Raw genomic sequence first — 57,671 nt, 5'->3', positions numbered from 1 at the left:
TGTAAGCCGTGATCATCTTCATCACCATGGTCATCTACAGCAGATATCGTCTCGCCCTCATGCGCATGATCGCCATGTTCTTGCTGACCTAATAACTCTAATTTATGGTCATGCTCAACCTCCTCGGTATGTTCAGAGGCATGATCATGTTTATCTTCAGCCGCATATGCTGCAGTAGTCGCACAGGTCATCACTAACAATACTGATAAGCTCATCGCTTTCATCAAAGGTGATAAGTTAAAGCCAGTTTGTTTGGTAAATAGTTGTGTTTTCATTATTATTTTTCTCCCACTGCATGGTTTTTGACTTTACTTGTTACAAATGGATATAGCTCACCGCTATCTCCCATCCAAGTTAACCAGTTTTGATAAATAGCTTGTTCTAGCTGTAAGCCAGCGAAGTAACTGCTCGCGATTTGTCGTCTACTTTGTAGATAATCACTGGTATTAATGTCACCGCTGCGCCACTGTTGTTGTAGGGCATCGGCTGCGGCCATTCCCGATTGTTCAACTAAGAGTTGCCAATCATGGTAACGGCTAATTAAACGCGGCATAGTCAAACTAAATTGCCGTTGTTGCAGCGTTAAGACACGCTCTTTGGCAAGATAAGCTTGCTCAGCAATCACAACCTGTTGCAGGGCAAGTCCATATTGCTCATCAAAGCTATTACGCACTTGCAGTGGGATAGAAACACCTACGCCAAACTTATTCTCATCACCTTCACGTTCTGCGCTCAAACTAATCGTAGGATCAACACCTGTCTGTGCTTTTACTAAGTTGGCGCTCGCTTTAGCTAATAAAACTTGTTGGTAGGCACTGGTTAACGCAGGTAAACGGCCATCAACCTGACTGACCTGATAATCTGCGATCAAAGCCATAAAATCCGTCGTTTGTGGAGGAGAATCAGCAAATAGCGCCAACACTTGATTGTCAGCAGCCATTGCGGCTTGTTCAGCTAATGCATATTCAGCAGCATTATTTGCCAACTCTAATTTAATCAGCTGTAACTCTACTTGTGATATCGCACCAGCGTTGACTTGCTGTTCTGCTATTTGCTGTTGTGTTTGGCCGTATTGTTGCTGTTTTTTAGCAAACAATAACTGCTTATTGGCTTGCTGCTGATTAACCAATGCTAACAATCGCTCAGCCAATATTTGACTGCGTAGCACCTGTGTTTCAGCCTGTAAAATTAAACTTTCTAACTGGGCAACTCGTTCGTTACCACCACGTTGATCTCCCCAGTCAATAGTTTGGCTTAATTCAAGTGCATAGCTATCGGTATCAGCATTGGTGTAATTCATCCCAAGTTCGGGATTATAGATAGCCTGCTGGGCTGCTTTCACCGCTAAATCAGTTTCGGCTAATTGAGCATTAATTACCGCAATTTCTGGTAACTTTTCAATTTCAGCTAACACAAGTGGTAACCACTGCGTCATCGGCATCGAGGCGGATGCAGGCACTAACTCATTAATATTGAAGATAGTGCTAACATCTTGATGTTGTGCATTACTGGCAAACGAAGTGAAACAAACTCCAGCCAATATACTGGCGATAATGGTTTTATTCATCGCTAATCCTAAAGGTACGATACCAATCACATTAACGCTGTGATCAATTTGATTGGTATAACGACTGCTCAAACGTAAATTAAGAGCAAGTCAAAGCCCACAACTTGTTACGCAACAAGTTATGAAAAGAACAATATCAATAGGATTAAGCTATAGGGGGGCGGTACGCTGGGAGTGATTCAGGCGGTAAATATTGCGCTTCTAGATTAGTTTGCAAATCAGTCACAGGCACTGATGGCACTATGCTGACAAATGAAACTAATGCGGCACTACCACCATGACATTGACAGTCTAAGCAGAGATCCAGCATTTGAGTTTCTGTAATCACATGATTATGAATCGCAGGATTAGCTGAGGTGTCATTACAATCACCACCATCGCACTGTGCAAGGGTTGTGACTTCAGTTGAATATTGTAGATGAGGATGACTGTCTTCACTGCCCGTATGCTGGCTCAGATGCAACTGATGCTCACCAATATTTGCCGCAGTAAACTGCAGTAAAATTATGGCGATCAACAAACTTGCAAGTTGATGAGCAGTGATACGTAACATGGTTATCTAAACGGTCTCAGTCATAATATCTAAATTATCAATTGGCCGTATTCTAAAGTGATATTCACAACTCGCAACCGACAATGTTGCAAGTTGTGATCTATTTGCCAATTGCAGGTTAATTACTTAAACACACAATGCTTGGCATAATCTGCGGCTTGGTTTGCCGTCCAATCACCTTTTGGCTTGGCATCCATTTTTTTACACCATGCATCGCTACCAACTTCAGGAGAACATGCGCTCAACCCTAGCGTGAATCCAATAACCACTAACATGGCAGTAATTTTAGTGAATGACATCGTAATTTCCTCAAAACATAAATAATATTAACTTCGGGCTGTTATCCAGCTAATCGCTTCCGCTTTTTGTTCCAATGGAAACCAAGCCACTTCAGCTTGCATCATTGGTCCAAGCAAACGCACTGCATAACCAACCCAATCAGGTCCCCCAACAAATACCAATGCATCCATGGCGGGCATTCGTACTTCGTCAACGCCTGATAATGATTGTTGATCCCAGCCTTCTAACAACACATCGGCTTCAATATAGAGACAAATTTTGTTACCTTGGGCGTTCATATTGACAATTTGTGGCAATAATTGACTGCGAAAATCAGCACTCGAAATCCGCCCACTCGCTAAAAGACTAATTACACCTTTAGCTATTGCAGGAATTTGGCATAACATTAACGCTCTCCACCTAGATACGACTTACGGTGCTTTTGCTTAACAAAAGTTACAGCTTAGGTTATCACAGCGAGTGCTTTGCACATAACTTCTCAATTGTACTTTTTTAAAACAGGCGCTATACCATTAAGATGATTAAGATTTCTAACCGCGTAATGATTAATGAAAATGAAATTGAATGGCAATTTATCCGCTCAAGTGGTGCCGGTGGCCAGCATCTTAATAAAGTCTCCACAGCAGCTCAGCTAATTTTTGATATAAAACAGTCGTCATTACCTGAATTCTATCAGCAAAAATTACTGACCAAGTCTGATCACCGTATCACCAAAAGCGGCAAAATTATCATTAAATGCCAGCAAACCCGCAGCCAAGATGATAATCGCCAACAAGCGTTAAGCCAATTTATTGCACTGGTTGCCAGCGCAGGTATTGTTGAGAAAAGAAGAATTGCCACTAAACCAACGAAAGGCAGTCAGCAGCGGCGCTTAGAGGGTAAGAAACAGCGCGGTCAAACAAAGTCATTGCGTCAGCAGAAAAATCAGTATTAACTGCTTAAATGTTGAGTTCCAATAAATATTTAACTGAAGGATTAACCATGGGCAACCATAAGATATTGATTGTTAACGGCCCTAATTTAAATTTACTTGGCCGCCGTGAACCAGGTCATTATGGCAATAAGACGTTAGCGGATATCACCAGCGAACTGGATATTAAAGCCGCTAAGTCAAATATCACTCTGACACATATTCAATCAAATGCTGAATATGAATTAATCGATGCGATTCATCAAACCGATGCTGAATTTATCATTATTAATCCAGCGGCATTTACCCATACCAGCGTAGCGCTACGCGATGCCCTGCTTGGTGTAGATATCCCTTTTATTGAAGTACACCTTTCGAATGTACATGCTAGAGAACCTTTCCGTCATCACTCATATTTTTCAGATAAAGCCGTTGGCGTAATTTGTGGATTAGGCCCAGATGGCTACTTGTTCGCGCTGCAAGCGGCAATTAACCGTTTACAATGGCACTCACATTAGTTATGTTAACAATATGTTGTTAATCTTTTTCACGCTGTATCTGAGTATTGGTTTGATTAATCGGTAGATATTGTTGAGATTGCCAATCTAGGTAATATAAGGTGTTTTGCCATTGATACACATAACGGCCATCTTTAAATATTACTTTGGCATTAGCAGGCAAAAAGTTTAATCCTTTACTATACTCAGAAGAGGCTGTTTGCCGCTGTGGCTTGTACATAGGTTGGGCGTTTTGAGACCCGTCTTTTATAGAATGGACCCGACGCGCCTTCCACTTCACTGGCCGCAGTGGCATCACATTATAATATGGGTTACTCCAACGAGTAACTGGCCATCCCCATTGATTACCCCAACCAATATTCCAGCCCCAACGATCATTGCGCCAACGCCAATCTGGTCTGTACCATGGATCATAAAAACCACTACCAATATTCCAGCGACCATATGACCGTGAAGATTCATGTTTTATAGACGGCCTTACAGGGTGCTTTCTTACGCCAGTAACAACCTCATAGCCTGCTACTTTATCTTTATCCCACCAGCCAACTTGAGCAGGTAACGAGCTTGCCACTGCTGATGCAGCAACAGGGCTTACCGTTATTAATGCCAATGTTATTACGCTTAATTTAGCCATATTCTTGTACCTCGTCGCTCCCCAAGCCACTTTATGGAATTAGCTCATTAGGTGGCAATTAAGGGGAATATGGCTAAGCGTAGCAGCCTAAATATAAAACTGCATTGATAATTGGGCATAACTCGCGGCACCTGTGGCACGTGGAGATTCCAACCAAGCTAAATCAACTTCATCATCAACTTGATAGCGACCCACTTCAAATCCAAGCACCACATTGCGGGCTAAATTGGTGAATAAATTAGCACCAAAATGGCGACGATTATTTTGCTCAACCTGTGTTTGAGTTTGACCATAAAAGAAAGTAGAACGCCAATTTTCACCCCAGAAATGACGATATGCAACCATTGCGGCAATGGTTGTTTCTATTTCACCGTTAACAATATCTTTGGCGGCACTCGTACCGACATAACGACCGAGGTTACCGTAATGCAGTTGCAACTTTAAATCATTACGAGCAAATACAAGCAATTTAGCAGCAATAGAACCACCAAGACTTAATTTAGTTTGATCTGCTGGATTCAATGCCCTTAATAGAGCAGCCACAGAGATATTGCCAAAATCGCCATTAATATTACGTCTAATCACAACATCTGGAATGGCATCATGATCTTGAGAAAGTTGGTGTTCTTCAATAATACGTGAACCGTAAGTTGTCGGATTCTCTAAGGCAAACTGCCAATCTTGATATTGGTATCGAATCAAAGCTTGACGTACCATGGCTTCAGCGACCAATGGGCCACCCAAATTGGTCGTTTCAGGAAAAGTGGCCACATTGACCATGGTCGACCAAGTTTGTCCCAATGTCACATCTTGATAATTAATATATGCATGTCTTAAACGTGGGCTATAAGAGTTTGAAACGATGGGATTACCTTGGCTCGAGCCAACAAAATCAATTTCGATAAAGCCTTTAATATCATTATGTTCAATTTTGCCATTAAGGCGACTTTGTTGAGCGCTGAATTGAGTTTTGTGGGTATCAACATTACTGCTAACACTGCCACCATCCCAAATGGCTTTAAAAGGAATATCGCCATTAATATAGCGACTGTCGGCATTGATAAAACCACCGACTGAAAATGAAGTTGTTTGTGCACTTAGGCTAAATGAAAAGATGCTCAGCAGGGAAAGCAGACGGATAAATCGCATTTGATGTTCCTCATCACTGACAATATCGTAGTCGTATCGTCATTTTTATTGTTATCAGGTTCCAATCCCCTAAGGGTAAAGAGTCAAACAATAAAAGAGTTGATAAACATCACTATAATTAAGCACTAATAAAGATATTCGTGATACAGCTCTAGAGTATTCTTTCTCATACTCTCATATATTAAGTGATATATTGAGCTAACCATCATACTCAATGTTATCGATGTAATAATCATCATCACTATTTGCAATCATCACCTCATCATCAAGATGTAACCCTAATAACTGTGATGCTAACGGACTTAAAAAAGAGATATTGCCTAAACTTGGCGCAGCTCATCCACTCCCACAATCCGATATTGCCTTGATTGCTGCTCACCGACTAAAGTCACCTTCGCCCCGAACCTAACCGTATCAGTTGGTGCAACAGCATAAGTCACCACTTGAGCTGTTGTGATCCGTTGTTCTAATTGTAATAAACGTTGATTTAATGCCGTAAATAACTCTCGTTCAGCACTCTGTTTTGCTTGAGTAATCTGTTGTTCAAGTACTAATTGCTCTTGTTTTAATAACGTCATTCCAGTTGCGGTGACATAATTGATTTGATTCACGGGCAATGGTGCTCTAGGACTTACCACTATTGCAGCGGCTTCATCTTCTTTGGTAAATGCCTTACTCATAAATACCTCGCATTTAATACTAAAACACTATTATTGCGGTTAATTTAAGCAGTGATAAGCCAACTAACACTAAAATCACTTTTACTGGGTAAGCAACAATCAAGCTGCCAATACAAATGACTGATTTTTTTTGTATATTTAGAGATAATTAACAGTATTTTATATGCACTTGTATATACAGCATCTATACTCAAAAGATAGAGATATATAAATTTAGCTATTTTAGATATCCAATTTCTAGGAAATAAAAGACATAGACGTCCAACGCAATTTTGCGGCAGCTTTGGAGGTGATATGGTGCTTTTATTTATACTAGGAATAAGCTTTATTGGCACGGGCATAATTATGCTCTCAACCCCCAAAGTATGGTTACGTGTCGTATTGTGGAGTAATCGTCAAGCCTACGCACATCTATGCGGCATCCTAGCCAAACTCACCATTGCCGGAATCCTATTTTATTACGCAGAAAACACCATAAACCCCTTGTTTATGCAGATTTTTTCCGTGTCTCTCATTGCTGCAGGTTTAGCACAAACTTTAACCCCCGCTAAGCAACATTTAAACAATGTCAAACAGTCTACCCAGCAACTCTTTAGCCTCTATCGACCTGCGGGAGTTTCAACATTATTAATTGGTAGTTTTTTAATTTATAGCACCTTGTGAGGTTTTTATGCAGTCAACTAATCACGGTTTTAATTTATCAATCAATCAACAAAACAATCGGCATATCCTCACAATAAAACCTTATGGTAGGTTAACCTCTGAAGATTACCAAACCATCAGTCAGAGCATCGAAAATGCCCTTGCATTAATTAACGTAACTCACCTCAATGCAGTGATAGACATAAGTGAATTTCTTGATAGTGAGCATACTGATCGCTGGCACTATTTTTATACTCATTTAGCTCACAATATCGTATTGCCACATGTCACCGTTATCGACACCAATCAGCAACAACGGCATATGAGCCAAATTGCAGTGTAACCACATTAGAGTGATAACCAACACAATAAAGTAGCGGCTGATTTTGCCTCTTTACTTATGCTATAGTCTGGCCAGAATAAGTTAATAGCATGAGGCTATATCCCTATGAGTTTTAAGGATTTACGCGGCTTTATCGACCATTTAGAAGCAACTGGTGAATTAAAGCGAATTAGTCATCCGGTGGATCCACACCTAGAGATGACAGAAATTGCCGATAGAGTGCTGCGCTCGCAAGGACCTGCCTTATTATTCGAAAATCCTGTGGGTAAAACCATGCCAGTATTAGCCAACCTATTTGGTACGCCAAAACGGGTAGCAATGGCACTTGGCAAAGAGGACCCTCTGGCACTACGTGATGTGGGCGAACTACTGGCTTTTTTAAAAGAGCCTGAGCCACCGCGTGGTTTTAAAGATGCTATCGCCAAAATTCCCATGTTCAAGCAGGCATTAAATATGCCGCCAAAGACCGTTCGCAAAGCACCATGCCAAGAGGTGATTATTGAGGGCGATGCAGTCGACTTAACCCAATTACCTATCCAACATTGCTGGCCGGGCGATGTCGCCCCCTTGGTCACTTGGGGACTCACCATTACCAAAGGCCCCCGTCAAAAAAGACAAAATCTGGGCATCTATCGCCAACAATTACTGACTAAAAATAAACTGATCATGCGCTGGCTCGATCACCGTGGCGGCGCGTTAGACTTTAAGGATTTCAAAGAGAAATTCCCCGGCGAAAAATACCCTGTTGTAGTGGCTTTAGGTGCAGATCCTGTCACTATTTTAGGGGCGGTGACCCCTGTGCCAGACTCAATGAGTGAATATGCCTTTGCAGGTTTGCTGCGCGGTGAACGAACTGAGGTAGTTAAAGCGCTTAGCTGCGATTTAGAAGTGCCTGCCACCAGTGAAATTATTTTAGAAGGTTATATCGATCCACAAGAGATGGCTGAAGAAGGTCCTTATGGTGATCATACCGGGTATTATAATGAAACAGATAGTTTCCCCGTATTTACTATCACTCATATCACGCACCGTAAAGATGCTATCTACCACAGTACTTATACTGGCAGACCACCTGATGAGCCAGCGATGCTAGGTGTTGCCTTAAACGAGGTATTTGTCCCCATTCTACGTAAACAATACCCTGAGATTGTTGATTTTTACCTACCGCCTGAAGGTTGTTCATATCGAATGGCGGTGATCTCTATCCGTAAACAATATCCGGGTCATGCTAAACGCGTCATGATGGGCGCATGGTCTTTCTTACGCCAGTTTATGTATACCAAGTTTATTGTGATTGTTGATGAGGATGTCAATTGTCGCGACTGGCAGGATGTCATTTGGGCGATTACGACTCGCATGGATCCTAAGCGTGATACGGTAATGATTGATAATACTCCTATCGATTACCTCGACTTTGCCTCTCCAGTAGCAGGCCTTGGCTCAAAAATGGGCATGGATGCAACCAACAAATGGCCGGGGGAAACAGACCGTGAATGGGGCACGCCAATTGTGATGGATGCAGAAGTAAAACAAAAAATCGATCAAATTTGGGATCAACTCGGCATTGATTAATATCAAATAAAACTAATAGAATAGAAACACTTGCCAAAAGTGGCTGAAAAGGAAGTTAAATGAATACATACCGTTGCAAAGTTGACCAAGTTATCCCTTTTAATGATGCAGTATATCGAGTGTTACTTACGCCTGATACGCCACTGGATTTTAAACCGGGTCAATATTTATCAATTGTAATGGGTGAAAAAGACAAACGCCCCTTTTCAATCGCTAGCGCACCGCATAATGGCCAGATAGAGTTACATATTGGTGCCTCTGTTTCTGAAAGCTATCCAATGCAAGTGGTTGAGCGGTTACAGCAAAATAGCCATATTGAGATTGAAGCACCAGCAGGTGAAGCGTATTTACGCCATGAAAGCCTAAGGCCACGCTTATTGATTGCTGGCGGAACAGGATTTTCGTATATCAAGAGTATCGTTGAAGCTCAAATTGAACATGAAAACCCAGTACAAATGACACTTTACTGGGGCTGTCGTGACAAAGATGCTATGTACTATGAACAGCTCGCAAGAGACTGGCACAACGCTCACCCATGGCTACATTTTGTACCAGTTGTCGAAAATGCGACTCAAGATTGGCAGGGCCAGCAAGGTAACCTAATTAAACAAATCCAGCAGGATTTTGACAGTCTAAGTGGCTATGACGTCTATATAGCTGGCCGTTTTGATATGGTAGCATTGCCAGAGAAGCGTTTCGAATGATGGGAATTGAAGAAAACCACCTCTACGGTGATGCCTTCGCGTTTATCAAATAATCGCCCCAATAATGAAAAAGCCCGCACACTGCGGGCTTTTTGCTGCCTTCTTACTCAGGTTTCTCTTTTAAACCGATACTGTTCATCCAGTATTCAAAATCAACCATGTTACCCGGCAAAATCACCTTATTCCCCTTACGCTGCAAACCTTCTAACTGTTTAAGGTACTGCTCACCTAATTGGATCCGCAGGGCATTATGACCACCAGGCGCACTAATGACTCCGGCAAGGCTCTCAATCGATTCAGCAGTCGCTTTAGCGAGGGTTAAAATCTCTTCCGCCATGCCTTCTGCTTCATTAATTCGGCGCTGCATCTCACCTTCAGAACGGTTAATCGTTTCCGCTTTTATACCTTCAGAACGATTAATCTTACTTTGTTTATCACCTTCACTTTTCGCTAATAAGGCACGACGTTCACGTTCAGCATTAACTTGCATCTCCATCGCATTCTTAACGGTTTCGGGTGGAGTAATATTTTTAATCTCGTAACGATGAACCCGAATACCCCACATCGCTCCCGCTTGATCTAACACCTCAACCACTTTGGCACTGATCACATCACGTTCTTCAAAAGTTCGATCTAAATCTAAAGTACCGATAACAGAACGAGTTGTGGTTTGTGCGAGTTGAATCGCGGCGTAGCGGTAATCTGTCACGCCATAACTGGCTTTAATGGGATCAACCACCGACATATACAATACGCCATCGACCTCGACATTAACCTCATCACTAGAGAAACACTCTTGTGGTGGCACATCAATGGTTTCCTCTTTTAGATCATGTATATAAGCCACTTTATCTAAAAATGGAATTAAGGCATGAAAGCCAGCATCTAAGGTACTGTGGTATTTCCCCAGACGTTCAACAATATAAGCTGACTTAGTGGGTACTAAGCGGATGGACTGAAACAGTTTCAGCATAAAAATAGCGAAAATAATGCCCCAAATCGCTAATACAATTAATTCTTGGTTGGCAAAATCAAACATAATTAACGCTCCTTCACTGTATGAGTGACTTTTTCCATGCCTTCAAAAAAGCCTTCTAGCTTGGCGATTTCTGCTGGTACGACAGAGACATCAGCTTGCTTTAAAATACCGCCTAATTGCTCAATAAATTGCTCTTTCAGCTGCATATTCATCGCTTCATTACCACCGTCAAGTGCTAACGCATTGGCAACCATCGACATCCCTTGTGCACGCGCCTTAGCCACAATAGCAATCTCTTGCGCCGTACCTTTTGCTTCATTAATCCGTTTCTGTTTTTGACCTTCTGAAAGGTTAATCGCCTCTTGGCGTTCACCCTCAGACAAATTAATCATTGCCGCTTTTTCTGCATTCGCTAAGGTAATTTCAGCCCGCTTACTGCGTTCAGCTTCCATCTGTTTTTCTAGTGTATGGATGACATGACGTGATGGAGTGATATTGCGAATTTCATAACGCAACACTTTAATTCCCCATGGATCGGAAGCTTTATCAATCTCTCGTACAATCGATTCATTTAAGCTTTCTCGCTCAGAGAATGTATCAGACAAACTTAATTTACCAATCTCAGAGCGCATGGTTGTTTGTGCTAAATTCACCGCCGCGCGGCGATAATTTTCAATTCCGTAACTGGCAAGCTGACCATCCATCACTTTTAAATAGACTAAACCATCGACTTCAAGTTGGGTGTTATCTTTCGAAATACAGCTCTGTGGTGGGACATCAAGGACTTCTTCACGGGTATCGTGTCGATAAGCAACTCGGTCAACAAATGGAATTAAAAAATGAAATCCCGGCGGTAGCACACAACGAAACTTACCTAAGCGTTCAATCACACACACTTCACGCATAGGTACAATTAAGATCAACTTATAAATAATGAAGATAACAAATAGAAAAACTATGGTAATTGTGAGCATATCCATCCCTTATTCTGATTTAATCGGTTCGACAATAAGTCCTATATTATCCCTACATATCACTCTAACTTTTTGCCCTACAGCAATAATTGAACCATCGGCTTTAGCTGACCACTGCGAACCCATAAATTCAATTCGTCCCATCTGTTGCCCAGGACCAATGGCTTCCTTTACCACGGCTATTTGATTATAAATATCTAATTCTTCATCCGTATTATCGATATGCTGATCACCACCAATCAACTTCTGTGTCACTTGCCTAAATACTAATAACAGTACAATAGATAAAATAAACCAACAGATTAAACTTTGTGGTAAGCCACTGATAATACCGATAAACAGTAAACCTGCGACTAATATGGCAGCAATCCCTAAAAAGATGACGATGCCACCGGGAATGATAATTTCTGCCAACATAAGCAAGACACCTAGAGCCGCCCAAATTAAGCTTGAATTCTCAAACATCTATGCCTCCATCGCGATTGGTATAACTCAGCATGTATCATTAGACATAATATGTCAAAATCAATTAGGCACAAAAAAAGCGCCCGAAGGCGCTTGTTAACGATTGAACTAGGCAAGCATTTTTTTAGCTGCATTCACAACTGCAGTCACAGCATTGACCTCAGTCTTTTTCATTGTCACTTCATTTGGGATCTCTTGCTGAGTACGGTTTACAATAACCCCAGCAACACAACCTGCACGCCAGCCGTGAGCGGCACACATAGTAAATAAAGTCGCAGACTCCATCTCATAGTTCAATACACCAAGATCTTGCCACTCTTTCATTGAACCAGCAAAACGACGCGCTACACGACCAGATACGGTATCGTAACGCTCTTGACCAGGATAGAAGGTATCAGAGGATGCGGTAATACCAACATGTGGCTCCACACCTAAATCACGGCAAGCTTCAACCATTGCTGTTGTACAAGCAAAGTTAGCTACCGCTGGATACTCAAGTGGCGCAAAATGTTGGCTAGCACCATCTAAACGAACAGAGGCTTGAGTCACGATTAAATCACCCACATTCACTTGTGGTTGAATCGCACCAGTTGTACCTACACGTAAGAATGTGTCTACGCCTAATTGTGCCAATTCCTCAACTGCGATTGATGTTGATGGGCCACCAATACCTGTTGAACAAATCACAACAGCTTTACCTTCTATATAAGCAAGATAACTGGTGTACTCACGATGACTTGCCAAAAAGATAGGGTTATCCATTAATTCTGCAATTCGCTTTACTCGTTCTGGGTCACCTGGAACAATTGCTAAAGTCGCACCATCAAGCATTGCTTTGGTTAGCCCTAAATGAAATACATCTGCCATCCTAAAAGCCTCTTCAGTTAATCAAAAATCGGGTTGCTGAATTAGTGTTAAACACAACTCAGCCGATAAATTACTAAGATATGTAATGACTCTACCTTAGCTATCCGTGCAATAAGGTTAACTGGATCACAGTTCATCCGCCACATATTATCCTTCAGATACAAAAAAAGACGCGATCGCGTCTTTTCTACTATTAACTAAATAATTTAAAGCGCTTTAGTTAACGATGCTACTGAATCAAAATACTCAATTGCAGTAATGTTGAAATTATCTAAACGAATTAAAGTTGCTTGATCGTCCTTTGCAGGAAAATCTGCTGTTTGTTTACCTTCTGTATCTAATGCGATTGCAAACGGTAAATCTTTCATTTGAGGAATAGCAACAAATTTAGAAATCAACGATGGCATGGCGCTAATATCAGCTACATAGACTAAATCTGCAGGCTGATTATCTTTACCTAACTTTTCTAAAGCATCCTTAATGATGTCGCCACCTTTCATCGAACGACTAAAGAGGATGACTTTAGTTTGTGCTGTAACATTAGCAGGTTGCTCAAACTGGTTCTGTAAATGAACTGCAGCAATAGTATTGCCATCAGTATAGGTTGCGGCAAACACACTTGAACTACATAAACAGCAGATAGCAAAAATAATTCGTTTCATTATTTATTTCCTTTAGCAAACAATGACATCAACTCGATTATTAATATTGTTTAGAACAATTGAGATACTTTATATAACTCATCCCACATCTTATACAAATGACATAATGCACGCTACAGCACATTACCGAACCGCATCATCGCTGTTTCTCATAGATAAAAGCAACCATAGTTACATCGATAAAACAGATTGCCTTTAACGAGCAAAGCATTTACGACGCTCCCCAATAAGAGCATTGCAAAATTAAATTGATGGTTATTTATATTTTTAATACACATTAAAAAACATTAATAACAACACAATTAATACATTCATATATTCACACAAACAATAAAACTATATAAAAGCCAATTTAATAGCTATTTATAGCTAGTTACGGTAAAAACCTTTGAACTTATAGCGTCAAAATTACATCATATATAATAATATTAATTGGCTTATTACATCGTTACAGATCACTATTTTCATCACAATGCATAAGTAAAACGAATAATCATTATTACCGAAAGATTATCGACCGTTATCAATAATTAATTCAGAATGCGCTCCATCTAACGAATTATTACTTTAAGTTTTCTTTCGCAAGGGAGCGACATGATGAAAAAGTCTTTAATAGCTATCGCACTTATGGGTGCATTCACAGCGACTGCAGCAAACGCTGCTAACATTGATAACACAGTATACGTTGGTGCGGGTGCTGCACTAAGCAACTACAACCACGTAGATACTAACAGCAACCTAGGTGCTCACAACGCATTCGGTTGGAACGCTCTAGTAGGTTACTCTTTCAACAAATATTTCGCTGTTGAAGCTGGCTGGCAAGATTTTGGTACTAACAAAGACGTTAAGCAAACTGGCGTTTCTGAAGGTCAACAAGTTAAAGTACGTGGCGCGACTCTTGGTCTAGTTGGTACTCTTCCATTAAACGACAACTGGTTCCTAACTGGTGAAGCTGGTGCTATCCAGTACCACATCGCTCACACTATCAAAACTGGTCAGTATGTAAGCGACAACGATACAGCTCCTTATGCAGGTGTTGGTATCGGTTATAACATCACTGAGAACCTAGCTGTTGCAGCTAAGTACCGTTACTTCCACGGTCTAGATGAGAACCAGTGGAACACTGCAGACATGAACGCTCAAACTGTTGGTGTTCAATTAACTTACCGTTTCGGTGTTAAAGCTGACCCAGTTATCGCACCAGTAGTTGTTGCACCAGTAGTTAAGCCAGTAGTAGTTGCTCCTAAGTATGTAACTAAAACTGAAACTAACAAGACTGACGTTTTCTTCGGCTTCAACTCTTCAAGCCTAACTGACGCAGCTATTGCTAAACTAAACAACGTAATCAAACTTTCTCACGAAGGTCAAAAGAGCAATGTTGTTCTAGTTGGTCAAGCTGACAACCAAGGTAACCCAGCATACAACATGAAGCTTTCTCAAAAGCGTGTTGAAAAAGTAGCTGAATACCTAAAAGCTAACGGTGTTAACACTACTAGCCTAGACGTTACAGCTGTTGGTTCAGAAGATGCTAAAGGTAACACTATTGCGGATCATAAATTAGACCGTAAAGTTGTTGTTACTTTAACAACTGAAAGCCAAGTACTAGTTAAGTAATTAGTCATTGACGAAAAGGCCTCTAATAGAGGCCTTTTTCATATTGTTCCTTTGCGTTATGCCATGTTTGTTTTATAGTCCAAGAGGTGAATTATCTTTGTCTGTGACGAATACTGGATGCCCCAAGCCAAACAAAATACTGAATTACTCCGCAATTGTGATCTAAATTTACTGATCGCCCTCTCTGTTTTACTCAAACATGCGCATGTTTCGCGCGCGGCTAAACAACTAGGATTATCTCAATCAGCAATGAGCCAAGTGCTCAAACGTCTTCGGCTGATGTTTGAAGATCCGCTACTGATTAAAAGCCATAATGGCATGATGTTGACCAATAAAGCTCAAGGCCTAACTCAAGATTTAGAACATTGCTTGTCGTTAGCGATGGATATTCTTGATGGGGACCATTTTGATCCTAAGACAGCTCAAGGTCATATCCGCTTTACCATGAATGATATCGCCGCCCAGCTATGCATCGTCCCAATGCTACAGCATATCAGCGCTAAAGCTCCATTGCTTGAACTAGAATACATTTCACAACACAGCGATGGTTTTCAGCAGCTTACCCGTGGTCAGGTCGATATTGTGGTGGGATTTTATGACTCAATTCCGCGCCATTTAAATTATAAAACCATTGCCAGTGCGCCTTGGCAATTTGTTTCACAAAATCCTGTTTTTACCAATCCACATCCTGACGTAGAGCAGTTAAAGCAGCTGCAACTTATTCGCTATCAATTCCAGCAACTTAATCAATTAAGCCAACTAGATAGATTAAAGCGACTGAAAGGTGACGACTGTAATTATAGCCTCACATCTGGCTCACTAAGTGTATTAACTCATGGCTTAAACAGCGGTAGCAGTGCCACTTTCCTGCCCCATTATGCGGTTAATATTTTACCTAAAGAGCAGATTGAAAAACTAAATTGGTTTGGCCCGGTGTCAGATTTAGAATTGAAAATGTGTTGGAACAATCGCTCCCGTCATTATGAGCTGCACAAATGGGTACGTAACGAAATGGCTGAAATATTAAAAGCACAAGTGGAGCAACAACCATAATGAATCAAGCTGACTTAAAACTTATTCAACAATGTGACCTTAATTTACTGCTATGTTTATGTGTCTTAATCGAAGAACAAAGCGTTTCTAAAAGTGCTCATCGTTTGCAAATGTCACAACCCGCAATGAGCCAAAACCTAAAAAAGCTGCGACAAATATTTAATGATCCCTTGTTTACGAAGCAAGGCCAAGGTCTACAAGCCACTGAAAAAGCGCGTAACCTATTACCTGCCCTGCAGCAATGGCTACAATTAAGCAAACAACTGATCTTACATAAATCATTTGATCCAACGACTGCCCACGGCAAAATTCGTTTTGCAGGAATGGCTGATGTGACTCAAAAATTTGTAGATCAATTGCTGGCAAAAGTACTAATTGATGCGCCTAATATTGAGATCGAGTTCATTCATAAAACCAGTAATATTTTTTCAATGTTAGAGTCTGGTGAGCTTGATATTGCCACCGGTGGAGCAGATTTACCGCCATCAAATATTCATGGTCGCCAAATCAATGCTGAACGTTATGTGGTTATTTGCCATAAAGATCACCCACTAACACAAATCAAGCAACCTAACTTTTCTGATTTTATGATGTTTGATACTGCGAGATATACGGCCTCAGATATTGTTGAAAACTGGATCGATAACCTCGCTCAGCAGCAACATTTTACCCGTAAGACGAGTTTCTATAGCAGCTCTATTTTAGTGTTATGTAAAGCGATTACTGCAGGTAAACACATCGCTTTTGTACCAGATAGAGTACTCAGCCATCCTCTCTGGCAAGATCAATTAGTGAGTTATCAGGTTGCTGGATTACCCATTATTGAAAGCATGTTATATTGGCATGCCAGAGTACATAAAGACCCTTTAATTCAATGGTTTAAAGGGCAATGTATTGAGCTAATCGAAGATCTAAAAAAAGGCTATATACCACAATGTTAACGCTAAAAGTTAGTCAAATAACATATCTAAATGCGGGATGCCATCTTCCAAATACATTTCAGAGTTAATCACAAAGCCATGTGATTGGTAGAACTCGACTAAATACTGTTGTGCTCCAATTTGAATACCTTGCTCAGGCCATTGTTGCAAAGTGGCAGCAACAGCTCTTTGCATCAATTGGTTTGCAAGCCCAGCGCCTCTGGCATCGGCAGCAACAAGCACTCGACCAATACTGGCCTGCGGATAACTCACGCTTGGGGCGAGTAAACGTGCATAAGCAACGATCTTTCCTGCGGTATTGGTTGCATACAAATGTAAGGTATCAGCCAAAATATCTTTACCATCAAGTTCAGGATAAGGGCAATTTTGTTCAACCACGAATACATCTACTCTTACCTGTAATAATTGATACAAATCTTGTGTAGATAAGCATTCAAATGTTTTTAGTTGCCATTCCATCAAAATATTCCTAGTTAAATCGCTAATTAATACTTAATTATGTATTTAAAATATAATCAAACATGACTTTTATATTATAAAAAACATATTGTTAGTTACTTTAAATTGGCTAAATAAGCTTTATTCAACACTATATTCTGTAACAATAAAATAATGATGTAGATCATCATCTATAACTCATATCATGATGGATAATAGCCATCTAGACGTCCTGCGATTCGTCATTTTATAATAATAATAGAGATATGATATGAACCATAAACTTTCAGCCCTACTCTTGTGTATAAGCAGTATCATCAGCATAGGTTATGCACATGCTAATGAATTAAAAGATGATTACTTTAAACAAAAATTTGCGCAAGCAAATTATAGCGAACAAGGCGCTAAACAATGCCAGCAATGCCACCAGCAAGCAATGCAAGGCTTTTTAGACTCAGTACATGGTTCCAAAGCAGATATAGGCTCACCTGCCGCAGGGCTTGAATGCGAAGCCTGTCATGGGCCATTAGGCCAACACGCCCAAGATCCCATCAATCATCCAATGGTTAAACATGCCGCAATGGAACAAGCTAATTTATCTGCATCCATGCAAAATAAACTCTGCTTACGTTGCCACGGTGACCAATTTCCACTAGAAACCACACCATGCGCAGCTTGCCACAGTGACATTCATAGCGATAACGCCATTCCTGATACCCAAAAACAATCACTGGCATGTCTTGAGTGTCATCCACAGCTACAAAAACAAGTGCGTATGCCATATAACCATGGCCTAGTTGATGATAAAGGCACGAATATCCTGCAAGGCTGCTCGACTCAATGCCATGCCGCGCATGGCAGTAAATGGGCTCCTGCTTATCAAACACCAAATACGAATGCGCCATGCTTAGATTGCCATGTTGAAAAACAAGGACCATTTAAAGTAGAGCATGCAGGTTTTAAATTACAATGCAGCGCTTGTCATGATCCACATGGCACAATGGATGAACACCTACTGAGACCAAATATCGACAAGGTCTGTAGCGAGTGTCATGGTGAGGTTAACATATTAGAAAGCGTCACATCTGACCAAGTTCATGGCCATAACTAAATTTAGCTTTAGCTAGCAAAAAGGACTCTATTGAGTCCTTTGGGTTTAAATTATTATGCTCAACATTTATGAGCAGCAATCACGGCGCCACCAGTTACGCGGTAACATACCCGCTAATACTTTAGCCATTAAGATAGCTAAAATTATGCCAGAACTCACCACTAACCAGTGTGGCAATAACTCGTGATGTTCACCTATTTGTGGCATCACCTTAAAACCAAACTCAGCGACAAGATAGTTAACCAATACACCTGAGACTAATGCCACGCCTAATACGCCACCAAGATAAGCCCATAACGCGCGTTTTCCTAACTCCTTGCTAACCACACCGAGGGTGGCAATATTGGTTGCAGGGCCGGCCAACATAAACACTAATACGGCACCTGGAGATACACCTGCAAGCAATAAACCCGCTGCAATGGGTGTTGATGCTGTCGCACAAATATACATAGGCACAGAAACCAGTACCATCACCAACATGGCTAAAATACCATCACCCCATTTAACTAAAAAGTCACTTGGTACATAAGTGGTTACTAGCGCGGCAAAGAACAAACCAATCAATAACCATACGGTAGTATCTTTCACTAAATCGGTAGCGGCATAACGTAAGCCCCAGCCGATGCGATATAGCACAGATTTGTGTTGTAATTCAGTGGCAACATCTTTGGTTGAGTCACAGCAACTATCACCGCTGTCATGATGATGACCATGACTTGCCTGTTCACTGCTACAGCATGATGACTTAACAACAGGCTTGCTCGAACTACAACAACTTGAACGACTCTCAACCTTGGTTGAACTACAACATGATGCAGCAGGACTCTGGGGATTTGTCATCAAGGGGGCATCTTGTGCAACAGGCTTAAAACTCATGGTTGTTGTCTGTTTAGATGAACAACATGAACTCTTTTGCGCCTCAACTTTAGCCTCCGCAGGTTTACCATCGTCATCATCACGACCAACCAGTAAACCAGCAACAATCGCACTCACTACGGCCGCAATTGGACGTACCACCGCCATAAATGGGCCAAGTAATACGTAAGAAACTGTCACAGAATCAACACCCGTTTCAGGGGTTGAAACTAAAAATGAAGTGGTTGCCGCTTTAGATGCACCCGCGCGACGTAAACCAACTGCCGCTGGGATCACACCACATGAACATAATGGTAATGGTGCGCCCATCACAGCTGCTTTAACCGTAGTTTTAAAGCCGTGTCCGCCTAGTTGCTTATTCATCCATGCCATTGGCACAAATACTTTTAATAAGCCCGCAAGAATTAAACCTAATAGCAACCAAGGGGCTGACTCTAAAAATAATTCGATAAAGTTCTGAACTAACATAAATATCCCTTGATACTATTTTGAATGGCGGCAGGGTTCTTTAACTGCGTTAACGGTAGCGGAATTAGATTCAAGTGCTTCAAGTATTGAGCAGTGCTCCGCACTCTCTGGCCCACCACAACATGCCTGCGACAGTTGTGCTAATGACTTTTGAAAACGTACTAACTCAGCTAATTTAGCTTCAACTTGCGCCAATTTACTGTCCACTAAGCCTTTGACATCGGCACAAGCCCAATTAGATTTATCTAACTCTATCGATAATAACTCGGTAATTTCATTTAAAGTAAACCCGACGGTTTTTGCCCGTAAGATAAACTTTAACCGTTCGAAATCTGCTGTGGTATACAGCCGATAACCAGAATCACTACGAGCAGATGCCGCCAGTAAGCCATGTTTTTCATAAAATCTTAATGTGTCTGGTTTTACGTCACATAGTTGTGCTAATTCACCGATGCGATACATAAGTTATCTCTGCCATTATGGCTAAGTTAGATTAATTGATTTTGTTGAAGTATAAACCTTGGAGTTTAATCTAAGGTCAAGAGTTTTATTGATAATAACTCTCAATTACTTGTTCTAATATCAATATTGTGAAATCGCTCAAAAGAACCATGTTAATCACTGATTTACGTTAGAATACGCGCTCATAAAATTGATGGGCCCATAGGGACTTTTGCAAAGCACTAAATTTTCCATTAATGCTTTGCCAAAGATCCTTGTAACTCTCTCATTGTGCGACCATGACATAGATAAGTGGTGGCGCCGATGAGCCATAACTAATGGACCCTGTACCTACAATGAAAAATGCCAGACCAATCCGTCGTGCACTACTAAGTGTTTCAGATAAAACCGGTATTGTTGAGTTTGCTCGCGCATTGCATGCCCAAAATGTTGAATTACTTTCAACTGGCGGCACCGCAGCCCTACTTGCGCAACATAATATCCCTGTACTTGAAGTATCTGACTACACTGGCCACCCAGAAATTATGGATGGTCGGGTAAAAACACTGCATCCTAAAGTACACGGTGGCATTTTAGCGCGTCGTGGTATCGATGAAGATGTGATGGCAACTAATCATATTGAAGCTATTGATCTTGTTGTAGTAAACCTATATCCATTCGCCCAAACCGTGGCTAAAGAGGGTTGTACTTTAGAGGATGCCATTGAGAATATCGATATTGGTGGCCCAACAATGGTACGCGCCGCAGCCAAAAACAACCGCGACGTGACCATTGTCGTTAATGCTAAAGATTATGACCGAGTATTGGCAGAGATGGCCGCTAACCAAGGCAGCACACTCACCACAACACGTTTTGATTTAGCCATTGCCGCTTTTGAACATACCGCAGCTTACGACGGTATGATTGCTAACTATTTCGGTACTATGGTTGCACCGCATAGTGAGGATGAATGTCATCAAGACTCACCTTTCCCGCGTACATTCAACACTCAGCTGATTAAGAAGCAAGATCTACGTTATGGTGAAAATAGCCACCAGCGTGCTGCATTTTATGTTGAAGCACAAATTGACGAAGCCTCTGTTGCAACCGCAGTTCAAATTCAAGGTAAAGCCTTATCGTACAACAATATTGCCGATACAGATGCGGCACTTGAGTGCGTCAAAGAGTTCGACCAACCCGCTTGCGTGATTGTCAAACATGCTAACCCTTGCGGTGTAGCATTAGGAGACGACTTATTTAACGCTTATGAGCGTGCTTTTAAGACTGACCCGACATCTGCATTTGGTGGCATTATCGCATTTAACCAAACCCTTGATGCTAAAACTGCTGCGGCAATTATCGAGCGTCAATTTGTTGAAGTAATTATTGCCCCTGCAATTAGCGAAGAAGCCAAAGTTATTCTTGCCCCAAAAAGCAATGTCCGAGTACTTGAGTGCGGACAATGGCAACAACCCACTAGCGGCTTAGATTATAAGCGCGTTAATGGTGGCCTATTAATTCAAGACCGCGATCAAGGCATGGTTGATGAAGCCCAACTCACTGTCGTCACTAAACGCCAACCTACCGCGGCGGAACTACAAGATCTGCTATTTTGCTGGAAGGTCGCTAAATTTGTGAAATCAAATGCCATTGTTTACGCTAAAGATGGCATGACAATCGGTGTCGGCGCTGGCCAAATGAGCCGAGTTTACAGCGCTAAAATAGCAGGAATCAAAGCTGCTGATGAAGGTTTAGAAGTAGTTAATTCGGTCATGGCATCTGATGCATTCTTCCCATTTAGAGATGGTATTGATGCCGCTGCCGCCGCAGGAATTAGCTGCATTATTCAACCGGGTGGTTCAATCCGCGATGAAGATATTATTCAAGCCGCCGATGAACACGGCATGGCAATGGTCTTTACTGGCATGCGCCATTTCCGCCACTAAACACCACTGCGCCGCAAATTAATGCGGCGCACTTTTATCAGTTAACTTGGATTAAAATAATGAAAATATTAGTCATTGGTAATGGTGGCCGTGAGCACGCTTTAGCTTGGAAAGCGGCACAATCTGCCGATGTTGAAACGGTTTTTGTCGCCCCCGGCAATGCCGGTAGCGCACTAGAACCTAAAGTTGAAAATGTGGGCATTGCTGCGACCGATATTGATGCGTTAGTGACATTTGCTCAGCAACATCAAATTGCACTGACCATTGTCGGTCCTGAAGCACCATTAGTACTAGGCGTTGTTGATGCATTCCGCGCAGCCGATTTAGCAGTTTTTGGCCCAACGAAAGCGGCCGCGCAATTAGAAGGCTCTAAAGCTTTCACCAAGGACTTCCTCGCTCGTCATAATATTCCAACAGCCGCTTATCAGAACTTCACTGAAATTGAACCAGCGAAAGCTTATGTGCGCAATATGGGTTGCCCTATCGTCATTAAAGCCGATGGTTTAGCCGCAGGTAAAGGCGTAATCATTGCTGAAAATATTGCCGCTGCAGACGCTGCTATTGAAGATATGCTAGCCGGTAATAAGTTTGGTGATGCAGGTTCCCGCGTTGTTGTTGAAGAATTTTTAGTCGGTGAAGAAGCCAGCTTTATTGTGATGGTGGATGGTCATAATATTTTACCTATGGCCACCAGCCAAGATCATAAAGCACGTGATAATGCCGATCATGGTCCAAATACTGGTGGTATGGGAGCTTACTCACCCGCACCAGTTGTGACACAGGCAGTTCATGACTGGACCATTAATCACGTAATTAGACCGACTGTAGATGGTATGGCAGCAGAAGGTAATGTCTATACAGGCTTTCTGTATGCTGGTCTAATGATTGCGCCAGATGGCAGTGCTAAGGTATTGGAATATAACTGCCGTTTTGGTGATCCTGAAACCCAGCCAATTATGATGCGTTTAAAATCAGATTTAGTGCAGTTATGTTTAGCGGCAACCCGCGGTGAACTTGACCAAGTAACCGCTGAATATGACAGTCGTGCTGCCGTGGGTGTGGTGATGGCTGCAGGTGGTTATCCAGATACTTACCGTAAAGGCGATATCATTGACGGTTTAAGCCTAGGAACCCTTGATGCTAAAGTCTTCCAAGCTGGCACTGCACTTAAAGAGGGTCACGTAGTCACAAATGGTGGCCGCGTACTCTGCGCTACGGCACTCGGTAATACGGTGACAGAAGCCCAGCAAGCAGCTTACCAGTTAGTACAACAGATCCATTGGGATGACGTTTACTTCAGAACGGATATTGGCTACCGCGCAATCAATCGCGAACAGTAACACATAAGCCTTATACCAACGCCGAGCCTTGTCTCGGCGTTTTTATTTGTAAAATGTTCAATACGTTAATAGAAAGTCCATTAATGAAATTAAGTTTAATTAGGTTAAATATAGTGCGGATTTTTGCACAATCGGTGTAGGATGTTCATACTTGAAAGATAGATAATTATTAGGGTGATACATATGAGTTCTTATTCTGTAAGTGATCTAATTTACCAAGGTGAAGAAGGCGGTGTTCATAACTGGCAAACACTCGCTGGTAACAGTTTCTATTGGCATCCTGATTGGTTACATATTGCCGAAGAAATGACGGGCCATAGTGCGACTGCAAATATTGAACCTGAAGGTGAAAAAGCAACAACTGAAGACGCTCAAAAAGCCATTGTAAAACATCTAAACAGCAAAAAATAATTCTATTTAGTTTCAATTAAACCCTGATTTTTCAGGGTTTTTTATTTTGTGATAATTTCGTTATATTTCTGACACCCCCTCGTGAACTCCACTGTGAATACTAAGTACATCACTTGTGAATACTAAAACTCATAAAACGGAGAAGCATGATGAAACATACCCTACTTAGCAGTGCTCTTATAATCGCAAGTATCACCAGCATCAGCACTCAAAGTGAAGCTGAAGCTGCCGAACTTAGTATCAATATCACTAACCTAACCAATGGCACCTACTTCACACCAGTTTTAGTGGCTGGTCATAATGCTGAAACCTCATTATTTACTAGCGGTACAATGGCATCAGAAGCCTTAAAGAAAATGGCTGAAGGTGGCGATATTGGCGACTTAGATGCAATGATCATCGGCGCTGATGGTGTCACCGTCACCAACCCCGCTGAAGGTTTATTAGCCCCTGCAACATCAGTGAACGATATTATGCTGACAACCAGTGACAGCCAAAATTATTTATCGATTGTTGCCATGTTACTGCCTACCAATGATGGCTTTGTAGGACTGAGTAGCTGGCCTATTCCAACCACCGCTGGCACATACACGATTATGCTCAATGGTTATGACGCAGGTTCAGAAAAAAACAACGAGCTTATTAATGGTGGTGGTGCGCTAGGTACACTTGGTATACCTGTTGACCCGGGGATGCATGGCGGCACTGACGGTGCTGGTATCGATGACCTATCTGAAAATAATAACGTCCATATTCATCCTGGAGTATTAGGCGATATGGATAACACTGGTGGTATTAGCGATCTCGATAGCCGTGTCCATCGTTGGTTAAACCCTGTAGCCAAAGTTACCGTAACAGTGAAATAGGGGTGACTTATGAAATATTTACAGCAACAATCACGACTTAAATTAGCGATAATTGGCGCGCTATCACTGATGGGGTTAACAGCCTGCTCTGACAGTGATGATATACGAGCCATTATGCCACCAGAGCCAGAGCCTGCACCAATAGTGATGCACGACTTTGATGTTAGCGTCACTAACCTCACCGCCAATCAACCACTATCACCAGTAGTATTACTTAGCCACACGAGTAATTTATCAATATGGCAAGTGGGAGATCCTGCTAGTGTCGCACTAGAACATCTTGCCGAAGGTGGTGATACCAGCATGTTAGTCGCTTTAGATGGTATTGATGCATCAAGTGTTGCAACCGCTCCGATTGGCCCAGGCGCCAATCAAACACTATCAATCTCTATTCCTGAAGCACAAGTCGCACAGCTTTCAATCGCAACAATGCTAGTTAATACCAACGATGCCTTTACTGGGGTTCAACAAATTGATTTAACCAGTTTCACGGTGGATGACAAGATGACTTACCACACCATGGCATATGATGCTGGCACCGAGGCTAATAGTGAAGCCAAAGGTACTATTCCCGGCCCCGCTGATATGGGGGAAGGTTTTAATGCGATGCGTGAAACCAATGATAGAGTCTCCGGGCATGCTGGCGTCATCAGCAGAGATGATGGTCTATCTGACTCAATTTTAGATGCATCACATCGGTTTGATAATCCCGTTGCAACAATAACGATTACCCGAAAAAAATAATTATGGTGAAATAAAGTTCAGCTTTTGCGGGTCAACTATATGTGTGTTACCCGCAGAGACTGAGCCTTATGCATGACAATCTACATTCAAACGATAAGAGTAGTCCCCAAATACTGTTACTTGAAGATGAAATAGATTTAGCTAACTTACTCATTCTAAATCTAAATGCAATGCAATATCAGGTCATACATTGCACTACGATTCATCAAGCTAAACACCAACTCACTCAACATGTTTTTGACCTAGTGTTACTCGATCGTATGCTGCCAGATGGTGATGGTATTAGTTTATGCCAACAACTTGAGCAGCTTGAACAAAGCCCAGCAACCATGCTCATTACCGCAAAAGATGATGAAGCTGATGTGGTGTTAGGGTTAGAGTCTGGTGCCGATGATTACTTAATAAAACCCTTTGGTATTTTAGAACTCAGAGCAAGAATTAACGCCTTATTGCGGCGTAATAAAAAACAGCAACATAACGACAACTCACTGCAATTCAATGCATTGAATATTAATATTCAGACGCGCGAGGTTTGTATTGATCAACAACCGCTAGAGCTCACTGCCACTGAATTTGATCTATTACATTATCTCGCTAAACATCCCCATCAAGTTTTTAGCCGAATGCAACTACTTGAAGCGGTTTGGGGTTATAGCTATCAAGGCTATGAACATACTGTTAATAGCCATATTAATCGTTTACGAGCAAAGTTAGCCCAACATAAATCCATGCGACAAATAGTTAAAACCGTTTGGGGAGTTGGCTATAAATTTGTTCCTGATAAGGCATTATTAGCTTCATGAATAGTTTATTTATCAGATTATTGATCAGTACTTGCAGCATCAGTTTATTACTATTCGCAGCATTGTGGGTCTGGTTTGATAAACAGCAGCAACATCATAGCCAACAGGTTCAGCAAGCATTGCATCGAGAGCTGGCTGCTCATATGGCACACCTAAACCCGCTACTATCGCAAGGCATTACCTCAAACAAAGCCTTAAAAGAAGCATTCCATGACCTTATGTTGCTTGGGCCTAGTTTTGAGATTTATACTTTGGATCTGGATGGCAATATTATCGCTTTTGATGCCGATCCCAAGCTTATTAAGCAGAAACAGATTAATACACTGGCCATTCGTGAATTTTTAGCCAAGCAAGCACTGCCAATTCTAGGACCTAATCCAAGAAATCCACAGCAAAATAAGATCTTTTCAGCGAGTCGTTTGCATAACCCACAAGGCAAAGTAACCGGTTATCTGTATGTCATAATTGGGGGCGATCAATTAGACCACGTACAAAGCTTGCTCGCTCAATCTAAACAAAACCAATTTATGTTTGCCGGAGGAACCACAGGGATCATCTTAATTATTGCAGTAGTCATCTTATTATTACGTTATTTTACTAAGCCTATAAGTCAGCTCAATGCCGATCTACAGCAAATAACACATGCCGATAATTGCCAATCTGCGTTACCGTACCAACATCATGGCGGCCAAGAGATTCGGCTGATCGCTCAAAATATTAATCAATTACTCGACACCATCAAGTCACAGCAACAACAGATTAATGATGAACATAAAAAACAGCATCAATTCTTACTGCATCTATCTCATGATCTAAAAACCCCACTCACCTCATTAATGGGCTACATAGAAACATGGTTAATATCCAATAAAACAGCAAATGACCATAAGTTAATTAATGCAGCAGCATTATCAGCTAAACAGCTACATGAATTACTTAATCAGTTATTACAGTTATCAGCAATTGAAAATGGTCAAATAACGCCACACTTCGAGCAATGTAATTTAGCCAATATAAGTCACGAATTATTACTCAATTTTGAAAATAGAGCAGATAAGCTCAATGTCAGTTTAGATTTTACGACAGCGGAAATTCAGCTTTATACAGATCAGCAACTGTTAATCAGAGTATTAAATAATCTGATTGATAACGCACTACGCTACACCCCTAACGGCGGCAAAATAACGCTAGCAGCCACACGATCAGAACAAAATATCTACGTAAGCTTAAATGATACTGGTTCAGGCTTTAATCAAGCTAAAATCGACGCATTCAGTCACTCTCAAGCTCAGCACTTATCACCACAAGAGTTACCACAGCTGGGTGTAGGCTTAAGCATTGTGAAACAACTATTACGCATTCTGGGGCACACGCTTCAAGTGCATAGTGAACTAGGTCAAGGTAGCCAATTCATTATTGGTATTGCCTTGTATCAGTCACATCTAATCCCGATAAAAAGGCAATAAAAAAGGCCCATAAGAATGGACCTTTCTTAAACTAAACTGCGCTATTACTTGTGGTATTTAGCAGATAGTTCATGTACAGACTTGACGAATTCACCTGCATGCTCAGGATCAGCAAACTGATGGATACCATGGCCCAAGTTAAATACATGGCCAGAACCTTCACCGTAACCCGCAAGAATAGTTTCTACTTCTTGAGCAATACGCTCTGGTTGAGCATAAAGAACAGATGGATCCATGTTACCTTGTAGCGCAACTTTATGACCTACACGGCGACGAGCATCAGCAATATCAACTGTCCAATCTAGACCTAATGCATCACAGCCTGTTTCAGCCATAGCTTCTAACCATAATCCACCACCTTTAGTGAATAAAGTCACAGGCACTTTACGGCCGTCAGCAAAGCGTGTTAAGCCATCAACAATCTTTTGCATATAACGTAATGAGAACTCACGGTAAGCTGCGTGAGATAACGCTCCGCCCCATGAATCGAAAATCATTAATGATTGTGCACCGTTAGCAACCTGAGCGTTTAGGTAAAGCACAACTGAATCAGCTAGCTTATCAAGTAGCATATGTAATGCTGCAGGCTCGGCGTACATCATGCGCTTAATTTTCTCAAACGCTTTACTTGAACCACCTTCAACCATGTAGGTTGCAAGTGTCCATGGGCTACCAGAGAAACCAATTAATGGTACTTGGCCATTTAACTCACGGCGAATAGTGCTAACTGCACGCATCACGTAGCCTAAATCATCTTCAGGATCTGGAATTGATAGCTTTTTAATCGCATCAATAGTGTCAGTAGGACGTTCAAAACGTGGACCTTCACCTGCTTCAAAGTAAAGACCTAAACCCATTGCATCAGGTACAGTTAAAATATCAGAAAATAAAATAGCCGCATCAAGATCATAACGACGTAATGGCTGTAACGTTACTTCACAAGCTAATTCTGCATTACGGCATAATGCCATAAAATCACCAGCTTGAGCGCGGGTAGCACGGTATTCTGGAAGGTATCGACCAGCTTGACGCATCATCCACACTGGCGTGACATCTACAGGTTCCTTCAATAGCGCACGTAAATAACGATCATTCTTTAATTCTGCCATTTGGCTTTCCTACACTAATTTAATTTCCAATGGGGCGTTAGTTTAGCACTTAACTAACTTATGTAACCCCTATCAATTAATTTATGTGAACCTAAACACGACCCACATTTAATATCCAAATCAAGCAAGCAACCATATGTCTGTCTGTTTGGATAAATACAAATTATTCTAATATATCGATCTTGTTCGCAAAATAACTTATGTCTGACACAAAAATATTGATTAAGTTTCATCACTTTGGTATAAAAACCAAGCGCTAGCAAGAACAATGAAGAAATTCGCAGCAGCGGATCCTCAATATTTATTTACCCAGCAGTAGTCATTACTGCTGGGTTTTTTATTGCCTTTTTTTACCCTAAAATCTTATTAATGTCCCTTAAAATAGCAAATTCTTTACATTTACAGGTTTATTAGTAATGACTAAAGAACCGTTCAAAATGCATAAAAATGACTTATTTTAACCGAAAAATATTGATCCTTATCCCAGTTCTTCATACATTATAATAAAAGGACATATTTTAATCAGGGGGTAGTATGCTAACGAAACTCGAACAAGCAACAGAGAAATGGGGTGGTGTTAACTCCCTGATTGATCAGTGGTTAGATAATCGCGGTAAATTATTAGTTACCTACTGTAAATTAGCTGGTTTATCACCTTACACTCCTGACGAAAAAACCTTACCTACAATGGACTCAATTCGTAGTTTTTGTATTCAATTAATGGATTATGTTTCTGAAGGCCATTTTGAAGTCTATAACCAACTTATTGACTCATATGATGACGAATCCAATAATTGCCAGATAAATAGTCAGCAGATTATTGAAAAAATTAGTGTAACAACTGATTTAATTTTAGACTTTAATGATAAACATACCGAAGCTAATCCCGATGCAATTTTAGTGCAGTTAGATAACGATTTATCGACACTAGGACAGACACTAGAAGCTCGTTTTGCTTTAGAAGATAAATTATTAGAACGTCTACATAGCACGTCAATGGTCAAGTAACCCAAATAACCTCAACAAATATATAGAAAAGGCCAGCAATGCTGGCCTTTTAGTTATTCAAACCTCGTTATACCGCAGATTTGAAAATCACGTCATCCGCTTTCTTGGTATAAGATTCAATCTCATCAAAATTAAGATAACGATAGGTATCAGCAGCAGTTGCATCAAGCTCTTTAGCATAGTCTTGATACTCAGCTGGCGATGGCAAACGTCCTAGTAACGCAGCCACTGCAGCTAATTCTGCCGAAGCTAAATACACATTGGCACCGGTACCTAAACGGTTCGGGAAGTTACGCGTTGAGGTTGAAACCACAGTAGCGCCCTCGGCAACTCGCGCTTGGTTACCCATACATAATGAACAACCAGGGATCTCAATACGCGCACCAACGCGACCAAAGATGGCATAGTAGCCTCTTCGGTTAACTGGTCTTTATCCATCTTAGTCGGTGGCGCAATCCATAAACGTGTTGGTAATGTCGTAGCAAATTTGTCCAACATCTTACCTGTCGCTCGGAAATGGCCGATGTTGGTCATGCACGAGCCCACGAACACCTCATCAATCTTAGTGTCGGCAACTTGTGACAATAACACTGCATCGTCTGGATCATTAGGGGCACATAAAATAGGCTCATTTATCTGCTCTAAATCAATCTCAATCACTGCGGCATATTCTGCATCAGCATCTGCTGTCATTAATTCAGGATTAGCTAACCACTCCTGCATTGCCGTAATACGGCGCTCAATGGTACGGCGATCACCATAGCCTTCAGATATCATCCACTTCAACATGACTATGTTAGAGTTTAAATATTCAATGATTGGCGCTTTATCCAGCTTAATCGTACAACCAGCAGCACTTCGTTCAGCAGATGCATCAGATAACTCAAATGCTTGCTCAACTTTAAGATGTTCTAAGCCTTCAATTTCAAGCACACGGCCAGAGAAAATATTCTTCTTACCTTTCTTCTCTACCGTTAATAACCCCATCTCAATCGCTTTATGCGGAATGGCGTGTACTAGGTCACGTAATGTAATACCCGCTTGCATTTTACCTTTAAAGCGTACCAGTACTGACTCAGGCATATCCAGCGGCATTACGCCCGTTGCCGCAGCAAATGCCACTAAGCCAGAACCTGCGGGGAATGACACTCCAATTGGGAAGCGTGTATGAGAATCACCACCTGTACCCACAGTATCGGGTAATAACATCCGGTTTAACCATGAATGAATTACACCATCACCAGGGCGCAGAGACACACCACCACGGTTCATAATAAAATCAGGTAAGGTATGGTGCGTATTTACATCAATTGGTTTTGGATAAGCCGCAGTGTGACAGAAAGATTGCATAGTTAAATCAGCACTAAAGCCCAAGCATGCTAGATCTTTTAGCTCATCACGGGTCATTGGGCCAGTGGTATCCTGTGAGCCAACAGAGGTCATCTTAGGCTCGCAATATTGACCAGGACGTACACCTGTTACCCCACAAGCTTTACCTACCATCTTTTGCGCTAAGGTATAACCTTTACCGGTATCCGCCACATCTTGTGGGCGCACAAAAATCGTTGATGATGGCAAACTTAATGTTTCACGGGCACGATCTGTTAATCCACGGCCAATAATCAGTGGAATACGACCACCAGCACGTACTTCATCTAATAACACAGCAGTTTTTAATGAGAACTCAGAAATAATCTCATCAGTGCCATGACGCTTAACGACGCCAGCATATGGATAGATATCGATTACATCACCCATCTCCATTTGGCTAACATCTAGCTCAATCGGTAATGCCCCCGCATCTTCCATCGTATTAAAGAAAATAGGCGCAATCTTGCCACCTAAACAGAAACCACCCGCACGCTTATTCGGTACATAAGGAATATCATCCCCCATAAACCATAATACTGAGTTAGTTGCTGATTTACGTGAAGATCCTGTACCAACCACATCACCGACATACACTAATGGGTGACCTAGCTCTTTTAATTGGTTAATTTTATTAATAGGGCCAACAAGCCCCGCTTGATCTGGCTCAATACCATCACGGGCATTTTTTAACATAGCGAGTGCATGTAGCGGAATATCAGGGCGCGACCATGCGTCTGGTGCAGGTGACAAATCATCAGTGTTAGTTTCGCCTGTCACTTTAAATACGGTTAGAGTAATTTTGTCAGCAAGTTTCGGGCGAGATAAAAACCACTCGGCCTCAGCCCATGCATGCACCACTTGCTTAGCATAGTCATTACCGGCATGCATTTTTTCTACAACATCATGGTATGCATCAAACATTAATAGGGTGTGAGATAATGCTGCAACCGCTAGTGGAGCCTTAGTTACATCATCAAGTTGAGCAATAAGCGGTTCGATATTATAACCACCTTGCATTGTACCGAGTAATTCGACTGCATGTTCTGCAGAAAGAATTGGAGATACCACCTCACCTTTGGCGATAGCGTCTAAGAATCCTGCCTTAACATAGGCAGCTTCATCAACACCAGGCGGAATTCGATTTTCAAGTAAGTCGAGAATAAAAGCCTCTTCTCCAGCGGGTGGGGCTTTCACTAGTTCAACTAACTGGGCAACTTGTTGGGCATCTAACGGTTTAGGGACAACTCCCTCTGCAGCACGCTCTGCGACGTGTTTACGATATGCTTCTAGCACGGCAACATTCCTCTTTGTTTGGCGTATTCACAGCTAAACCATGTAACTTCTATGTTAAAGAAGCTGATCGTTTGGCAGCATCGACCTTTTATTTCCAGCGGACATTATACTACACATACAACAGAAATTTGAATCAGCTCACATTACTAGCTTACTGATTTAAAGGTTAAATATCTAAATCCATTTACAATATGCTTTTGAATATCATAAAGAAATCAGTACAGTTATTAGAATCTAAGATTATATTTTCATACTAAATACCAACCATACCAGTATTAACTATTTAGCAAAATTTAGTATTCATTTTAATAACTTGTTTAATATATCGAATTTTTACTCTAGAGATAAGCTTTTATGAATAATATCACCACTAAAGCAGTCATTTTTGATATGGATGGAGTGCTAATTGACTCGGAGCCTCTATGGCAACTTGCTGAATTTGAAGTGTTTACTCCCCTTATTAATGTCACACTTGAGCAAATGCAACTGACCACAGGCCTTAGAGTCGATCAACTAGTGGACTATTGGTTTCAGCGCCAACCTTGGCCTAACTACAATCAGCAAGACACTGCCGATGCGATTGTGACTGCAGTCGTTACCGCCATCACCCAACAAGGCCAAGCGATGCAAGGTACACTAACCATATTGAAACAGTGTCAGCAGCAGGGACTTAAAATTGGTCTAGCCACCTCTTCACCTCTTAAAATCGTTAATGCTGTGCTCGATAAATTAGCCATTAGAGATTATTTTGATGCCATCTGTTCAGCTGAACACCTTAACTATGGTAAGCCACATCCTGAAGTTTATCTAAATTGTGCCCACCAATTGGCAATACCTGTAACTCAATGTATTGCGATTGAAGATTCCTTTAATGGCACTATTGCAGCCAAAGCCGCCAATATTCGCACCATTGTCATTCCAGAAGTGCATTGCCGAGAGCAACTTAGATGGCATATGGCTGATTGGCGCTGTGATGACTTATTACACGCACTCGATATCATAAAAAAAACCAGCGCCTAGGCGCTGGTTCTATTGTTCAAGATATTGTCATTACCAGATCTTAACTCGCTCATCTTCTGATAAATACATCTTGTCACCTTGCTTAATATCGAAGGCTTCATAAAACTCTTCGATATTACGCGGAGTGCCCATTGCTCGATAATGACTCGGTGAATGCGGATCTGTTAACAAACGGCGGCTCAGTTCTTCATCTCGATAATTACGACGCCACACCTGTGACCAGCCCACAAATAAACGCTGCTCACCTGTTAGACCATCAATCACTGGTGATGACTCGCCTGCTAGGCTCAACTTATAAGCTAATGCAGAAACCGTTAACCCACCTAAGTCACCAATATTTTCACCTAAGGTAAAGTCACCATTAACAAATTCACCCGGTAATGGCTCATACTGGCTGTATTGTGCTGATAGCTGTTCGGCACGCTTTTTGAACTCTTGTTCATCTTGCTCAGACCACCAATTACGTAAGTTACCATCACCGTCGTACTTCGCACCTTGGTCATCAAAACCATGGCTAATCTCATGCCCAATAACAGCACCAATACCACCATAGTTAACAGCATCATCAGCATCCATATTAAAGAATGGTGGCTGTAAAATCGCAGCAGGGAACACAATTTCATTCATCACAGGGTTGTAATATGCATTAACGGTTTGTGGTGTCATGTGCCATTCAGTACGATCAATTGGCTTACCTAGTTTGTCTAACATGGTCTTATACTCAAACTGAGCATAACGCATATAGTTACCCACAAGGTCATCAGCTTTAATGGTCAAGCCACTATAATCGCGCCATTTATCTGGATAACCAATTTTATAGGTAAACTTGGCTAACTTCTCTTGTGCAGCAACCTTAGTTTCAGGGGTCATCCACTCTAGCTGGTTGATACTCACTTCAAATGCCTTGATCAAATTCTCGATCATCAGCTCCATGCGCGCTTTAGCTTCTGGTTTGAAGTTTTGTTTAACGTATTCTTCACCAACAATTTCACCAATAACACTATCGGCTGCATCTACCGCTTTTTTCCAACGAAGCTTCTGCTGCTCAATACCTGCAAGCGTTTTACCATGGAAATCAAAATGCACGTCAACAAACTGCTGGCCAAGCAATTCTGCGTAGCTATCAACTAAATGAAATGCTAGATAATCTTGCCAAGCGGCAACAGAAAAATGGTCAAAGTGTTCACCAAGGGCTTTAAAATATGACGGCTGTCGTACAATCAATTCTTTTACTTGTGCAATGTCTGCATCTTTAGCAAAGTCAGTAAAATCAAACTTTGCCATCAAGCTTGTCACTTCAGCCTCGCTCATCTTGTTATAGCTTTTATTAGCATCACGAGATTCAACTCGACTCCACTGGTTTTTAGCTAAAAAGGTTTCAATTTTTTCTACGTTTTGTGCGGCACGTTTTGCATCGGCATAACCTGATAATGTCATTAACTTATCGACGTATTGTGCAAGTTCGGCGCGGCTCTCAACATACTTTTTATCATCACTTAAATAGTAATCACGATCAGGTAAAGTTAAGCCTGATTGATACAGATAAACCGCATATTGGGTTGAGTTTTTAGCGTCATTATTAACGTAAAATCCAAATGGAACACTAACCCCATCAGTTAAAAGCTGACCAAATAAACCCGCAATTTGATCATGATTTTGAGCTGAGCCTATTTGCGTTAATAATGGTGAAAGCGGTTTAATGCCAAGCTTATCTGCTAACGCAATATTCATATAGCTTTCGTAGAAATCACCGACTTTTTGCTCATTAGAACCCGCGACCTTATTCTGTTTAGCGGCAGCATCTTCAATAATTTGCTTTAAGGCTTTCTGGCTGTCTTCATAAAGAACTGAGAATGAGCCATAGTTAGATTTGTCTGCGGGAATAGGAGTATTGGCTAACCATTTGCCATTTACACTGTAATAAAAATCATCTTGATGACGGACTTGTGTATCGAAATTTTGCTTTTCAATACCAGAAACTAATTGTTGCGGCTGTCCTTGCTGACTGCCACACCCAGCTAAACCTAAGCTCAGTGCAACAGCCACTGCGATGGTGCTTATCTTCTTCATTGGTACCATTCCTTCAATCACTATTATTTTTTTAATCATATTTTGCTGATGACACATAATATGACCAGTATTAACAATTTATATGAAGAGAAAGTAATGGTACAGTTAAAAATTCTTACCTATAAACAGATAAAATGCTTTTTCACCCTTGTCTGATACACCAAATCCTAACGCTGCTGGGCCCATTGAGGTATCGGTTCCAACATATAAACTACCCGCATAAATCAAATCATTAAACTTAACATTTTGCTTTAAATCCCACACGTTACCCGCTTCAATACTTGAGCCTAAATACAACGGATAATCCGTCATGCCCAAGGCATCTCGACCTAAGTCATATTGATATATAAAAGCACCAAATACTTTATGAGCACCAACCAATGAGTTTTTATGGAAACCCGATAAATTTAAGAAGCCACCTAGATCAGATTGATGGATGGTAAATTCACCATCTTTACTCACCGTTGCAAATGAAGCTTTACCTACAAACGCATGGTTGCCAATACTAAGTGCTCCCTTCCAATCCCCTTCTACTTGTACGGAGAAATGATCAGCATCAAATCGATGCGATAGATCTTCATTACGTAGATATACCTGGATAGTGACGCGATTACCTTGAGTAGGAAAACTAATACTGTCTAAACTATCGTAACCAAACTTAATATATGCACCATAGGAGTTAAAATCTGCCGATGCCGGAATATTTTCATTTTCGATATAACCTAGTTCTCCGGTGACACCTAACTCCATAAACCCTTGTTGAATGAAATTCCAACCAAGGCCTAAATCAAGCTTGGTCGCGGTTCGGTCAAATTGAGTAATACGGCCAGAATCACTGTAGATATTCCAGTTATCAACGGTATATTCCAAATTAGCTTTACTGAAAAATATTTGGTCCATATCAAGAGGCTGATAGAATTCAGTCATCATTCGCTTATCATTGCCTAATGCAACTTCATTACGCCACTCTCCCCCCGTGTCAGTTAAATCAGTAAGTGTATAAGCAAAGTCGAGTGCAATTGCAGACTCAACACTAAAGTCGTCTTCCCAACTAAAGCCCAGATTAAAGTAATTAGGTCCCCATGATTTACCACGAGTCACAATGGTTAATTCTCGGCCATTAGGCGTATCAACAAAACGAGTATCCACTCGCTCAAACTTATTTAATGCATAAACTCGATCTACTGCTGCATCAAGCGTCTTTTTATCAACAACTTCACCAATGTTAAGTCCCAATGTCTCTTTAATTAAGCTCTTATTGACCTTAGATAGATTGTCATAATTAATCGCAATTAATGGTCTATCAATATCATTAGTCCATTGCTTACTTAATTGATGTTTATTGGTGACGTAAGCTTGATATTCAACTTCTCCAACATCTAACTGCACCAGTTTTTTCAATTGCTTATTAGCTGCCTCAATACCTAATGGCAGTGCTTTAGCCATAATAGAAAAATCTGTGGTACTGAGATCATCAATTGCAGGCCGAATTAGGATATCTGTATCTGTGAGCAATTTTTTTTGCCTTTCAGTACTGGCATTAGTCAAGAATGTTGAAAGCTGATTTAACACTGCAACCGTGCCATCAAGCTGTGATTTATCCATTAACGGAGAACCGATATCAACCGCAATCACAATATCGGCACCCATCGCCTTAACCACATCAACGGGCATATTATTGGCAATGCCACCATCAACTAATAATTTACCGTTAATTTGTGCAGGTTGCAGTGCCCCAGGCACGGTCGCTGACGCCTGCATAGCAGCCACAATACTGCCAGAATCTAATACCACAGCCTCACTAGTCACTAAGTTAGTGGCAACGGCTCGATAGGGAATCGCTAATTGGTCAAAACAACCAAATTGATGGACTAAATTGGTGGAGTCCAATAGCAACTGAGACATTGTTTGCCCTTGCAGCAAACCTTTTGGGGTTTTTACTTCGCCGTCGCTATAACCGACTTTAAAAGGAATATTAAATTGATCACGAAACTGCTTATCACGATAACTCAGTTGCTGGCGAGGGATCGTATCTGAATAACCTTCAGCCCAATCCGTCTTCATCATAATGGCTTCAATTTCATCAGCACTATAGCCTAGAGCGTACATGCCACCGACGTAAGCACCAATACTGGTTCCAGCAATGTAATCAACCGGAATATGATTCGCCTCTAAGACTTTTAGTACACCAATATGAGCTGCGCCTTTTGCACCGCCACCACTTAATACCAATCCAATCTTTGGCCGCTCACCAGCAAAAGATAGATGACTGAGTAAAGTACAGCTACACAAGAATAAAATTCGAAGCCACATAGTCGATTATCTGTATCAATTAAATAATGAACTATCATAACAAAAATATAGCCAATCAAATGTCAAATTTTACATATAAAAAAGGTGCTCATTGAGCACCTCTTAAAAGAGTTAGTAATGACTAATTACTTCTTTTTCTTTGCCTTTGGATTTGGCAAATCAGTAATTGAACCTTCATAAACTTCAGCCGCTAGACCAACTGACTCATGTAAGGTTGGGTGAGCATGAATGGTTAATGCTAAATCTTCAGCATCACAACCCATTTCAATTGCTAGACCAATTTCACCTAATAGTTCACCACCATTAGTACCAACAATCGCGCCACCAATAATGCGGTGAGATTCTTTATCGAAAATCAGTTTAGTCATACCGCCGCTTGCATCAGATGCAATTGCACGACCACTTGCAGCCCAAGGGAAGATAGCAGTTTCATAAGAGATGTTCTTCTCTTTTGCTTCTTTCTCGGTTAAACCAACCCAAGCCACTTCTGGCTCAGTATAAGCAATTGATGGAATCACTTTAGGATCGAAGTAATGGTTCTTACCTGAAATAACTTCAGCAGCAACATGACCTTCATGCACACCTTTGTGAGCCAGCATAGGTTGACCAACAATGTCACCAATCGCATAGATGTGTGGCACGTTAGTGCGCATCTGCTTATCAACATTGATAAAGCCACGCTCATCAACCGCAACGCCTGCTTTTTCAGCGTCAATTGACTTACCATTTGGAATACGGCCAATCGCCACTAATACAGCATCGTAACGAACAGGCTCTGATGGGGCTTTTTTGCCTTCCATTGACACATAAATACCGTCTTCTTTTGCTTCAACCGCAGTTACCTTGGTCTCTAGCATTAAGTTAAATCTGTTCTTAATGTGTTTAGTAAAGACTTTAACCACGTCTTTATCAGCAGCAGGAATAACTTGGTCAAACATCTCAACCACGTCAATCTCACTACCTAATGATGAGTATACTGTGCCCATTTCTAGACCAATAATACCACCACCCATCACCAGTAATTTACCAGGGATATTCTTTAGCTCAAGCGCATCAGTAGAATCCCATACGCGAGGGTCTTCATGAGGAATAAACGGCAATTGAATTGGACGAGAACCAGCAGCAATAATAGCTTGTTCAAAGTGAACAACTGTTGTGCCTTCTGGAGAAGTTACTTCAATAGTATTTGGACCAGTAAACTTACCGTAGCCATTTACCACATTAACTTTACGCATCTTAGCCATTCCGCCAAGACCACCCGTTAATTGCTTAATAACATCTTCTTTGTAACTACGTAATTTGTCGATATCAATCTGCGGCGCGCCAAAAGTGATGCCGTGAGCAGCAACAGTTTTAGCTTCTTCAATCACTTTAGCTACGTGTAGTAATGCTTTTGAAGGGATACAACCCACATTTAAGCAAACACCACCTAATGTGTTGTAACGCTCTACAATTACTGTGTCCATACCTAAATCGGCAGAACGAAATGCAGCTGAATAACCAGCTGGGCCTGCACCAAGTACTAGAACTTGAGTTTTGATTTCGTTACTCATTTGTTTATCTAATCCTTTTCATTCCATTGTCAGATCGGCTGTTAAATAACAGGCCTCCCAAAAGGGTGATTACATCTTAACCTGTGTTGCTTGCCAATCACAATAATCAAAGTAAAAGGCTACTGAATTTCAGTAGCCTAAACTTTTTACAAAATAAGTGTACGGATATCTGAAAGGTTTGCATTTAAGAAACTGATAAAGCGTGCACCTTCAGCACCATCGATCACGCGGTGATCATAAGATAGTGATAGTGGCAGCATCAGTCTTGGCGCAAATTCTTTGCCATTCCAAACAGGCTTGATTTCAGATTTAGACACACCCAAGATACCGACTTCAGGAGCATTCACGATTGGAGTAAACGCTGTACCACCGATGCCACCTAAGCTAGAGATGGTAAAACAACCACCCTGCATATCTGCTGCAGTTAACTTACCTGCACGTGCTTTCTTAGAAACGGCCATCAGTTCTAGAGATAACTCATGGATGCCTTTCTTGTTCACATCTTTAAAGACTGGAACAACTAAGCCATTTGGCGTATCAACTGCCACACCTACGTTAACATACTTCTTCAGAATCAAACTTTCACCATCTTCTGATAGTGAAGAGTTGAATGAAGGGAAAGCTTCAAGTGCCTTAGCAACCGCTTTCATAATGAATACAAGTGGTGTGATTTTCATGCCTGAATCTTTTTTAGCTTCCATCGCATTTTGCGACTTACGGAAAGCTTCAAGCTCAGTGATATCAGCATTATCCCACTGAGTAACATGAGGAATTTTAACCCAGTTACGGTGCAGGTTAGCGCCAGAAATCTTCTTGATGCGAGATAAAGGTTGTACTTCAGTTTCACCAAACTTGCTGAAATCTACTTTTGGCCATGGTAGTAAGCCAAGTTCTGAACCACCTGTAGAAGTCGCAACTGCGCCAGACTCAACTTGCTTAACCGCAGCTTTCACGTAGTTTTGTACGTCTTCTTTAACCACGCGACCTTTACGGCCAGAACCTTTCACTTTAGCAAGATTAACACCGAATTCACGCGCTAGACGGCGAATCACTGGTGAAGCATGAGCATAAGCAGCGTTCTCAACAAATTCACCAGTTGCAGCTGCAACTGGTGCAGGTGCTGCCGCTGGTGCCGCTACTGGAGCAGGTGTTGCAGCAGATACTGGAGCCACTACAGGCGCAGCCACTGGTGCGCTACCTGCAACTTCAAATACCATGATCAATGAACCGGTAGACACTTTGTCACCAGTGTTCACTTTAATCTCTTTTACAGTACCTGCAAATGGTGCTGGCACTTCCATAGAAGCCTTATCGCCCTCTACAGTAATCAATGATTGTTCAGCTTCAACCACATCGCCCACTGCAACCATCACTCGGTCACTTCAACTTCGTCACCGCCGATATCAGGTACGTGTACATCTTTGGCTGCGCTAGCAGTTACTGCTGCAGGAACCGCAGCTTCAACAGCAACAGGAGCAGCTGGAGCACTACCAGCAACTTCAAACATCATAATCAATGAACCCGTTGACACCTTGTCTCCGACATTGATTTTAATTTCTTTTAGTACACCCGCCATTGGCGCAGGTACGTCCATTGAAGCTTTATCGCCTTCAACAGTAATTAAGGTTTGTTCTTCAGCAATCAAGTCGCCAATAGCCACTGCAATATCAGTCACTTCAACTTCATCGCCACCGATATCAGGCACATGTACTTCTACTAGCGCACTCGCAGCAGGCGCTGCAACTGGGGCCGCTACCGTAGCGGCGGCTGGAGCCGCTGCTGCTTCTGATTCAAATACCATAATGAATGAACCGGTAGAAACACTATCACCAACATTCACTTTAATCTCTTTTACTACACCCGCTTGTGGTGCTGGTACTTCCATAGAAGCTTTATCGCCCTCTACAGTAATAAGAGATTGTTCTTCTTCAACCTTGTCACCAACGCTAACAAGAATCTCAGTTACTTCAACTTCATCGGCACCGATATCTGGTACATTAATTTCGATGGTCATGTTTATTACCTCTTATGCGTATAGTGGGTTAACTTTGTCAGCATTAATGCCAAACTTGTTGATGGCTTCTGCCACTACCGCTTTTTCAATCTCACCGCGTTTAGCTAACTCAGAAAGTGCTGCTACCACGATGTAATTTGCATTGACTTCAAAGTGACGACGAAGATTGTCACGGCTATCTGAACGACCAAAACCGTCAGTACCTAATACTTTGTAAGACACTGCAGGAACATATGCACGCACTTGCTCTGCATAGTTCTTCATATAGTCTGTTGCCGCAATTGTTGGTGCATCACCCATAACTTGTGCAATGTATGCAACTTGCTCAGTCGCAGTTGGGTGTAACATATTAAAGCGTTCTACAGCTTGACCATCACGAGCCACTTCATTGAATGAAGTCACAGAGAACACATCGCTACCGACACCGTACTCTTCGCTTAGGATAACCGCCGCTTTACGTACTTCGTTTAAGATACTACCAGAACCCATTAACTGAACTTGCTTAGCACCTTGGTACGATTCAAGCTTGTAGATACCTTTACGAATACCTTCTTCAACACCTTCTGGCATTGCTGGCATTTCGTAGTTTTCGTTCATAGTGGTTAGATAGTAGTACACATTTTCTTGCTCGCCATACATACGACGAATACCGTCTTGAATGATCACTGCAAGTTCATATGCGTATGTAGGATCGTAGCTCACACAATTAGGGATAGTGCCAGCAAGGATATGGCTGTGACCATCTTCATGCTGTAGACCTTCACCATTTAGCGTTGTACGACCTGCAGTACCACCCACTAAGAAACCGCGAGCTTGTTGGTCACCTGCCATCCATGCCATATCACCTACACGTTGGAAACCAAACATTGAGTAGTAGATGTAGAACGGAATCATAGGTAAATCGTTGGTGCTGTATGATGTTGCTGCAGCAACCCATGAAGACATTGCACCTAATTCGTTAATACCTTCTTGTAATACTTGACCTGAAGTTTCTTCTTTATAGTAAGAAACTACGCCACGGTCTTCTGGTGTATATTCTTGACCATGTGGATTATAGATACCCACTTGGCGGAATAGACCTTCCATACCAAAAGTACGTGCTTCATCGGCAATAATTGGCACAATGTTCTGGCCAATCTTTTTGTCTTTAAGCAAAGTATTTAAAATACGAACAAACGCCATTGTTGAAGAGATTTCACGCTTTTGCGCATCCAATAATGGCTTGAATTCTTCTAATGCTGGTAACTCTAAAGGCTGAGTAAACGCTTTAAGACGCTGTGGAGTATAACCATGTAATGCAGCACGACGAGCATGCATATACTCATACTCTTTAGTGCCTTCTTCAAGCTTCAAGTATGGTAGTGTTTTCACATCTTCATCTGAAAGTAGATCTTGTAGACCTAAGCGATCACGTAACTGCATTACAGAAGTCATGTCCATTTTCTTGACACTGTGAGCAACGTTACGGCCTTCAGCAACAGAACCCATGCCGTAACCTTTTACAGTTTTAGCAAGAATAACCGTTGGCTTACCTTTAGTTTCTTGTGCATTTTTAAATGCAGCATACACTTTTGAAGACTCATGACCACCACGCTTAAGCGCGAAGATTTCAGCATCTGTCATATCTGCAACGAGTGCAGCGGTTTCAGGATACTTACCAAAGAAATGCTCACGAACATAAGCACCATCTTTAGACTTGAATGTTTGGTAATCACCATCAAGCGTTTCATTCATTAGCTGTAATAACTTACCTGAAGTATCTTTCGCTAATAATGAATCCCAGTTGTTACCCCAAATCAATTTAACAACATTCCAGCCTGCACCTTTAAATAGGCCTTCAAGCTCTTGAATGATTTTGCCGTTACCCATTACAGGGCCATCTAGGCGCTGTAGGTTACAGTTGATTAGGAAACATAAGTTATCTAATTTTTCACGCGCGGCGAAAGAGATTGCACCACGAGCTTCAGGCTCATCCATCTCACCATCACCTAAGAAGGCATAAACACGTTGAGCTGAAGTATCTTTAAGACCACGGCCGTCAAGATACTTTAAGAAACGCGCTTGATAGATAGCTGAGATAGGACCTAAGCCCATAGATACCGTTGGGAACTGCCAAAACTCAGGCATTAATTTAGGGTGAGGGTATGAAGATACACCATTACCATCAACTTCTTGACGGAAGTTGTTTAGCTGCTCTTCAGTTAAACGACCTTCAACAAATGCACGAGCATAGATACCTGGAGAGATATGACCTTGATAGTAAACTAAATCACCACCATCAACAGCATTAGGTGCACGGAAGAAGTGATTAAAACCTACTTCATAAAATGCAGCAGAAGACTGGTATGATGCCATATGGCCACCAAGCTCAAGATCTTTCTTAGACGCATGTAACACAATCATAATTGCGTTCCAGCGAATAATTGAGCGAATACGACGTTCTAACGTAGTATCACCAGGGTAAGCTGGCTCGCTCGCTGCAGGAATAGTATTGACATAGTTAGTGGTGATGCCTGTCGGCATATCAACACCACCTAAACGTGCTTTATCAAGCACTTGCTCTAGTAAAAACTGAGCGCGTTCAATCCCTTCTTCACGAACAACAGACTCTAAAGCCGCCATCCATTCCTGAGTTTCTTGTGGATCTAAGTCTTGTAGCATATGTTCAGACATGACACAGCCCTTCTTTCTAATACAATAAATAATATTGTGAAAAGTTAACTAAAAATATAGGTCATTGTGGCCTATACCTCACCCTTCAAACGGCGCAAACTCCGTTGTAATCGACTGTCTTCTTCCCTAACCGACAACATGACTTCTTCAATGTAACTTAAGTGTTCATTGGAAGCTTCACGCGCCGCCTCTGGATCACGTTTAACAATCGCAGCTAATAACGCGTGACGGTGTTCATTAGCCATTTTTGAAGCTTCATCGCGTCGGCTTAGAAGCTCCAAGTTCTGCGCTACGTTTTTATGTAACACAGGACTCAAACTCAATACTAAATGCAGCATGGCAACGTTATGTGAAGCTTCAGCGATGGTGCGATAAAACTTTACAATCGCATCTGCTTTAGCCTCAATAGAATCAACTCGCTCAACTTCTGCAATGGCACGCTCAATACTGTCCATATCAGCATCAGTACCACGCAGAGCTGCAAAGTACGCCATCATGCCTTCGGTAGCATGACGGAATTCAAGTAGGTCATACTGACTTTCAGGATCAGCATGCATTAATTCAACGATAGGGTCGGCAAGACTTTGCCATAATTGTTGTTTTACGTAGGTACCACCACCCTGACGACGGGTTAGTAAGCCTTTAGCTTCTAGTTTTTGTATTGCTTCTCTAAGAGAAGGTCTAGAGACTTCAAACTGGATCGCCAGCTCCCTTTCAGGAGGCAATTTCTGACCGGGATTAATGCTACCTTCTAGAATCATTTGCTCTAGTTGCGCCATAATCACATCTGAAATTTTTGGTTGGGTAATTTTGCTATAAGCCATGAGGCCCTCAGCTCCTTTGTCAATTGGTCTTACCAATTTATATAACAGAGCGCAATGTATCAAATCACATTATTAATGTCCAGAAATTGATTCAAATCAAATTAATCTTTCTTTTGTGATGGTAGCGGGAATTGCATAAACTGAAATTACCACTACCATCGCACTAACATATGTTGAACATTTACGTCTAAAATTAACTGACAAAACCAAAAATGGTTAACAATGACAGCACTGTAATAATTAACGTTGTATTACGTTTACTCAATTGTAATAGTGCTAAAGTTGATTGCACACAAACAGGTGCACTCGAGTGTGGAGGTAATTCTTCGGCAGCAACAGCGACTCGAACAATAATATCTCTTGCAGGTGTTTTAATCGCTAAAGCATGGGTTACCCATACTGGAAATGCCTGATTAAAACGACCACTTAATGCGTAACCAAAAGCAACAATTCGACTAGGGATCCAATCTAGTATAAATACTAAAGTAGATAACAGTGGAATCGCCAATTGTTTTCTTAGATTAAGTTCATCGTAATAACGCACAGTACAATAAAGCACAGCCCCAACAGGGCCAAAGATAATAAAGTATAGTGCGACCGCGCCATAATAACGATAATTAAGCCAACTCACGGTTTGGCCGACACGCATCCCTAAATCATGTTCAGAAATGGCATCAATATCTTCGGCCTCATCTAAGGCTTTGGCATAGTTATAACAAGCTTGGGTGTCGCCGCGACAAGCAGCCAATACATATTGCCGAAACTTAGCGCGTAAGGTGCGATGACTAAAACAGATTATGGCCACGCTTACCCATAATAATAGAGTTAATGCGCCCCAAAATAATCCAGCAATCGCCCAACTTACGACATAAACACAAACTGCGGGAAATATAATTGCAATTACAACCATCAACACTGATTGCAACTGTTTTTCACCAAAAAAATGACTTTGATACCAGCCAAAAATACGATCAGATTGCCATGGTTGAGCCAGTAAATTGAGCCGCTCAACTAAAATTGCAATTAATAATGAAAACAACGCCATATTAAGTACCTCACTTCCTTTTAAAATCGACTAAAAATATTCAGTCAAACTTTGCTTATAACGCTGCCAATTGAAACTTAAGCCGGGATCAGTCTTGCGCTCAGGTGCAATATCGCTGTGCCCAACAATATTTTCAACCCCAATGCTAGGATACGTCAGCAAAAGACAAGCTGTTAATGCTGCTAACTGCTGATATTGTTCATCAGTATAAGCAATATCATCAGTCCCTTCTAATTCAATGCCAATTGCAAAGTCATTGCAATTAGAACGACCTTGGTATTCAGAAACACCAGCATGCCAAGCCCTCGCATCACAACTGACATATTGCACAATCTCACCATCTCGACGAATTAAAAAATGACTAGAGACCTCTAATCCCTGTAGTTCAGTAAAACTTGGATCTGCACTGCAATCAAGTTGACCTAAAAATAATTGATCAATATAAGGCAAACCAAAACAACCAGCAGGCAAGCTAATATTGTGGATCACTAATAAACTCACTTCATTATTAGGACGCTGATTAAAGTGTGGAGAAAGACATTGTGTTGCAGGCGATAACCATCCATGCTCAATCGTAAACGGCGTTAACATGAACAAACATTCCAGAGTTTATACAAGGTTACCCACTTTAACAGGTTTAAAAGCTTGAACATAGCGTATAACAACCAAGCACTTACAGGCTCGACCAGTCATTATCAATACCACTGACCAATGATTACCTTTTGCTAATATTGTTAAACAAATTAAATAACTGATTTAATACATTGAAATATTTTATTCAAAATCTACAACTAAAATTGAAATATGCTAGGCTTGCGCTATCCCAAAACTGCTAACTTGCCAGTTTGAGCCTATACACCAGAATTCTCTATAATCAGGAAGCATATCCAAAGGACATAACTTTATGCTTGAAAATGATATCCGTCTTGCTGTTAAAGCTGCCTTAGACGAAGACCTTGGTCATCAAAACGCTGATCAAGGTGATATTACCGCCCTACTTATTCCTGCAGAAAAGAATGCAGAAGCAACCCTTATAACCCGTGAAGATGGTGTTTTTTGTGGTAAAGCCTGGGCAGAACAAGTATTTAATCAATTAGGTGGTCAAGTTGCACTGCATTGGTTAGTCGATGATGGCGACTTAGTGGTTGCCAATCAGGTTTTATGTGAACTATCAGGCCCTGCACGCACCATCCTTACAGGTGAGCGTACTATGATGAACTTTATCCAAACCTTGTCTGGTGTTGCTTCGTTAACCAAAGTCTACGTCGATCAATTGCATGGTACACATACCAAACTACTCGATACTCGTAAGACGATACCGGGTCTACGCAGTGCTCAAAAATATGCTGTAACTTGCGGAGGTGGTAAAAACCATAGAATCGGTTTATTTGATGCGTTCTTAATTAAAGAAAACCATATTATGGCTTGCGGCAGTATCGCTCAGGCAATTGATAACGCCCGCCAACTATTTGATAACAAACCCGTTGAAGTCGAAGTTGAAAGCCTAGATGAGCTAAAACAAGCTCTCGATGCTAAAGCTGATATTGTTATGTTAGATAATTTTGATCTTACAAAAATGGTTGATGCGGTTAGCCTGAACAAGCAATACATTGCCCAAGGTGATGGCGCAAAATTAGAAGCATCAGGTAATGTTACCCTTGCCACTCTAGCCGATATCGCCAAAACAGGTGTCGATTTTATTTCAGTCGGTGCACTGACTAAACACATCAAAGCCCTCGATTTATCGCTGCGTCTAAAATCATAATAGCAAACATTCGGTTGCAAGAGATGTCCATAGCACCTCTTGCAACTATATGTTCCCCTCTACAAGGCTTACATCCTTACTAGTACATTTCCCTATAAACTGCCCTCTGATAGTACATATTACCTATATACAACCAACCTTAACTGGCATGAAACAACCATTTGAGAATAACCACCAAAAAAATACTTACACACAAAACACCAATAAATGCCGAAAATAATTAACATTTATGTTTCATTTTATTAAAAAATATAATACTGTTTTAGTCGCTTGAATGAGATAAGACCTGTCACGCTTAAGACTTATCTTGCAAGAAAAATAGCAAATATCTTACTTAGATGTACTTATCATGGATGTTAAGTAAGTGATGTAACTTGCACCACCAGATATTCTTAAGCCTGCCAGTTTCATGCTGATTTTTGTATTGTTTTACAGGGTATTAAGCACTAAAGCTTAGATACGCCAAGCCGATACTATCAACATGTAATGTTTGCTCATGTTAACTAAGAATATTGGCTCACCTTTAGCCCCTATTCGACATAAATTGCCCCCTTAAGTGGAGAACAAGATGATGAAGACAGCTCAAAAAGGTTTTACATTAATTGAATTGATGATTGTAGTGGCAATCATAGGTATTTTGGCCGCGGTAGCATTGCCAGCATACCAAGACTACACCAAAAGAGCCCATGTCACAGAAGGTGTCGGCTTAGCAGCCGGCGCAAAAGCAGCAGTTGTTGAGTATTATTCAGCAGAAGGGACATTACCAACCACAAATTCAGCCGCAGGTTTAGGAGCAGCTTCCAGCATAAAAGGAAATGCAGCAACCTCAGTAACTGTTGGTACGGCAGGTACAATCACAGTTGCTTTTGATGCAACTAAAGTTGGTTCGGGTAATTTGGTTTTAACTCCAAAAAAACCAGCTAACAGTGGGGGGAGCGTAGAATGGAAATGTACAGGTACTCTTAATAAAGCATATATGCCATCTAATTGTAGAGGCAGCTAATTTGATTTTTTAAGCAACCCTACTATCTTTGCTAGGGTTGCTTAATTCCATCATATGAAAAAACATATTACATATAATCTGGTTCTATTAAGCTTAATCATACTTTTAAGCGTGATTTATAGTCATGAACAAATATTCAGAGTTTTTGAGGCTGGTGACTTATTTAGCTTAAATATGATCAATACCAGCATTGGTATTGCATTGCTCCATTGTGGGGTGATAATACTGCTCATCATCATCTTCACATCATTTTTATCATCTCTTGTTGATGCTGCATTAAGTCATTTATTAAATAGAAATAATCACCTAGTAACTTTAGCGTCAATCCTTACTGTGTATTCATTTTTTATCATTATCAATTCAACGCTATATCCCTATAGCCCTACGAGTATAAGTACTAAAGGCAATGAGTATTTACTGATCGTCATATTACTATCTATATCCGCACTGATATTACTTGGTGCACATAACACCAATAAAAAAATACTATTAGTAACTATCTTATTAATAGTATTTACCCCAATAGATTTACTTAGCAAATCAGATGTCATCAATAATAAACGGAATATCATATTGATTGGCATTGATTCACTTAGATTTGATCATATTGCTAAATCGGGAAATGAAGCACCATTACTGCAATCAATAGATGCATTCATCGATAATGCAACACTATTTAATAATGCATATACACCAGCAGCGAGAACCTTTGTGGCATGGTCAAGTCTCTTAACGGGACAAGAGCCTATTGATAACGGCATAAGATTCAATTTAACTAATTTAAATGATATCAATAAAGATATTTTTATTACTAAACAATTAAAAGAAAATGGTTATAAGACTATCTGGGCACTTGATGAAAGACGTTTCAGTAATATTGATGAATCTTTCCATTTTGACAAAGCGATTGGCCATACCGCTAACGCACCTGAGTTTATGTTTACGAGTCTTAATGCGTTGCCCATTGCAAGTTTAATGCTTATTCACTCTAATTTAAAATACATATTTGATTACATCTATTTAAATAGAGCTGCTTGGTGGAGCTATAACCCCAACACATTTATTGATGAAATATTAAACCAACTCACCACTGAAAAAACCTTTATGGCAATCCATTTAACATTACCACATTGGCCATATAAATCTTCAAAACTAGAGTTGGTTAACAATAATATTGTTGAAGATAACTTCGACTACTACGCATATTTAATGATGTTGAACCAAGTTGACCAACAATTTAACTATTTAATGGAAAACCTAGAAAAACGTGGATTCCTAAAAAACTCGTTAGTCATTCTGCTTTCAGATCATGGTGAAAGCTTCCAACTGAATCAAGATGGTCCACAAGCTTTAATCAGTAGTGCTGAATTTAAAACTAATGATTACGGCCATGGTACAAATGTTCTCAGTGATGCCCAATTTAAAACCGTACTTGCCATTAAAGATTACTCATTGGTCGATGACAAACCGACAGTAAACACAAGTCTTGTCTCGCTTACTGATGTTGCACCTACCATTTTAAAATGGGCCAATCTCGCATCTGAGAGCAATGTTGATTTACTCGCTCAAACGATAAATAGAGATAACCTATTTATTGAAAGCTCATTTAATCCAATAAAATTAACCGAAGGAAGAGTAAACCAGATACAGACAATCAATAACAGCATTTACATGTATGAAGTGAATAATGCAGGCAGGCTTAGTATAAAGAAAAATCTATACAAAGAATTAATCAAAGGCAAACAAAGAGCAGTCATTAACAATGAACTGTTACTCGCTACTTTCCCCGATATGAGTGATGAGTTAATTCTGGTTGATAGAGATAATTATACTTGGCAGCCAGCAAGTACTTATGAAGATAAAACAGTCGTCGCTAATTTATTTCACATTCTTTGTAGTCATTTCAAGTTAGATGTAGAATCTGGACTATTCTCACAATGTGAGGAACCAAATCAATTTTTAGATAATATCTACCAAAAATGGAATTAAGGGGTTGATATGTCACCATATGCTGTAACAACGGAAATACGTGATTTATTGTTACGAAAAAATTTACTCACAGAGCAATTAATAACTGAAGCTATTGATGTTTCGCGTAAAAACCAACTAAATATTATTTCTGTATTGATTGAAAAATATGGTTTATCAGCAACTGAACTACTTAATATTTTTAGCAGTGAATATGGCATCCCTATTTACGATATCCAACAACTCGAAATAAAAGATATCGTAGAACAATACCATAACCATACTTTAATCGAAAAACACCATTGTTTACCCATCTATGTAGAAGGCGAGCGATTATTTATCGCTATGTCAGATCCCACTAACATTACCGCACTAGAAGAGTTCCAATTTAATGCGGGTATGCATACTGAACCATTGTTAGTTGATCACCTCAAATTAACCGAGTTAATTGAGAGTATCCTTGAAGACGACATTAACGCACTCGATATTGCAGGTATTGATGATGCCGCACTGGCAGAAATGGAAGTCACAGATACCGAGCGAAATACAGATGACCAAGAAAGTAATGGTGATGATGCCCCTATAGTTAGCTACATCAATAAAATATTAACCGATGCCATACGCAAAGGCGCTTCAGATTTACATTTTGAACCTTATGAAAAACGTTACCGCATCCGCTTTCGCGTAGATGGCATATTAACGCAAATATCTGAACCCCCAATTAGCTTGTCCAATCGTATTGCAGCCCGTTTAAAGGTGATGGCAAGACTGGATATTGCAGAGCGTCGTTTGCCACAAGATGGCCGTATTAAATTAAAAATGTCACGCACAAAATCAATTGATTTTCGTGTCAGCACCCTACCCACCCTATGGGGTGAAAAAATAGTAATGCGTATTCTAGATTCAAGCGCAGCCCAGCTTGATGTGGAACAACTCGGCTTTGAACCAGAACAAAAACAACTTTATTTAGAAACACTAGCCAAACCGCAAGGCATGATTTTAGTAACGGGTCCTACGGGTTCAGGTAAAACTGTATCTCTCTATACAGGTTTAAATATTCTTAATACCAGTGAACGCAATATTTCAACCGCAGAAGATCCTATTGAAATCAACCTAGAAGGCATTAACCAAGTCAATATTAATACCAAATCAGGCTAACTTTTGCCTCTGCACTGCGATCATTCTTACGCCAAGATCCAGACATTGTTATGGTAGGTGAGATTCGAGATTTAGAAACGGCAGAAATAGCCATTAAAGCTGCGCAAACAGGTCATTTGGTACTATCAACATTACACACTAATTCAGCTGCCGAAACGCTAACCCGTCTCAGTAACATGGGCGTGCCAGGCTATAATATCGCCAGTTCCATTAATCTTGTTATTGCCCAGCGTTTAACGCGTAAACTTTGTCCTCATTGTAAAAAAGCAGAACAATTACCCCAACACGAGTTATTACAACAAGGATTTAGTCAGCAGCAAATTGATACTGGAATAGAGATATTCAGTGCCCAAGGTTGCGACCAATGTACTAACGGCTATAAAGGCCGATTGGGTATTTATGAAATATTAAAAATAACACCAGAAATTTCACAGGTCATTATGGATGGCGGTAACTCGCTTGATATTGCCACCATCGCTGCTGAGCAGGGTATGCTAAATCTGCGTAAGTCTGGATTATTAAAAGTCATTCAAGGCATTACAAGTATTAGCGAAATAAACCGTGTAACTAGCTACTAGTTAACGATAAAAAAGGCGACATGATGGCAACCATAAAAAAAAGCAATCAAGGCCAACAAATTAAACATCAACCTAAGCTGTTTACCTATACATGGAAAGGTATTGCCAGAGACGGTAAACGTTTAACAGGTGAAATAACAGCGATAACGTCGACAGAGGTTAGAGCCCAGCTTAAAAAACAAGGTATTAGCCCTAAAATAGTTCGCAAAAAATCACAAGGGCTATTTAGCAACGATAAGAAAATCATTGCTATGGATATCGCTATTTGTACTCGCCAAATAGCGACCATGTTAGCAGCAGGCGTCCCTTTAGTAACCACCCTTGAACTGCTTGCTCGAGGTCATGAAAAACCGAAAATGCGCACCCTGCTCAGTAATATCGTCAATGATGTGCAATCAGGAATTCCCCTATCTGACGCATTGAAAGTTCACCGTGAATACTTTGATGATCTCTATGTCGACTTAGTTGCTGCGGGCGAACATTCAGGTTCACTCGATGAAGTATTTGATCGAATTGCGCTTTATAAGGAAAAATCCGAAGCATTAAAATCCAAAATTAAAAAAGCTATGTTTTATCCAGCAGCGGTATGTATTGTCGCAGTAGCTGTAACAGCATTACTACTTATTTTTGTCGTGCCACAATTTGAAGAAATCTTTAATGGCTTCGGTGCTGAACTGCCTGCCTTTACACGATTTATTCTTACTATTTCAGAAGTATTGCAATCGATCTGGTACATGATTCTCGCAGGCTTAATTATGGCGGTCTGGCTATTTAGACGAGCCTATAAACAATCACAAATATTACGAGACAATATGGATCGTATTTTACTTAAAACAATCATTATTGGCCCTATTCTTGATAAAGCTGCTATTGCTCGTTTTGCTCGAACCTTAGCAACAACGTTTGCAGCAGGCGTGCCCATTATTGAGGGATTAGAATCAGCAGCAGGGGCATCGGGGAATGCAGTTTATAAGAAAGCGATTAATAATGTTCGTACTGAAGTAATGACCGGCCTACAAATGAATATGGCGCTGAAGTCATCAGGCTATTCCCCGACATACTGGTACAAATGGTCATGATTGGTGAAGAATCAGGTTCACTTGATACCATGCTCAATAAAATCGCCAATATTTATGAAATGCAAGTAGATGATGCAGTTGATGGCTTATCAAGTCTAATTGAGCCTATAATGATGGTCGTTATTGGTACTATTGTTGGCGGCCTAATTATTGGTATGTATTTACCAATATTTCAAATGGGCAGTGTCGTTGGCTAAACTATTTATAAGAATATTTACATGCAGGAATTTATTGAGTTATTACAGCTACACAGCTGGCTTTTCTATTTATTAAGTTTTATTTTTGCTGCCACTATTGGTAGTTTTTTAAATGTGGTAATTCACCGTTTACCCGTCATGTTAAAACGAGATTGGCAACAAGAGTGCAATCAATACCTAATAGAAACAAAACCCGAATTAGTCAAAAAAATAGGTGAACAGCAGCTCAATGCGCCTATAGATGACTATCCTGCAAAATATAATTTAGTTGTACCCACATCAGCTTGTCCTAAATGTCATCATCATATAAAGCCTTGGCATAATATTCCGATTTTGGGCTGGTTAATGCTTAAAGGTAAATGTGCTAATTGTCACATAGCTATTTCAGCTCGTTATCCGATAGTCGAACTAATAAGTGCCACTTTGATTACAACCTTAGCTTATCATTTTGGCCCGACCATCGAATTCGTTTATGCAACAGTGTTAACTCTGCCATTAATTGCATTAACTGGTATCGACTTAGACGAGATGTTGTTACCCGACCAAATAACCCTACCATTATTATGGCTCGGCTTATTAATTAATTTAAATGATGTTTTTAGTTCCCCTACAGATGCGCTTATTGGTGCAGCAGCCGGCTACTTAAGTTTATGGTCAGTGTTTTGGCTCTTTAAACTGGTTACAGGTAAAGAAGGCATGGGCTACGGTGATTTTAAATTACTTGCAGTTTTTGGCGCATGGTTAGGCTGGCAGCTACTGCCGCTTATAATCTTACTTTCTTCACTGGTCGGTGCCGTTGTTGGTATTAGCTTAATCGTATCTAAAAAATTACAAACCCAAAATCCCATACCATTTGGACCTTATATTGCAGTAGCGGGTTGGATTGCGCTTATATGGGGACAACAGATAACTAATTGGTATATTTCAACACTATGAGTCAATTTATTATCGGCCTCACAGGAGGCATTGGTAGCGGTAAAACTACAGTAGCAAATTTATTTGCTGAACTCGGCATTGAATTAGTTGATGCAGATATTATTGCTAGAGAAGTCGTAGCCATTAATAGCAATGGACTCCAGCAAATTGCGACACATTTTGGCAATAATATTTTAGACAATGATGGTCAACTTAATCGAGCAAAATTAAGAGAGATCATTTTTACCGATGACCAACAACGACTTTGGTTAAATAATTTATTGCATCCAATGATCCGAGAACAGATGATTAAACGTTGTCATCAAGCAACAACTGCATACGTGATCATGGTTGTACCTTTGCTATTTGAAAATGGATTAGATAGGTTAGTAAACAGAACTTTAGTTGTAGATATAAATGAAAATTTACAATTATCACGTACATCGATTCGTGATAATGTAAATGAGCAACAAGTCGCCAATATTATTGCAAGTCAAAGTAGTAGGGAGTATCGACTATCAAAAGCTAATGATGTTATTAGTAATAATGGCAAAATAGAGGATCTACGTCGTCAAGTAATGGAATTACATAATAATTATATAAACCTTACAAAGAATAATAACTAATACTATGACTGACTTAATTTTTGAACAGCCACTTAATGAAAAAAATCGTAGTTACTTACGATTAGAATATCTGTATCAACAACTGCAAGACAACCTTGAACAAGATCATAATCAACGTTGTTTTACACCATTATTCGCACTATGTGAGCTTAATGAACGCTGTGATTATCGAACAGATATTTTAAAAGACATTGATCAACAATTGGTAATCTTAAAAAAATGGCAGAATTTACCTCATGTCGACCACGCACAAATTGACTATTATCTCCGTAGTCTGAATTCATATCGTCAGCAGCTTTATGCATGTGAACGTATTGGCTTATCACTTAAGCAAGATAAGTTTTTGAGCGCACTAAGACAAAGATTTAATATGCCGGGAGCATGTTGTAATTTCGACCTGCCACAACTGCATTATTGGTTATCGCAACCTTGGTCAGTTAGACAACAGCAGTATCAACAATGGTGTATACATTTCGATAAACTTCTCAAACCCATTAATATGCTGTTGCAGTTAATTCGTAATACTGCCGAATTTAAACCAGCAATAGCAAAGTCAGGATTTTATCAAAATGAAGCGCAAAGCCCACTTTCATTAATTAGAGTAAAACTGACAGCACAACAACAAGTTTATCCAACGATTAGCGGCCATAAAACCCGTTGCGCTATTCACTTTGTCGACTTCTCAACAAATAAACACTCGAATAATGATATTGAGTTTATGATTGCAGCCTGCCGCTAATGCAACAACATGTTATTATCCCACCATATAATTTATTAGATGGTAACCAATATGACTCGTTCAGTGAATTGTCCAACATGCCAAAAGCCCGTGGTATGGGCTGCAGAATCTAAATTTAAACCATTTTGCAGTGAGCGCTGTAAGCTTATTGATCTTGGTGATTGGGCCTCTGAAAAGCATGCTATTCCAGTCAAGCCAGAGCTCGATATTAATAACCTAGATGACTTAGGTTTTGATGAACCTGATTTTTTCAATAAAGACTAATTATATGAAAAGAATCCATGTTGCAGTAGGCGTCATCATAAACGACCATAACCAAATCTTATTAGCTAAACGACATGGTCATTTACATCAAGGTGGAAAATGGGAATTTCCCGGTGGCAAAGTGGAATCAATGGAAACCACTAACCAAGCGTTAATTCGTGAGCTTAAAGAAGAAGTCGATCTTAATGTTATGAATTCAGAGCCTCTGATGCAGCTCAGCCATGATTATCCTGATAAACAGGTATTGTTAGACATTCATATCGTCAAAAACTTTACTGGCGAGGCTAAAGGTGTTGAAGGACAACCAATTGAGTGGGTACCTATCGAAGCACTTACCCATTATGACTTCCCCGAAGCAAACAAACCTATCGTGCAAGCATTACTTAAGCTTTAAACAAAGTATAGATTCGATTTATCGGTCCTGATATAAGCCCATAGGCATCGTCTATGGGCTTTTTCTTTGCAATCATAGCTATTTCAATACGAATCATTTTATCCATCTTAAATCGCAAACAATCTTGCGCCAATAGATTCAATATTGCAGTGCGAAATACAACGATACTATTTCTGACTAAATACAGCAACGATGTGGTGAATACCAGAAATGCAGGGATGCAATTTCTGACCAAGCTCTGCAGTGGCTGATGATATGAGAGATATTGATAACGACGGCAAAGGCGCTTTCATGCCCTCGGGTATTTATACCCTTTGAGTATGGCGATGACCTACTCTTTTATCCCAGAGCACTTGTGCTCACTTTAAGGGACACATGGGCGTGACAATAGGGCGCTTAATAAGCGCAGCTTATTGCCCTAGTGCAACGCGAAGCAACTTGTTGCGAAGCGGGAGGTCCCGCTCAGCGGCGGGTCGACATCGAGGTAGGTATGCAATACCTACATTAAGTCGATAAGCCACCGACTTAAGATAATATTGATATGGGGATACGTGTTTGATTTTTAAAAGCCCCAAACGCAAAAAAGCCACCTTATTCAGGTGGCTTCTCTACTTCGTTTTGTTCACTTTTTTAAAAGTGAACATAAAAAGAGCGC

At 40.7% G+C, this 57,671-nt stretch carries 50 protein-coding genes and 5 pseudogenes (1 of these 55 running past the window's edge); 29 read left to right on the top strand and 26 right to left on the bottom strand.

The features are described 5' to 3' along the window. The 5 genes from JCM15074_RS08110 to JCM15074_RS08090 all read right to left on the bottom strand — a co-directional run. Positions 1-275, bottom strand: the start of a protein-coding gene (locus JCM15074_RS08110; protein WP_025820747.1) for an efflux RND transporter periplasmic adaptor subunit. It extends 988 nt beyond the left edge of the window; only the first 275 of its 1,263 coding nucleotides appear in the window; the start codon lies at positions 273-275; its stop codon lies beyond the left edge, outside the window. A 2-nt stretch (positions 276-277) separates the two neighbouring features. Next, the gene (locus JCM15074_RS08105) at positions 278-1,567 is read right to left on the bottom strand and encodes a TolC family protein (protein WP_025820746.1); all 1,290 of its coding nucleotides are present in this window, start codon (positions 1,565-1,567) and stop codon (positions 278-280) included. A gap of 145 nt (positions 1,568-1,712) precedes the next feature. Then, positions 1,713-2,120 (bottom strand): hypothetical protein, encoded by a 408-nt coding sequence (locus JCM15074_RS08100; protein ID WP_025820745.1) that lies wholly within the window; start codon positions 2,118-2,120, stop codon positions 1,713-1,715. A gap of 122 nt (positions 2,121-2,242) precedes the next feature. Then, on the bottom strand, positions 2,243-2,419 hold the full coding sequence (locus tag JCM15074_RS23980) for a DUF3012 domain-containing protein (protein WP_037469379.1): 177 nt from the start codon (positions 2,417-2,419) through the stop codon (positions 2,243-2,245). Between the two features lie 27 nt (positions 2,420-2,446). Continuing rightward, entirely contained in the window at positions 2,447-2,806 is a 360-nt protein-coding gene (locus JCM15074_RS08090) for a SpoIIAA family protein (protein ID WP_025820744.1), read from the bottom strand. Between the two features lie 131 nt (positions 2,807-2,937). On the opposite strand from JCM15074_RS08090, the gene arfB reads away from it, so the two are divergent. Then, positions 2,938-3,354: an alternative ribosome rescue aminoacyl-tRNA hydrolase ArfB gene (arfB, locus tag JCM15074_RS08085; RefSeq protein WP_025820743.1), complete on the top strand. Its 417-nt coding sequence runs from the start codon at positions 2,938-2,940 to the stop codon at positions 3,352-3,354. Between the two features lie 47 nt (positions 3,355-3,401). Then, positions 3,402-3,848, top strand: coding sequence for a type II 3-dehydroquinate dehydratase (aroQ, locus tag JCM15074_RS08080; RefSeq protein WP_025820742.1), 447 nt, complete (start codon positions 3,402-3,404; stop codon positions 3,846-3,848). Between the two features lie 19 nt (positions 3,849-3,867). Here aroQ and JCM15074_RS08075 read toward each other — a convergent pair whose 3' ends face one another. The 3 genes from JCM15074_RS08075 to JCM15074_RS08065 form a co-directional block, all read right to left on the bottom strand. Next, positions 3,868-4,482: a hypothetical protein gene (locus JCM15074_RS08075; RefSeq protein WP_025820741.1), complete on the bottom strand. Its 615-nt coding sequence runs from the start codon at positions 4,480-4,482 to the stop codon at positions 3,868-3,870. Positions 4,483-4,569: 87 nt separating this feature from the next. Then, positions 4,570-5,631: a DcaP family trimeric outer membrane transporter gene (locus JCM15074_RS08070; protein ID WP_025820740.1), complete on the bottom strand. Its 1,062-nt coding sequence runs from the start codon at positions 5,629-5,631 to the stop codon at positions 4,570-4,572. A 320-nt stretch (positions 5,632-5,951) separates the two neighbouring features. Beyond that, positions 5,952-6,311, bottom strand: coding sequence for a hypothetical protein (locus JCM15074_RS08065; RefSeq protein WP_025820739.1), 360 nt, complete (start codon positions 6,309-6,311; stop codon positions 5,952-5,954). A 294-nt stretch (positions 6,312-6,605) separates the two neighbouring features. Between JCM15074_RS08065 and JCM15074_RS08060 the strand changes: the two genes are divergently transcribed. The 4 genes and pseudogenes from JCM15074_RS08060 to fre all read left to right on the top strand — a co-directional run bounded on the left by JCM15074_RS08060 (position 6,606) and on the right by fre (position 9,625). Further along, positions 6,606-6,974 (top strand): hypothetical protein, encoded by a 369-nt coding sequence (locus JCM15074_RS08060; protein WP_025820738.1) that lies wholly within the window; start codon positions 6,606-6,608, stop codon positions 6,972-6,974. Positions 6,975-6,981: 7 nt separating this feature from the next. Then, a complete protein-coding gene (locus tag JCM15074_RS08055) occupies positions 6,982-7,296 on the top strand; it encodes an STAS/SEC14 domain-containing protein (protein WP_025820737.1) in 315 nt (104 codons plus the stop codon). Between the two features lie 105 nt (positions 7,297-7,401). Continuing rightward, the gene (gene ubiD / locus JCM15074_RS08050) at positions 7,402-8,868 is read left to right on the top strand and encodes a 4-hydroxy-3-polyprenylbenzoate decarboxylase (protein ID WP_025820736.1); all 1,467 of its coding nucleotides are present in this window, start codon (positions 7,402-7,404) and stop codon (positions 8,866-8,868) included. A 59-nt stretch (positions 8,869-8,927) separates the two neighbouring features. Then, a pseudogene (fre, locus tag JCM15074_RS21505) lies at positions 8,928-9,625 on the top strand (NAD(P)H-flavin reductase). A 50-nt stretch (positions 9,626-9,675) separates the two neighbouring features. Here fre and JCM15074_RS08040 read toward each other — a convergent pair. The 5 genes from JCM15074_RS08040 to JCM15074_RS08020 form a co-directional block, all read right to left on the bottom strand. Beyond that, the gene (locus JCM15074_RS08040; protein ID WP_025820735.1) at positions 9,676-10,611 is read right to left on the bottom strand and encodes an SPFH domain-containing protein; all 936 of its coding nucleotides are present in this window, start codon (positions 10,609-10,611) and stop codon (positions 9,676-9,678) included. A gap of 2 nt (positions 10,612-10,613) precedes the next feature. Then, positions 10,614-11,525, bottom strand: a complete 912-nt coding sequence (locus JCM15074_RS08035) for an SPFH domain-containing protein (RefSeq protein ID WP_025820734.1) — start codon at positions 11,523-11,525, stop codon at positions 10,614-10,616. A 9-nt stretch (positions 11,526-11,534) separates the two neighbouring features. Further along, a complete protein-coding gene (locus JCM15074_RS21500; protein WP_037469374.1) occupies positions 11,535-11,990 on the bottom strand; it encodes an NfeD family protein in 456 nt (151 codons plus the stop codon). 108 nt (positions 11,991-12,098) lie between these two features. After that, positions 12,099-12,857: a uridine phosphorylase gene (gene udp / locus JCM15074_RS08025; protein WP_025820733.1), complete on the bottom strand. Its 759-nt coding sequence runs from the start codon at positions 12,855-12,857 to the stop codon at positions 12,099-12,101. Between the two features lie 206 nt (positions 12,858-13,063). Then, positions 13,064-13,519 carry a hypothetical protein gene (locus JCM15074_RS08020; protein ID WP_025820732.1) on the bottom strand — a complete coding sequence of 152 codons (456 nt, stop codon included), beginning with the start codon at positions 13,517-13,519 and terminating at the stop codon, positions 13,064-13,066. A gap of 597 nt (positions 13,520-14,116) precedes the next feature. Between JCM15074_RS08020 and JCM15074_RS08015 the strand changes: the two genes are divergently transcribed. The 3 genes from JCM15074_RS08015 to JCM15074_RS08005 all read left to right on the top strand — a co-directional run bounded on the left by JCM15074_RS08015 (position 14,117) and on the right by JCM15074_RS08005 (position 17,127). Continuing rightward, the gene (locus tag JCM15074_RS08015) at positions 14,117-15,133 is read left to right on the top strand and encodes an outer membrane beta-barrel protein (protein ID WP_025820731.1); all 1,017 of its coding nucleotides are present in this window, start codon (positions 14,117-14,119) and stop codon (positions 15,131-15,133) included. A gap of 117 nt (positions 15,134-15,250) precedes the next feature. Further along, complete coding sequence (locus JCM15074_RS08010; protein WP_025820730.1) at positions 15,251-16,186, top strand: LysR family transcriptional regulator; 936 nt, start codon at positions 15,251-15,253, stop codon at positions 16,184-16,186. Further along, complete coding sequence (locus JCM15074_RS08005; protein ID WP_025820729.1) at positions 16,186-17,127, top strand: LysR family transcriptional regulator; 942 nt, start codon at positions 16,186-16,188, stop codon at positions 17,125-17,127. Before JCM15074_RS08010 ends, JCM15074_RS08005 begins: the two co-directional genes overlap by 1 nt. A gap of 9 nt (positions 17,128-17,136) precedes the next feature. On the opposite strand, the gene JCM15074_RS08000 is transcribed toward JCM15074_RS08005, so the two are convergent. After that, entirely contained in the window at positions 17,137-17,586 is a 450-nt protein-coding gene (locus tag JCM15074_RS08000; RefSeq protein WP_025820728.1) for a GNAT family N-acetyltransferase, read from the bottom strand. Positions 17,587-17,836: 250 nt separating this feature from the next. Between JCM15074_RS08000 and JCM15074_RS07995 the strand changes: the two genes are divergently transcribed. Further along, positions 17,837-18,676: a cytochrome c3 family protein gene (locus tag JCM15074_RS07995; protein WP_025820727.1), complete on the top strand. Its 840-nt coding sequence runs from the start codon at positions 17,837-17,839 to the stop codon at positions 18,674-18,676. 66 nt (positions 18,677-18,742) lie between these two features. Here the strand turns inward: JCM15074_RS07995 and JCM15074_RS07990 are convergent, their stop codons facing one another. Next, positions 18,743-20,020 carry an SO_0444 family Cu/Zn efflux transporter gene (locus JCM15074_RS07990; RefSeq protein ID WP_025820726.1) on the bottom strand — a complete coding sequence of 426 codons (1,278 nt, stop codon included), beginning with the start codon at positions 20,018-20,020 and terminating at the stop codon, positions 18,743-18,745. A 15-nt stretch (positions 20,021-20,035) separates the two neighbouring features. Beyond that, positions 20,036-20,482 (bottom strand): Zn(2+)-responsive transcriptional regulator, encoded by a 447-nt coding sequence (zntR, locus tag JCM15074_RS07985; protein WP_025820725.1) that lies wholly within the window; start codon positions 20,480-20,482, stop codon positions 20,036-20,038. A 335-nt stretch (positions 20,483-20,817) separates the two neighbouring features. Between zntR and purH the strand changes: the two genes are divergently transcribed. The 7 genes from purH to JCM15074_RS07950 all read left to right on the top strand — a co-directional run bounded on the left by purH (position 20,818) and on the right by JCM15074_RS07950 (position 28,037). Then, a complete protein-coding gene (gene purH / locus JCM15074_RS07980; protein ID WP_025820724.1) occupies positions 20,818-22,407 on the top strand; it encodes a bifunctional phosphoribosylaminoimidazolecarboxamide formyltransferase/IMP cyclohydrolase in 1,590 nt (529 codons plus the stop codon). 59 nt (positions 22,408-22,466) lie between these two features. After that, complete coding sequence (gene purD, locus JCM15074_RS07975) at positions 22,467-23,747, top strand: phosphoribosylamine--glycine ligase (RefSeq protein ID WP_025820723.1); 1,281 nt, start codon at positions 22,467-22,469, stop codon at positions 23,745-23,747. Between the two features lie 183 nt (positions 23,748-23,930). Continuing rightward, entirely contained in the window at positions 23,931-24,158 is a 228-nt protein-coding gene (locus tag JCM15074_RS07970; protein ID WP_025820722.1) for a hypothetical protein, read from the top strand. 149 nt (positions 24,159-24,307) lie between these two features. Further along, entirely contained in the window at positions 24,308-25,024 is a 717-nt protein-coding gene (locus JCM15074_RS07965) for a spondin domain-containing protein (RefSeq protein WP_025820721.1), read from the top strand. Between the two features lie 9 nt (positions 25,025-25,033). Further along, positions 25,034-25,768, top strand: a complete 735-nt coding sequence (locus JCM15074_RS07960; protein WP_025820720.1) for a spondin domain-containing protein — start codon at positions 25,034-25,036, stop codon at positions 25,766-25,768. Between the two features lie 68 nt (positions 25,769-25,836). Beyond that, a complete protein-coding gene (locus JCM15074_RS07955) occupies positions 25,837-26,571 on the top strand; it encodes a response regulator transcription factor (RefSeq protein ID WP_025820719.1) in 735 nt (244 codons plus the stop codon). Continuing rightward, entirely contained in the window at positions 26,568-28,037 is a 1,470-nt protein-coding gene (locus JCM15074_RS07950; RefSeq protein ID WP_025820718.1) for a sensor histidine kinase, read from the top strand. Before JCM15074_RS07955 ends, JCM15074_RS07950 begins: the two co-directional genes overlap by 4 nt. A gap of 44 nt (positions 28,038-28,081) precedes the next feature. Here JCM15074_RS07950 and hemE read toward each other — a convergent pair whose 3' ends face one another. Beyond that, entirely contained in the window at positions 28,082-29,146 is a 1,065-nt protein-coding gene (gene hemE / locus JCM15074_RS07945; protein ID WP_025820717.1) for a uroporphyrinogen decarboxylase, read from the bottom strand. Between the two features lie 534 nt (positions 29,147-29,680). On the opposite strand from hemE, the gene JCM15074_RS07940 reads away from it, so the two are divergent. After that, complete coding sequence (locus JCM15074_RS07940) at positions 29,681-30,154, top strand: Rsd/AlgQ family anti-sigma factor (RefSeq protein WP_025820716.1); 474 nt, start codon at positions 29,681-29,683, stop codon at positions 30,152-30,154. Positions 30,155-30,221: 67 nt separating this feature from the next. Here JCM15074_RS07940 and acnB read toward each other — a convergent pair. Next, a pseudogene (gene acnB / locus JCM15074_RS21495) lies at positions 30,222-32,818 on the bottom strand (bifunctional aconitate hydratase 2/2-methylisocitrate dehydratase). A 354-nt stretch (positions 32,819-33,172) separates the two neighbouring features. On the opposite strand from acnB, the gene hxpB reads away from it, so the two are divergent. Continuing rightward, positions 33,173-33,838 (top strand): hexitol phosphatase HxpB, encoded by a 666-nt coding sequence (gene hxpB, locus JCM15074_RS07930; RefSeq protein WP_025820715.1) that lies wholly within the window; start codon positions 33,173-33,175, stop codon positions 33,836-33,838. A gap of 30 nt (positions 33,839-33,868) precedes the next feature. Here the strand turns inward: hxpB and JCM15074_RS07925 are convergent, their stop codons facing one another. The 8 genes and pseudogenes from JCM15074_RS07925 to ampD all read right to left on the bottom strand — a co-directional run bounded on the left by JCM15074_RS07925 (position 33,869) and on the right by ampD (position 46,921). Then, entirely contained in the window at positions 33,869-35,908 is a 2,040-nt protein-coding gene (locus tag JCM15074_RS07925; protein ID WP_025820714.1) for a M13 family metallopeptidase, read from the bottom strand. A 105-nt stretch (positions 35,909-36,013) separates the two neighbouring features. Next, complete coding sequence (locus JCM15074_RS07920) at positions 36,014-38,221, bottom strand: patatin-like phospholipase family protein (protein ID WP_025820713.1); 2,208 nt, start codon at positions 38,219-38,221, stop codon at positions 36,014-36,016. 125 nt (positions 38,222-38,346) lie between these two features. Next, the gene (gene lpdA, locus JCM15074_RS07915; RefSeq protein WP_025820712.1) at positions 38,347-39,774 is read right to left on the bottom strand and encodes a dihydrolipoyl dehydrogenase; all 1,428 of its coding nucleotides are present in this window, start codon (positions 39,772-39,774) and stop codon (positions 38,347-38,349) included. A gap of 146 nt (positions 39,775-39,920) precedes the next feature. Continuing rightward, a pseudogene (aceF, locus tag JCM15074_RS21490) lies at positions 39,921-41,788 on the bottom strand (pyruvate dehydrogenase complex dihydrolipoyllysine-residue acetyltransferase). A gap of 12 nt (positions 41,789-41,800) precedes the next feature. Then, positions 41,801-44,461 carry a pyruvate dehydrogenase (acetyl-transferring), homodimeric type gene (aceE, locus tag JCM15074_RS07905; protein ID WP_025820711.1) on the bottom strand — a complete coding sequence of 887 codons (2,661 nt, stop codon included), beginning with the start codon at positions 44,459-44,461 and terminating at the stop codon, positions 41,801-41,803. Between the two features lie 71 nt (positions 44,462-44,532). Then, positions 44,533-45,285: a pyruvate dehydrogenase complex transcriptional repressor PdhR gene (gene pdhR, locus JCM15074_RS07900; protein ID WP_025820710.1), complete on the bottom strand. Its 753-nt coding sequence runs from the start codon at positions 45,283-45,285 to the stop codon at positions 44,533-44,535. Between the two features lie 193 nt (positions 45,286-45,478). Beyond that, entirely contained in the window at positions 45,479-46,330 is an 852-nt protein-coding gene (gene ampE / locus JCM15074_RS07895) for a beta-lactamase regulator AmpE (RefSeq protein ID WP_025820709.1), read from the bottom strand. Between the two features lie 30 nt (positions 46,331-46,360). Continuing rightward, complete coding sequence (gene ampD, locus JCM15074_RS07890) at positions 46,361-46,921, bottom strand: 1,6-anhydro-N-acetylmuramyl-L-alanine amidase AmpD (protein WP_025820708.1); 561 nt, start codon at positions 46,919-46,921, stop codon at positions 46,361-46,363. 313 nt (positions 46,922-47,234) lie between these two features. On the opposite strand from ampD, the gene nadC reads away from it, so the two are divergent. The 10 genes and pseudogenes from nadC (at position 47,235) to mutT (ending at position 57,016) form a co-directional block, all read left to right on the top strand. After that, a complete protein-coding gene (gene nadC, locus JCM15074_RS07885; protein ID WP_025820707.1) occupies positions 47,235-48,095 on the top strand; it encodes a carboxylating nicotinate-nucleotide diphosphorylase in 861 nt (286 codons plus the stop codon). Between the two features lie 568 nt (positions 48,096-48,663). After that, positions 48,664-49,098, top strand: a complete 435-nt coding sequence (locus JCM15074_RS07880) for a pilin (RefSeq protein WP_304621829.1) — start codon at positions 48,664-48,666, stop codon at positions 49,096-49,098. 54 nt (positions 49,099-49,152) lie between these two features. Further along, on the top strand, positions 49,153-51,087 hold the full coding sequence (locus JCM15074_RS07875) for a sulfatase-like hydrolase/transferase (RefSeq protein ID WP_025820705.1): 1,935 nt from the start codon (positions 49,153-49,155) through the stop codon (positions 51,085-51,087). 9 nt (positions 51,088-51,096) lie between these two features. Then, positions 51,097-52,802: pseudogene (gene pilB, locus JCM15074_RS21485) on the top strand (type IV-A pilus assembly ATPase PilB). Between the two features lie 20 nt (positions 52,803-52,822). After that, positions 52,823-54,078: pseudogene (locus tag JCM15074_RS21480) on the top strand (type II secretion system F family protein). 21 nt (positions 54,079-54,099) lie between these two features. Then, entirely contained in the window at positions 54,100-55,014 is a 915-nt protein-coding gene (locus JCM15074_RS07860) for a prepilin peptidase (RefSeq protein ID WP_025820704.1), read from the top strand. Continuing rightward, a complete protein-coding gene (gene coaE, locus JCM15074_RS21475; RefSeq protein ID WP_037469366.1) occupies positions 55,011-55,619 on the top strand; it encodes a dephospho-CoA kinase in 609 nt (202 codons plus the stop codon). Before JCM15074_RS07860 ends, coaE begins: the two co-directional genes overlap by 4 nt. Positions 55,620-55,623: 4 nt before the next feature. Next, a complete protein-coding gene (zapD, locus tag JCM15074_RS07850) occupies positions 55,624-56,358 on the top strand; it encodes a cell division protein ZapD (protein ID WP_025820703.1) in 735 nt (244 codons plus the stop codon). A 51-nt stretch (positions 56,359-56,409) separates the two neighbouring features. Then, on the top strand, positions 56,410-56,622 hold the full coding sequence (yacG, locus tag JCM15074_RS07845) for a DNA gyrase inhibitor YacG (protein ID WP_025820702.1): 213 nt from the start codon (positions 56,410-56,412) through the stop codon (positions 56,620-56,622). 4 nt (positions 56,623-56,626) lie between these two features. Then, positions 56,627-57,016, top strand: coding sequence for an 8-oxo-dGTP diphosphatase MutT (mutT, locus tag JCM15074_RS07840; protein WP_025820701.1), 390 nt, complete (start codon positions 56,627-56,629; stop codon positions 57,014-57,016). The last annotated feature ends 655 nt before the right edge of the window (positions 57,017-57,671 follow it).

The sequence above is a fragment of the Shewanella marina JCM 15074 genome (assembly GCF_000614975.1).
GTDB lineage: Bacteria > Pseudomonadota > Gammaproteobacteria > Enterobacterales > Shewanellaceae > Shewanella > Shewanella marina.
Note: the sequence above shows the minus strand (reverse complement) of the source record. Positions and strands in the feature narration are given on the sequence as shown.

Excerpts from the sequence above, each read along its gene's own strand:
- pdhR (WP_025820710.1), bottom strand. The coding sequence starts at position 45,285 with ATGGCTTATAGCAAAATTACCCAACCAAAAATTTCAGATGTGATTATG.
- hxpB (WP_025820715.1), top strand. The coding sequence starts at position 33,173 with ATGAATAATATCACCACTAAAGCAGTCATTTTTGATATGGATGGAGTG.
- ampE (WP_025820709.1), bottom strand. The coding sequence starts at position 46,330 with ATGGCGTTGTTTTCATTATTAATTGCAATTTTAGTTGAGCGGCTCAAT.
- yacG (WP_025820702.1), top strand. The coding sequence starts at position 56,410 with ATGACTCGTTCAGTGAATTGTCCAACATGCCAAAAGCCCGTGGTATGG.
- JCM15074_RS08075 (WP_025820741.1), bottom strand. The coding sequence starts at position 4,482 with ATGGCTAAATTAAGCGTAATAACATTGGCATTAATAACGGTAAGCCCT.
- JCM15074_RS07950 (WP_025820718.1), top strand. The coding sequence starts at position 26,568 with ATGAATAGTTTATTTATCAGATTATTGATCAGTACTTGCAGCATCAGT.
- JCM15074_RS08090 (WP_025820744.1), bottom strand. The coding sequence starts at position 2,806 with ATGTTATGCCAAATTCCTGCAATAGCTAAAGGTGTAATTAGTCTTTTA.
- JCM15074_RS08035 (WP_025820734.1), bottom strand. The coding sequence starts at position 11,525 with ATGCTCACAATTACCATAGTTTTTCTATTTGTTATCTTCATTATTTAT.
- JCM15074_RS21500 (WP_037469374.1), bottom strand. The coding sequence starts at position 11,990 with ATGTTTGAGAATTCAAGCTTAATTTGGGCGGCTCTAGGTGTCTTGCTT.
- JCM15074_RS07965 (WP_025820721.1), top strand. The coding sequence starts at position 24,308 with ATGAAACATACCCTACTTAGCAGTGCTCTTATAATCGCAAGTATCACC.
- zapD (WP_025820703.1), top strand. The coding sequence starts at position 55,624 with ATGACTGACTTAATTTTTGAACAGCCACTTAATGAAAAAAATCGTAGT.
- ampD (WP_025820708.1), bottom strand. The coding sequence starts at position 46,921 with ATGTTAACGCCGTTTACGATTGAGCATGGATGGTTATCGCCTGCAACA.
- JCM15074_RS08100 (WP_025820745.1), bottom strand. The coding sequence starts at position 2,120 with ATGTTACGTATCACTGCTCATCAACTTGCAAGTTTGTTGATCGCCATA.
- JCM15074_RS08020 (WP_025820732.1), bottom strand. The coding sequence starts at position 13,519 with ATGAAACGAATTATTTTTGCTATCTGCTGTTTATGTAGTTCAAGTGTG.
- JCM15074_RS07880 (WP_304621829.1), top strand. The coding sequence starts at position 48,664 with ATGATGAAGACAGCTCAAAAAGGTTTTACATTAATTGAATTGATGATT.
- JCM15074_RS08070 (WP_025820740.1), bottom strand. The coding sequence starts at position 5,631 with ATGCGATTTATCCGTCTGCTTTCCCTGCTGAGCATCTTTTCATTTAGC.
- JCM15074_RS07875 (WP_025820705.1), top strand. The coding sequence starts at position 49,153 with ATGAAAAAACATATTACATATAATCTGGTTCTATTAAGCTTAATCATA.
- hemE (WP_025820717.1), bottom strand. The coding sequence starts at position 29,146 with ATGGCAGAATTAAAGAATGATCGTTATTTACGTGCGCTATTGAAGGAA.
- JCM15074_RS08055 (WP_025820737.1), top strand. The coding sequence starts at position 6,982 with ATGCAGTCAACTAATCACGGTTTTAATTTATCAATCAATCAACAAAAC.
- nadC (WP_025820707.1), top strand. The coding sequence starts at position 47,235 with ATGCTTGAAAATGATATCCGTCTTGCTGTTAAAGCTGCCTTAGACGAA.
- mutT (WP_025820701.1), top strand. The coding sequence starts at position 56,627 with ATGAAAAGAATCCATGTTGCAGTAGGCGTCATCATAAACGACCATAAC.
- purH (WP_025820724.1), top strand. The coding sequence starts at position 20,818 with ATGAAAAATGCCAGACCAATCCGTCGTGCACTACTAAGTGTTTCAGAT.
- JCM15074_RS08065 (WP_025820739.1), bottom strand. The coding sequence starts at position 6,311 with ATGAGTAAGGCATTTACCAAAGAAGATGAAGCCGCTGCAATAGTGGTA.
- JCM15074_RS07940 (WP_025820716.1), top strand. The coding sequence starts at position 29,681 with ATGCTAACGAAACTCGAACAAGCAACAGAGAAATGGGGTGGTGTTAAC.
- udp (WP_025820733.1), bottom strand. The coding sequence starts at position 12,857 with ATGGCAGATGTATTTCATTTAGGGCTAACCAAAGCAATGCTTGATGGT.
- zntR (WP_025820725.1), bottom strand. The coding sequence starts at position 20,482 with ATGTATCGCATCGGTGAATTAGCACAACTATGTGACGTAAAACCAGAC.
- JCM15074_RS08040 (WP_025820735.1), bottom strand. The coding sequence starts at position 10,611 with ATGTTTGATTTTGCCAACCAAGAATTAATTGTATTAGCGATTTGGGGC.
- JCM15074_RS08105 (WP_025820746.1), bottom strand. The coding sequence starts at position 1,567 with ATGAATAAAACCATTATCGCCAGTATATTGGCTGGAGTTTGTTTCACT.
- JCM15074_RS23980 (WP_037469379.1), bottom strand. The coding sequence starts at position 2,419 with ATGTCATTCACTAAAATTACTGCCATGTTAGTGGTTATTGGATTCACG.
- JCM15074_RS07970 (WP_025820722.1), top strand. The coding sequence starts at position 23,931 with ATGAGTTCTTATTCTGTAAGTGATCTAATTTACCAAGGTGAAGAAGGC.
- coaE (WP_037469366.1), top strand. The coding sequence starts at position 55,011 with ATGAGTCAATTTATTATCGGCCTCACAGGAGGCATTGGTAGCGGTAAA.
- JCM15074_RS08015 (WP_025820731.1), top strand. The coding sequence starts at position 14,117 with ATGAAAAAGTCTTTAATAGCTATCGCACTTATGGGTGCATTCACAGCG.
- JCM15074_RS07995 (WP_025820727.1), top strand. The coding sequence starts at position 17,837 with ATGAACCATAAACTTTCAGCCCTACTCTTGTGTATAAGCAGTATCATC.
- ubiD (WP_025820736.1), top strand. The coding sequence starts at position 7,402 with ATGAGTTTTAAGGATTTACGCGGCTTTATCGACCATTTAGAAGCAACT.
- JCM15074_RS08010 (WP_025820730.1), top strand. The coding sequence starts at position 15,251 with ATGCCCCAAGCCAAACAAAATACTGAATTACTCCGCAATTGTGATCTA.
- JCM15074_RS07990 (WP_025820726.1), bottom strand. The coding sequence starts at position 20,020 with ATGTTAGTTCAGAACTTTATCGAATTATTTTTAGAGTCAGCCCCTTGG.
- JCM15074_RS07860 (WP_025820704.1), top strand. The coding sequence starts at position 54,100 with ATGCAGGAATTTATTGAGTTATTACAGCTACACAGCTGGCTTTTCTAT.
- arfB (WP_025820743.1), top strand. The coding sequence starts at position 2,938 with ATGATTAAGATTTCTAACCGCGTAATGATTAATGAAAATGAAATTGAA.
- aroQ (WP_025820742.1), top strand. The coding sequence starts at position 3,402 with ATGGGCAACCATAAGATATTGATTGTTAACGGCCCTAATTTAAATTTA.
- purD (WP_025820723.1), top strand. The coding sequence starts at position 22,467 with ATGAAAATATTAGTCATTGGTAATGGTGGCCGTGAGCACGCTTTAGCT.
- lpdA (WP_025820712.1), bottom strand. The coding sequence starts at position 39,774 with ATGAGTAACGAAATCAAAACTCAAGTTCTAGTACTTGGTGCAGGCCCA.
- JCM15074_RS07925 (WP_025820714.1), bottom strand. The coding sequence starts at position 35,908 with ATGAAGAAGATAAGCACCATCGCAGTGGCTGTTGCACTGAGCTTAGGT.
- JCM15074_RS08060 (WP_025820738.1), top strand. The coding sequence starts at position 6,606 with ATGGTGCTTTTATTTATACTAGGAATAAGCTTTATTGGCACGGGCATA.
- JCM15074_RS08005 (WP_025820729.1), top strand. The coding sequence starts at position 16,186 with ATGAATCAAGCTGACTTAAAACTTATTCAACAATGTGACCTTAATTTA.
- JCM15074_RS07920 (WP_025820713.1), bottom strand. The coding sequence starts at position 38,221 with ATGTGGCTTCGAATTTTATTCTTGTGTAGCTGTACTTTACTCAGTCAT.
- JCM15074_RS07955 (WP_025820719.1), top strand. The coding sequence starts at position 25,837 with ATGCATGACAATCTACATTCAAACGATAAGAGTAGTCCCCAAATACTG.
- aceE (WP_025820711.1), bottom strand. The coding sequence starts at position 44,461 with ATGTCTGAACATATGCTACAAGACTTAGATCCACAAGAAACTCAGGAA.
- JCM15074_RS07960 (WP_025820720.1), top strand. The coding sequence starts at position 25,034 with ATGAAATATTTACAGCAACAATCACGACTTAAATTAGCGATAATTGGC.
- JCM15074_RS08000 (WP_025820728.1), bottom strand. The coding sequence starts at position 17,586 with ATGGAATGGCAACTAAAAACATTTGAATGCTTATCTACACAAGATTTG.